The sequence below is a fragment of the Lactiplantibacillus modestisalitolerans genome (assembly GCF_005405425.1).
GTDB lineage: Bacteria > Bacillota > Bacilli > Lactobacillales > Lactobacillaceae > Lactiplantibacillus > Lactiplantibacillus modestisalitolerans.
Window position 1 is genome coordinate 1 of sequence record NZ_BJEA01000014.1, and the last position, 57,671, is coordinate 57,671.

At 49.8% G+C, this 57,671-nt stretch carries 42 protein-coding genes and 1 pseudogene; 33 read left to right on the forward strand and 10 right to left on the reverse strand.

The genetic code is table 11. The features are described from left to right. Positions 1 to 152: 152 nt before the first annotated feature. Positions 153 to 1,148, forward strand: a complete 996-nt coding sequence (locus FFM79_RS08965) for a tRNA dihydrouridine synthase (RefSeq protein ID WP_137643141.1) — start codon at positions 153 to 155, stop codon at positions 1,146 to 1,148. A gap of 158 nt (positions 1,149 to 1,306) precedes the next feature. Beyond that, complete coding sequence (locus FFM79_RS08970) at positions 1,307 to 4,252, forward strand: MucBP domain-containing protein (RefSeq protein WP_170177432.1); 2,946 nt, start codon at positions 1,307 to 1,309, stop codon at positions 4,250 to 4,252. A 242-nt stretch (positions 4,253 to 4,494) separates the two neighbouring features. Here the strand turns inward: FFM79_RS08970 and FFM79_RS08975 are convergent, their stop codons facing one another. Beyond that, positions 4,495 to 5,505, reverse strand: a complete 1,011-nt coding sequence (locus FFM79_RS08975; RefSeq protein ID WP_137643143.1) for an FAD:protein FMN transferase — start codon at positions 5,503 to 5,505, stop codon at positions 4,495 to 4,497. A gap of 21 nt (positions 5,506 to 5,526) precedes the next feature. Further along, positions 5,527 to 5,937, reverse strand: coding sequence for a peptide deformylase (locus FFM79_RS08980; protein WP_137643144.1), 411 nt, complete (start codon positions 5,935 to 5,937; stop codon positions 5,527 to 5,529). Between the two features lie 191 nt (positions 5,938 to 6,128). Here FFM79_RS08980 and FFM79_RS08985 point away from each other — a divergent pair, with 191 nt between their 5' ends. After that, entirely contained in the window at positions 6,129 to 8,048 is a 1,920-nt protein-coding gene (locus FFM79_RS08985; protein WP_137643145.1) for a PTS sugar transporter subunit IIABC, read from the forward strand. Positions 8,049 to 8,218: 170 nt separating this feature from the next. On the opposite strand, the gene FFM79_RS08990 is transcribed toward FFM79_RS08985, so the two are convergent. Beyond that, complete coding sequence (locus tag FFM79_RS08990; protein ID WP_137643146.1) at positions 8,219 to 8,683, reverse strand: hypothetical protein; 465 nt, start codon at positions 8,681 to 8,683, stop codon at positions 8,219 to 8,221. A gap of 456 nt (positions 8,684 to 9,139) precedes the next feature. Between FFM79_RS08990 and nrdD the strand changes: the two genes are divergently transcribed. The 4 genes from nrdD (at position 9,140) to FFM79_RS09010 (ending at position 13,980) form a co-directional block, all read left to right on the forward strand. Next, a complete protein-coding gene (nrdD, locus tag FFM79_RS08995; RefSeq protein ID WP_137643147.1) occupies positions 9,140 to 11,353 on the forward strand; it encodes an anaerobic ribonucleoside-triphosphate reductase in 2,214 nt (737 codons plus the stop codon). Beyond that, entirely contained in the window at positions 11,295 to 11,876 is a 582-nt protein-coding gene (gene nrdG, locus FFM79_RS09000; protein WP_137643148.1) for an anaerobic ribonucleoside-triphosphate reductase activating protein, read from the forward strand. Before nrdD ends, nrdG begins: the two co-directional genes overlap by 59 nt. Positions 11,877 to 12,153: 277 nt before the next feature. Continuing rightward, positions 12,154 to 12,834 (forward strand): EAL domain-containing protein, encoded by a 681-nt coding sequence (locus tag FFM79_RS09005; protein ID WP_137643149.1) that lies wholly within the window; start codon positions 12,154 to 12,156, stop codon positions 12,832 to 12,834. A gap of 15 nt (positions 12,835 to 12,849) precedes the next feature. Continuing rightward, positions 12,850 to 13,980, forward strand: a complete 1,131-nt coding sequence (locus FFM79_RS09010; protein WP_137643150.1) for a GGDEF domain-containing protein — start codon at positions 12,850 to 12,852, stop codon at positions 13,978 to 13,980. 455 nt (positions 13,981 to 14,435) lie between these two features. Here FFM79_RS09010 and FFM79_RS09020 read toward each other — a convergent pair whose 3' ends face one another. Beyond that, positions 14,436 to 16,013 (reverse strand): Nramp family divalent metal transporter, encoded by a 1,578-nt coding sequence (locus FFM79_RS09020; protein WP_137643151.1) that lies wholly within the window; start codon positions 16,011 to 16,013, stop codon positions 14,436 to 14,438. 387 nt (positions 16,014 to 16,400) lie between these two features. On the opposite strand from FFM79_RS09020, the gene FFM79_RS09025 reads away from it, so the two are divergent. The 4 genes from FFM79_RS09025 (at position 16,401) to FFM79_RS09040 (ending at position 21,317) form a co-directional block, all read left to right on the forward strand. Continuing rightward, entirely contained in the window at positions 16,401 to 16,709 is a 309-nt protein-coding gene (locus tag FFM79_RS09025) for a hypothetical protein (protein ID WP_137643152.1), read from the forward strand. A gap of 277 nt (positions 16,710 to 16,986) precedes the next feature. Beyond that, complete coding sequence (locus tag FFM79_RS09030; RefSeq protein ID WP_137643153.1) at positions 16,987 to 17,229, forward strand: cytochrome b5 domain-containing protein; 243 nt, start codon at positions 16,987 to 16,989, stop codon at positions 17,227 to 17,229. A 457-nt stretch (positions 17,230 to 17,686) separates the two neighbouring features. Then, entirely contained in the window at positions 17,687 to 18,199 is a 513-nt protein-coding gene (locus FFM79_RS09035) for a DUF2798 domain-containing protein (RefSeq protein WP_137643154.1), read from the forward strand. Positions 18,200 to 18,455: 256 nt separating this feature from the next. After that, the gene (locus FFM79_RS09040) at positions 18,456 to 21,317 is read left to right on the forward strand and encodes a collagen-binding domain-containing protein (RefSeq protein ID WP_225424418.1); all 2,862 of its coding nucleotides are present in this window, start codon (positions 18,456 to 18,458) and stop codon (positions 21,315 to 21,317) included. A 690-nt stretch (positions 21,318 to 22,007) separates the two neighbouring features. On the opposite strand, the gene FFM79_RS09045 is transcribed toward FFM79_RS09040, so the two are convergent. Further along, complete coding sequence (locus FFM79_RS09045) at positions 22,008 to 22,730, reverse strand: UTRA domain-containing protein (RefSeq protein WP_137643155.1); 723 nt, start codon at positions 22,728 to 22,730, stop codon at positions 22,008 to 22,010. Positions 22,731 to 22,998: 268 nt separating this feature from the next. On the opposite strand from FFM79_RS09045, the gene FFM79_RS09050 reads away from it, so the two are divergent. Further along, on the forward strand, positions 22,999 to 23,826 hold the full coding sequence (locus FFM79_RS09050) for an alpha/beta hydrolase (RefSeq protein WP_137643156.1): 828 nt from the start codon (positions 22,999 to 23,001) through the stop codon (positions 23,824 to 23,826). Between the two features lie 400 nt (positions 23,827 to 24,226). Here the strand turns inward: FFM79_RS09050 and FFM79_RS09055 are convergent, their stop codons facing one another. Both FFM79_RS09055 and FFM79_RS09060 read right to left on the reverse strand, forming a co-directional pair. Continuing rightward, entirely contained in the window at positions 24,227 to 24,535 is a 309-nt protein-coding gene (locus tag FFM79_RS09055; protein WP_137643157.1) for a type II toxin-antitoxin system mRNA interferase toxin, RelE/StbE family, read from the reverse strand. Next, positions 24,535 to 24,825: a type II toxin-antitoxin system RelB/DinJ family antitoxin gene (locus FFM79_RS09060; RefSeq protein ID WP_137643158.1), complete on the reverse strand. Its 291-nt coding sequence runs from the start codon at positions 24,823 to 24,825 to the stop codon at positions 24,535 to 24,537. The genes FFM79_RS09055 and FFM79_RS09060 overlap by 1 nt, the downstream gene beginning before the upstream one ends. Before the next feature lie 216 nt (positions 24,826 to 25,041). Between FFM79_RS09060 and FFM79_RS09065 the strand changes: the two genes are divergently transcribed. Beyond that, the gene (locus FFM79_RS09065) at positions 25,042 to 26,337 is read left to right on the forward strand and encodes an alkaline phosphatase family protein (RefSeq protein ID WP_137643159.1); all 1,296 of its coding nucleotides are present in this window, start codon (positions 25,042 to 25,044) and stop codon (positions 26,335 to 26,337) included. Between the two features lie 6 nt (positions 26,338 to 26,343). Beyond that, a complete protein-coding gene (locus FFM79_RS09070) occupies positions 26,344 to 27,594 on the forward strand; it encodes an MFS transporter (protein ID WP_137643160.1) in 1,251 nt (416 codons plus the stop codon). A gap of 291 nt (positions 27,595 to 27,885) precedes the next feature. Here FFM79_RS09070 and FFM79_RS09075 read toward each other — a convergent pair whose 3' ends face one another. After that, positions 27,886 to 29,253: an APC family permease gene (locus tag FFM79_RS09075; RefSeq protein WP_137643161.1), complete on the reverse strand. Its 1,368-nt coding sequence runs from the start codon at positions 29,251 to 29,253 to the stop codon at positions 27,886 to 27,888. Between the two features lie 6 nt (positions 29,254 to 29,259). Next, entirely contained in the window at positions 29,260 to 30,183 is a 924-nt protein-coding gene (locus FFM79_RS09080; RefSeq protein WP_137643162.1) for a proline iminopeptidase-family hydrolase, read from the reverse strand. Between the two features lie 262 nt (positions 30,184 to 30,445). On the opposite strand from FFM79_RS09080, the gene FFM79_RS09085 reads away from it, so the two are divergent. The 16 genes and pseudogenes from FFM79_RS09085 to FFM79_RS09160 all read left to right on the forward strand — a co-directional run bounded on the left by FFM79_RS09085 (position 30,446) and on the right by FFM79_RS09160 (position 54,162). Beyond that, positions 30,446 to 32,284: a DUF2207 domain-containing protein gene (locus FFM79_RS09085; RefSeq protein ID WP_137643163.1), complete on the forward strand. Its 1,839-nt coding sequence runs from the start codon at positions 30,446 to 30,448 to the stop codon at positions 32,282 to 32,284. Positions 32,285 to 32,436: 152 nt separating this feature from the next. After that, entirely contained in the window at positions 32,437 to 33,261 is an 825-nt protein-coding gene (locus tag FFM79_RS09090; protein WP_225424419.1) for a Cof-type HAD-IIB family hydrolase, read from the forward strand. Positions 33,262 to 33,426: 165 nt separating this feature from the next. Then, positions 33,427 to 35,049: an ABC-F family ATP-binding cassette domain-containing protein gene (locus tag FFM79_RS09095; RefSeq protein ID WP_137643165.1), complete on the forward strand. Its 1,623-nt coding sequence runs from the start codon at positions 33,427 to 33,429 to the stop codon at positions 35,047 to 35,049. Between the two features lie 491 nt (positions 35,050 to 35,540). Next, on the forward strand, positions 35,541 to 36,740 hold the full coding sequence (locus tag FFM79_RS09100; RefSeq protein ID WP_137643166.1) for a CPBP family intramembrane glutamic endopeptidase: 1,200 nt from the start codon (positions 35,541 to 35,543) through the stop codon (positions 36,738 to 36,740). A 1,044-nt stretch (positions 36,741 to 37,784) separates the two neighbouring features. After that, on the forward strand, positions 37,785 to 38,321 hold the full coding sequence (locus FFM79_RS09105) for a GNAT family N-acetyltransferase (protein ID WP_137643167.1): 537 nt from the start codon (positions 37,785 to 37,787) through the stop codon (positions 38,319 to 38,321). 193 nt (positions 38,322 to 38,514) lie between these two features. Further along, entirely contained in the window at positions 38,515 to 40,020 is a 1,506-nt protein-coding gene (locus FFM79_RS09110; protein ID WP_137643168.1) for an MFS transporter, read from the forward strand. A gap of 81 nt (positions 40,021 to 40,101) precedes the next feature. Further along, positions 40,102 to 41,070: a DNA/RNA non-specific endonuclease gene (locus FFM79_RS09115; RefSeq protein ID WP_137643169.1), complete on the forward strand. Its 969-nt coding sequence runs from the start codon at positions 40,102 to 40,104 to the stop codon at positions 41,068 to 41,070. Between the two features lie 599 nt (positions 41,071 to 41,669). Next, on the forward strand, positions 41,670 to 41,999 hold the full coding sequence (locus FFM79_RS09120) for an ArsR/SmtB family transcription factor (RefSeq protein ID WP_137643170.1): 330 nt from the start codon (positions 41,670 to 41,672) through the stop codon (positions 41,997 to 41,999). Between the two features lie 99 nt (positions 42,000 to 42,098). Continuing rightward, a complete protein-coding gene (locus tag FFM79_RS09125; protein WP_225424420.1) occupies positions 42,099 to 42,650 on the forward strand; it encodes a TetR/AcrR family transcriptional regulator in 552 nt (183 codons plus the stop codon). 33 nt (positions 42,651 to 42,683) lie between these two features. After that, positions 42,684 to 46,658: pseudogene (locus FFM79_RS09130) on the forward strand (YhgE/Pip family protein). A 194-nt stretch (positions 46,659 to 46,852) separates the two neighbouring features. Continuing rightward, a complete protein-coding gene (locus FFM79_RS09135) occupies positions 46,853 to 48,604 on the forward strand; it encodes an ABC transporter ATP-binding protein (protein ID WP_137643171.1) in 1,752 nt (583 codons plus the stop codon). Continuing rightward, positions 48,604 to 50,391 (forward strand): ABC transporter ATP-binding protein, encoded by a 1,788-nt coding sequence (locus FFM79_RS09140; RefSeq protein ID WP_137643172.1) that lies wholly within the window; start codon positions 48,604 to 48,606, stop codon positions 50,389 to 50,391. The genes FFM79_RS09135 and FFM79_RS09140 overlap by 1 nt, the downstream gene beginning before the upstream one ends. Positions 50,392 to 51,056: 665 nt before the next feature. Further along, complete coding sequence (locus FFM79_RS09145) at positions 51,057 to 51,923, forward strand: DUF3737 family protein (protein ID WP_137643173.1); 867 nt, start codon at positions 51,057 to 51,059, stop codon at positions 51,921 to 51,923. Continuing rightward, positions 51,913 to 53,094 (forward strand): MalY/PatB family protein, encoded by a 1,182-nt coding sequence (locus tag FFM79_RS09150; RefSeq protein WP_137643221.1) that lies wholly within the window; start codon positions 51,913 to 51,915, stop codon positions 53,092 to 53,094. The genes FFM79_RS09145 and FFM79_RS09150 overlap by 11 nt, the downstream gene beginning before the upstream one ends. A gap of 85 nt (positions 53,095 to 53,179) precedes the next feature. Continuing rightward, the gene (locus tag FFM79_RS09155; protein ID WP_225424423.1) at positions 53,180 to 53,503 is read left to right on the forward strand and encodes a type II toxin-antitoxin system RelB/DinJ family antitoxin; all 324 of its coding nucleotides are present in this window, start codon (positions 53,180 to 53,182) and stop codon (positions 53,501 to 53,503) included. 65 nt (positions 53,504 to 53,568) lie between these two features. Continuing rightward, entirely contained in the window at positions 53,569 to 54,162 is a 594-nt protein-coding gene (locus tag FFM79_RS09160) for an NADPH-dependent F420 reductase (RefSeq protein WP_137643174.1), read from the forward strand. An 884-nt stretch (positions 54,163 to 55,046) separates the two neighbouring features. On the opposite strand, the gene FFM79_RS09165 is transcribed toward FFM79_RS09160, so the two are convergent. Further along, positions 55,047 to 55,745: a YjjG family noncanonical pyrimidine nucleotidase gene (locus FFM79_RS09165; RefSeq protein WP_137643175.1), complete on the reverse strand. Its 699-nt coding sequence runs from the start codon at positions 55,743 to 55,745 to the stop codon at positions 55,047 to 55,049. A gap of 93 nt (positions 55,746 to 55,838) precedes the next feature. Here FFM79_RS09165 and FFM79_RS09170 point away from each other — a divergent pair, with 93 nt between their 5' ends. From FFM79_RS09170 to FFM79_RS09180, 3 genes are all read left to right on the forward strand, one after another. After that, positions 55,839 to 56,408 (forward strand): sugar O-acetyltransferase, encoded by a 570-nt coding sequence (locus tag FFM79_RS09170; protein WP_137643176.1) that lies wholly within the window; start codon positions 55,839 to 55,841, stop codon positions 56,406 to 56,408. Positions 56,409 to 56,484: 76 nt separating this feature from the next. After that, positions 56,485 to 56,928, forward strand: a complete 444-nt coding sequence (locus FFM79_RS09175) for a universal stress protein (RefSeq protein ID WP_137643177.1) — start codon at positions 56,485 to 56,487, stop codon at positions 56,926 to 56,928. Between the two features lie 86 nt (positions 56,929 to 57,014). Next, positions 57,015 to 57,659 (forward strand): histidine phosphatase family protein, encoded by a 645-nt coding sequence (locus FFM79_RS09180; protein WP_137643178.1) that lies wholly within the window; start codon positions 57,015 to 57,017, stop codon positions 57,657 to 57,659. The last annotated feature ends 12 nt before the right edge of the window (positions 57,660 to 57,671 follow it).

A 57,671-nucleotide genomic window follows, 5' to 3' on the forward strand; every position in this document is an offset into this window, starting at 1 on the left:
CGAAGCTGTATCTATGCAAATTGTAGCTACTAGGTCGAAGGTCTGATCTAGCACTTACAAGCCACGGACTTTAGTCCGTGGTAGTTGACACTGGGCTACCGCTAAGATAGATTATTGTCTTATTTATGATTTGAGAGGAAAGAAGGAGCACTGTGACCCAATCAACGTATTGGCAACGGGTTGCCGCGCACGCGCAGCAGCAACACCGGCCATTTTTTAGTTTGGCACCGATGGAGGCCGTAACCGGCTCCGTTTTTCGGCGGGTCGTCATGAAGGCCGCCGCGCCGGACTTGTTTTATACCGAATTTACGAATGCCCTAAGTATTACGCACCCGAAGGCGAAGGTCACGACCCGCGGCCGACTTTACGTCGATCCAAGTGAACAACCGCGTCCAATCGTCCAGTTATGGGGAAATTCGGGAACCGATTTTGCTAAGGCAGCTCAGGAGGTCCAACGTCAGGGCTACGAAGCCATTGATATTAATATGGGTTGTCCCGACATCGCCGTGATTAAAAATAGTAGTGGGAGCGACCTGATTCGTCATTTCGACCGGGCAAAAGAAGTCATTGAAGGTGCCCGGCAGGCAGATTTACCGGTCAGCGTGAAAACCCGTTTGGGCTTTGATGAACTTGATGAATACCAAACTTGGATTCCATTTTTATTGAAACAGCAGGTGCCCGTTTTAACGGTTCACTTGCGGACCAAGCAGGAGATGAGCAAGGTGCCGGCGCACTATGAGCTGATTGACAGCTTAGTGCAGATGCGTGATGCTTATGCGCCGGAAACGTTGTTGCAAATCAACGGTGATATTTTGGATTACCAAGCCGGGATGAAACTCGCACAGGCGCACCCGGGCGTGGACGGCGTGATGATTGGTCGCGGAATTTTCCAAAACCCGTTTGCTTTTGAAAGTAAACCGCAACCGCACGCAACCCGCGAATTACTTGAGTTATTACGTTATCAACTGGACCTGTATGACCAATTTATCGATTTAGGCATGCCAGGCCACTTCGCGCCATTACAGCGTTTCTTTAAAATTTACGTCCGGGGGATGCACCACGCCGCCGAAATACGTAATGAATTAATGCAGACTAAGACGACCGATGATGTCCGTGACATTATAAACCGGTTAGAACGCGCTTTGTAAGCTCTTAAGAATAAAAAGTACCGCACTCAATGACCCGGGTAAAATGGGGGTGAGTGCGGTTTTTTTATAATTTAATCCTTTACGAGTTGATTAGATTACCGTATACTCCGAGAAGTCAAATGACAAGTAGCCAGATGTTTGAGAGGAGTTTAATTGACATGCAGGATGCAAAAGTCCGTTTTAAGATGTATAAGCACGGTAAGCTATGGGTCGTTATGGGCCTCAGTATTACGATGTTTAACTTTTATGATCAGTTAGGTGCCCGGGCCGACCAAACGACCACCCCGGTGGCGACGTTGGTAACACCAATGAGTCCGGATACTGAACAAACGAGCCCCGTCCAAGCACCGACTGCCACGAGTGAAGCGAACACACAGCACGCTTCGAACGTAGCGGAAGCTTCGACGGCACCATCGTTAGCCGCTTCGGCTGATCACGCCACGCAACCGGAACTCACCACTTCGGAAGCCCCTGCCACGAGTTCGGCCGCACTAGCGCCGGAATCAGCTTTAGAAAATGCGCACCCCGTCTCCGGGAGTAGCACGAGTGGGGCCGCAACTACTGAAACCAGTACGGCCAGTACTAGTGAGGCGCCGGTTAGTGACGGTGCGCAAGTAAGTGAACAAGGTCCAACGAGTTCGGCTGCGGCTGGTTCGGCGGATGCGACGACCGCGCAATCCGCGCCCGTTAGTGATGCTGAGCCCGGGAGTAGTACGCCGGCGCTAGTGGCTAGTGCGGATTCGACCGCGAGCGTGGCCGCAACTTCAAGCGCTGATGTGGCCAACGAGTCGCAAGCGTCGGAAGCAGCGTTAACCGAATTACCGTCGTCAGCGGTTGAAACCGAACCGACGAGTGAAGCGCCGGCCATGAAGCCGTCCCTTAATTTCACCGAAACTGCGTCTATCAGTTTACCTGAACAACCCGTTAACCCGGTCGTTCAGGAACGGGCCCGCGAAATAAATGCGGCAGCCGAAGATATTAACGTTTGGATGCCGGATAAAAATTTACAAATGTTAGTACTACATGAATTAAAAGATGAAGGCTTTCAAATCACCGACGTGAGCGAAATCACTAAGGAAATGATGGCCAAACTGGAAATGTTTTTCGTCGATGGTCAGGAGCAGGTTCGCAATAAAGCGTACCTTGACGCAACCTTGAACGTTGAATCGCTAGAGGGCTTACAGTACGCCCAGAATATTACCCGGTTTAACTTCACGATTTCTTTAGACGCTCACTTAGACTGGGGCTACCCAATGTCCGCGTACCGCAGTAAATTGTGGGACGTCAGTGCCCTGGAACAAATGAACCTCCCGTTACTGACGGAATTTATCATGCAATTTACGTCGGTTAAGGACTTAAGTGTCGTTAAGGGCATGACGAACGTTTCACAACTCAGTATTGCGGGGAACATGTTGACGGATGTGAGCATGATTCCGCAAGAGTTCCGCGATAAAAACGATACCGCACCAATGGGGGACCAAATCGTGTACATGCCCGGTGTTTACTTGCACATTGACCCCGTGACGGGAAAGTACCAGACGCCGGCCTACGTCATTGGCTTGAACGGTGAACGGGTTCCGGTCAAGGCCGGAGCAAAGTCGACCGCTAAGGGAACTAACATTGACGAAAATACGATTGAGTGGACCAACGTCGGTGACCGGGGCATGTTTGTTTTAGAATGGGACGTTCCAGGTCTAGTGAATAGTACTGGTTTTCCGTTTGATGGCAAGATCGTGATTCCCTACATTGTCGATCAGAGTTATGGCAACGCCCAAGTCCAATTCGTGGATGAGACGGGGCAGTTGTTAACGCAGCCCCTAAACTTACATCAACAGTTAACGGAAAGCCAAGACTTATCGCAGCACGCGCAAGTCCAGGCGGCGTTAGCCGCGTTGAAGGCTAAGGGGTTGAGCGTAAAAGAAGTCAAGGGGGACTTAAATTGGACGGCCAGTCCGGAATTGCACCAGGTGACCTTCGTGATGGAAAAAACGAAGCAGCAAGTGTTGATCACGGCCCAAGATGAAACCGGCCAGCCGGTTGCGGCCTTCCCAGATGTTAACCAGAAGGGGCCGGCCGGTCAAGCCTGGCAAGTGACGGTCCCAACCGTGCCCGGTTATGAATTTGTTTCGGCAACTCAGGACGGGCAGCCGGTAACGGTGACGGATGGGCAGCTAAGCGGCCAGTTCGGTCAACAAGATACGGGTATCCAACTGAACTACCGGCGTAAGACCGGGAAGGTGACGGTTCAATACCTGGATGAAAATAACCAACCGCTAGCCCCTAGTGAGCACTTAGAAGGTAAATTCGGAACCGACTATCAGACGGCCAAGAAGGATATTCCAAATTACCAATACGTGGGTGCAACGACGAATACAAGCGGTCAATTTGGTGAGGGAGAGATCGTTGTCGTCTACCATTACCAACAAGTTGAGGCCGGACCACAGGAGCCGGAACAACCGCAAGAGCCACAGGAACCGGAACAGCCGGAGCCGGGTAACCCAGAAGAGCCGCAACAACCCGAACAGCCGGGAACGGGTAACCCAGAAGAGCCGCAACAACCGGAGCAGCCGGGAACGGGTAACTCAGAAGGACCACAACAACCGGGACAACCGAATCCGGAACGGCCCGAGGAACCCGAAGGGCCACAAGCACCGCAGGGACCCGAACAGCCGAATAATAATGAAGATGCTGATCAACAACCGGATCAATCCGGACCGGGCGGGGACACCACCAATGATTCGTCAAGCACGGACGGGTCACCAGTGGATCATTTCAACCAGGTACCGCAAAATGATCCAGCGGACGTCACCGGCCCTAGCCAACCAGCGACGTCTGGTGAAGTTCCTAGCAATGAACCAACAGCGGTTCCTGCACGACCGCTGACCGTTGCACCAACGACCCCAACGCAATCTGCAACGGCTCCTGAAGCGGGCGCGACCGCTTCAGCTTCACTGGCACCACTCGCTGCAACAACGCAGGCGGACCAACCGAAGCATGCCAGTTTACCAGCCACTGGCGAACACACTAATAGTTGGCTTCAGCGACTTGGTCTCATTTTAATGGGGGCCGGCGCGGGCTTGCTGTGGTGGCGCCGTAAGCATTAAGCACGTTTAAATAGTGGCACATTGAATTAGGATTTGTGTCCAATCACAACCAGAAAAGAATCACCAGAAAAGAACATTGTCACATCAAATAAACTAAACTAACTAACTAAAACCGGATTTGAGCCCTGCACAGCTCAGATCCGGTTTTTTAGATTCTATGCTAGATGGTGCTGATCTACTAAGCGGGCCGCTACTGGCGGCAGTCTTGATACTAACTAGTACAGAGTCGTTTTTGAGGGTGGTTATGGCCGGAACGTTAAGTGAAACTGTTCATCTAATAGGGTGACTTGTTCAGGTTGAAAACCAACGACTTGGATTTCACGTTCCTTCGTTACAAAAATGGCACCGTAGAGGTCTGGCCGGTTAGCTTGCCAGTCGGGGAGCGGGTGACCGGCAAAAAAGAGCCGGGTCGTTTCAATTTCACCATCGATTGATTCCTTAGAGAAAATCGTGACACTTTCAAGATCGTTTTCCCGGGGGTACCCCGTTTGATCATCCAGAATATGGTGGTACGAATGGCCGTTAAACTCTAAATGGCGTTCGTAAATCCCGCTGGTGACGGCGGAACAGGGCCCGGTCGTCACGCTGGCAATGGCGTTTCCCCGTGGGGTGAGTGGGTTTTGAATACCAACGCGCCAGCGGTGATCGGCGTGGAGTGGCGATTCGCCGACCATTAATAGGTTACCGCCGAGGTTGATCATTCCGGCACGTTGTCCAAAGGCTTCCCAGTAGTTCTGGATGCGGTCGGCAATGTAGCCCTTCGCGATGCCGCCAAGGTCGAGTGCCATGCCGGGAACGGTTAAATAAACGCTGAAGGCCTGGTCGTTTAACACAACGTTGGCCGGGTCGACTAAGTTTAAGTGGTCCTGAATCGCTGCCGGGGTTGGAACGTGGGCGTTGTCAAAGCCGATGCGCCAGAGGTTGACGAGCGGTCCAATCAGGGCGTTGAAGCCGAAATGTTCCCGGCTGAGTTCGACGGCCCGTTTTACTAAGCTATAAGTAGCGGCGCTCACTTGGACCGGGTGCTGGCCGGCGGCTTCGTTAATCGCCATCACTTCTGACGGGGTGCGGTTAACGGTCAGTCGATTTTCATAATCGTCAATTAAGTGGGTCGCGTTGACTAGGTAATCGTCGCGGTCGGTGCCAAACAAAGTTAGGTCAATGTCAGTGCCGAGGGCGTGGTGACCAAGGTGCCGGCGTTCCTGCGCAAAATTTAACCGGGCGGGTTGGCCGTGGTAATCGATAGTTGTCATACGAGTGCTTCCTCTCAAGTTCTAAATTAAAATGCCGTTGCAGTGGTCGAGCTCGTGTTGCACGATTTGGGCACTAAAACCCGAAAAGGCCTGTTGTTGGGGGTGAAAATGTTGGTCGAGAAACCGCACCCGGATATCGCGGTAGCGGGTGGCCGAACGTTCGCCGGTTAGTGAAAGACAGCCTTCTTGTGCTTGGTAGGGACCGGATTGATGCGTGATTTCTGGGTTGACCAGTGGAATGGCCAGCGGGCCCACCTGAATAATAATGATCCGCTTGTTAACGCCAATCATGTTGGCAGCCATGCCGACGCACGCGGCTTGGTGGGCGGCCAGGGTGTCCCGTAAGTCGGTAATGACTTGGGCGTCGGCCCGGGTAGCTGGCGCGGCAACCGTTGTGAGGGCAGCGGGATCGTGAACGACGGGTTTGATCATGTAAATAACCTTCTTTATTGATAGTAATAACTGAGTTTATTATAGGGGGGAGGATGAGGTCAGTGCAAGCAACGGTTTGTTCGGTGAGTGACGAATCAAGCGGAAACGTTGTTCAAACGCAATTTCGTTCGTTAAAATATGGGTGATGACTGACGGGCTTTTGGGGCCCAGTGTAAAGAGGAAGTGGCGTCATGAATACGCAATTTGTTAACTTAACAATTAGTGCACCGGTCAGTGGGCAGCGCCAGGCACTGGCCACCATTGACGACCCGGTTTTTGCGGGTGGGATGATGGGAGCCGGCTTTGCGATTACGCCGGTTAGTGGTCAGGTGTACGCGCCGGTGACCGGCAAAGTGACCATGGTTGCCGGTACGCGGCACGCGGTGGGCATCCAGACGCCGGATGGCTTTGAAATTCTGGTGCACCTGGGAATTGATACGGTTGAGTTACAAGGGCAGCCGTTTCAAGTGCAGGTGGCGACTGGCGATCAGGTCCAGGCTGGTCAACCACTCGCGACGATGGATTTGAAAGCGATTACGGCGGCGAAAAAGGCGGCAACCGTCATTACGGTCATTACGAATAGTGTAGCCCGTCACGCCCAGCTCTTTTTGACGGAGAAAAGGACGCTTGAAGCGCAAGCCCCGGTAGCGGTGTGTTGCGGGCGATTAAACACCGCGCCGCCAGCCGCTGATCACGCCCCCGCGGATTTGGCCGCCCCAATTATTGCGGCGATTGGGGGTGCGGCTAACGTACGCGGGGTCATTCACTGCATGACACGTTTGCGATTTTACTTAAAGGACGCTCAGCAGGCGCAAACGGCAACTATCCAGGCTCTGCCAGGCGTGATTAACGTTGTTCAAGCGGGTGGTCAGTACCAAGTGGTCGTTGGGCAAATTGTTGACAGCGTGTATGATGCCGTAATTGACCAGCTTGGTAGCCAGTACGCGCGGGCCCCCCAGGCAGTGCGAGCGCAGACGTGGTGGGCGCGGCTCCGTAACGCGGCTAGTGCGATGATTGCGGTGATGACCGCCGCGATGATGCCGGTCATTGGAATTTTGGCTGGCTCTGGGATCTTAAAGGGAATTCTGGCAGCGCTGACCGGCTTTGACGTGTTGAGCGTGCACAGCGGGACTTACCTCCTATTGAACGCCATTGCGGACGCGACCTTCTACTTCTTGCCGGTGATTTTGGGCGTTACCGCCGCTAAAAAGTTGGGCTCCAACCCAATCGTACTAGCGATTGTTGGGGCCATCCTGATTTATCCCCAGCTCGTTAGCGCGGCGGGGCGTTCTGCCACGGCTTACGTAACCTTTTTGGGGATTCCGACCCATTTGGTTAGCTACACATCGTCGGTTTTCCCGATTATTGTGGCGGCGTGGTTGGGCGTTTACGTGGAACGGGCGCTGAAACGGGTTATTCCGTTGTACTTACGAAGCGTGTTCGTCCCAATCTGTGAAGCCCTAATTCTGAGTTTAATTATTATTGTGGGTCTTGGTCCGTTGATCACAATGCTGAGTCAGGCTCTTGCTAGCTGGATTTTGGCCGTGTACAACTTTAGTCCGGCCTTATCGGGCTTCTTGATTGGGGGCTTCTACCAAGTCATGGTCATTTTTGGCCTTCACTGGGGGTTAATTCCAATTGTGATTAACGATTTAGCAACCAACGGGCATAGTTACATTAACGCCATCCTATCAATTACGATGGTCGCCCAAGGTGGTGCGGTGCTTGCGGTGGCGTTAAAGACGCGTCATCAGCGGCTTCGCGAACTGTCATGGGCGGCGGCGCTTTCCGCCTTTTGTGGCATTACCGAGCCCGCGCTTTACGGGGTGAATTTAAAATATAAACGGGTGTTTGTGGTGGCTAGCATCGCGAGCGCCCTCGGTGGGTTATTGACCGGAGTTCTGCGAGTCGACAACTACGCGATGTCTGGAGCGTTGATTGGCTTTCCAGCCTTCATCACGCCGGGAGTCGGTTTGGGGCCGAACTTTATCGGTTACTTAATTTCGCATTACGGGACCTTGCTACTGGCGACCGGGTTCGTCTACTGGTTTGGCTTTTCCGACCGGTTAGTTGATGAACCGGTGCCGAACCGCCAACCGCTGAAAGCCTGAACTAGCGAGCGTGGACCCAAAGCCTGTTGACCTTTAATGTTCAGTTTGGTTATTTTGATTTGAAAACAAAAAATAAGAGACCGTGGCGCAAGTCACAGTCTCTTATTTATTTTTGAACGAAAACCCAAACGTGGCTCGCGTTAGATTCTTGCGTGCCGTGATAATGACCACTATTGGTCGCGCTGAATGGTTTCTGAGAGCGCATTTAGCGCGCTGGTCGCACTAGTTGGAATTGAACTAGTTGCTGGTTGCCAGGTTGGGTCCTTAGTAAGCTGCGTTTGGTTAACACTGAGTTGGTTAGCATCGGCCAGCGTTAACTGGACTGCCGGTTGGTTTGCGATTTTTAGGGTTGCGCGTTGGCCGGCGAGATGTAACGTAAAGCGTCCCCGTAAAGTTGGCCGGTCCCGCTGAAATAACACTAGTTGGTGGTTGCGTCCTAAGTATAAGCTGGTTGTCGGATGCACCCCAATCCAATGACCCAGGTAATCACTTGTCCGAACTGAGCGGACGCTTGCGGTTTGAGCGGCGTTTTCAACCGGTCGAACGGTGGACGTGGACCGCACGGGCGGTAACTGACAGCCAATGAGAAAGGTGGCCACGGCCGCCGTGATGCCTAATCCCCAAGTTTTGAACATTTCGATCTCCTCCAGTAACTTAATTCCCGAAATTAAGCCATTACATAACATTATAGCGAATCACTTCGGAAAGGGGAACCGTTAAGGGACGAACTTATTTTGAAATTAATTGAGCACTGCCAATTGGGACCCAATTAGCTCTGAAAATAGTCAATTGCACCCGAAATGGCCGCTGAAAAAGGGTGAAAACTTGTGGGCGCGCGGTTACCAATAATAGTTAATTTAGTTGACTAAAAATTCTAAGATTATAATGAATTATTGATATTTTATGAATTTAAAATATTCTTATCCCAGGCAAAGCTTGATTGGCCGCGCCGAAACGGACGTTCGCTTGTGGTAGCGACTAAAAAGCAATCGATATTTAAGTCAAAATGAGCTACTATATATAGTATTAAATCAAACGGTTGCCACCAGAAGTTGTAGCTGGTGGCACAAGCCTGAAAAGTGGGGATACGTATGTTAACAACGCCGACAAGTGAACTATTAGAACCATTACGCGCCTTACCGGTGATCAAGCGGGGGGGAACTCAAACCAAGTTTCACCCGTATAAAATTGATTTTGTGTTGCATCAGTTGCTGAGTGATCCGGCCGATCGACGGGCGGTGAAGGAAGCGCTCGTGGCCCACTATCAAGACGCGCAGACGATTGAGACCCGGGAATTACGACCGACCATGATCACAATTTTTACCGAGTTGGGTCTCGGGGACGCCGCCAAGCGCTACCAAGATTATTTTATTGCGGAGCAACAACGGTTTGCGGAAGCGATGAACGTCCGGGGGCGGATTGAAAAGCTCTTTAAACGCGATGCGAACGTTGTCCATGAAAATGCTAATAAGGATAGTACCGTCTTTAATACCCAACGGGACCTGGAGGCGGGCGCCGCTAGTCGGGCGTTGGGGTTACAAATGCTCCCAGATTTGGTTGCTAAAGCGCACCTGCGCGGCGATATTCATTGGCACGACTTGGATTATTCGCCGGTAACACCGGAAACGAACTGTTGCCTGATTGACTTTGACGGCATGTTTAAAAACGGTTACAAAATTGGTAACGCCGAGGTCGCTTCACCGCGCTCGATTCAAACGGCCACGGCGCAAATGGCGCAAATTATTGCGAACGTTGCGTCACTCCAATACGGTGGCTGTTCGGCCAACCGGGTTGACCAGTTGCTGGCACCGTACGCCGAAATTAACTACCAAAAGCACATGCGGGATGCGGAGCAGTGGGTAGCCGCAGATCAACGCGCGGCGTACGCTAAAACGAAGACCAAAAAGGATATTTACGACGCGATGCAGGCGTTGGAATATGAAATCAACACCCTCTATTCGTCACAGGGCCAAACGCCGTTTACGACGGTCAACTTTGGTTTAGGAACTAGCTGGATTGAACGTGAAATTCAACGGGCCATTTTAAAGATTCGGATTAAGGGACTCGGTAAGGAAGAGCGGACGGCCATTTTCCCGAAGCTAATTTTTACCATGAAACGGGGATTGAATTTAAACCCCGATGATCCGAACTACGATATTAAGCAGTTGGCGTTGGAATGTGCGACGAAGCGGATGTACCCTGATTTATTAATGTACGACCGGATTACCGAATTAACGGGGAGTTTCAAGACACCGATGGGGTGTCGCTCCTTCTTGCAAGGTTGGAAGGATGAGAACGGTCAGGAGGTTAATTCTGGCCGGATGAATCTGGGCGTGGTGACAGTCAACTTGCCGCGAATCGCCCTGGCAGCCCATGGCAACCAACAGTTATTTTGGGAAATCTTCGATGAACGGATGGCAACCTGTCACCAAGCACTCGCTTACCGGGTAGAACGTACTAAGGAAGCTAAGCCGGAAAACGCACCCCTACTCTACATGTACGGGGCGTTTGGCAAGCGGCTTCCCGCCGGTGGTAACGTGGACGAGTTGTTTAAGAATCAACGGGCGACGGTGTCGTTGGGCTACATTGGGATTTATGAAGTATGTACGACCTTCTTTGGTCCGAACTGGGAGCATGACGAACATGCGCTTCAGTTTGCTGAGGACGTGGTGAAGGCTTTACGCGACAAGTGTGCTCAGTGGGCTCAGGAAAGCGGCTATCATTATAGTTTGTATTCGACGCCCGCAGAATCGTTAACCGATACGTTCTGCCGCGACGATATTCAAAAGTATGGTCGGATCGCGGACATTACCGATAAGGAATACTACACCAATAGTTTCCACTACGACGTCCGTAAACATCCGAGTCCCTTTGAAAAGTTGACGATGGAGGAACGCTTTCCACAGTACGCTTCGGGGGGCTTTATCCACTATTGCGAATATCCAAACTTAACCCAAAATCCCAAGGCACTGGAAGCTGTTTGGGACTGGGCTTACGACCACGTTGGTTACTTAGGAACCAACACCGCCATTGACCAGTGCTTTAAGTGTGGTTTTAAGGGTGAATTTAAAGCCACGGCCCGCGGGTTTGTTTGCCCCGACTGTGGTAACCACGATCCGAAGTACTGTGACGTGGTTAAGCGGACCTGTGGCTACCTTGGTAACCCACAACAACGGCCGATGGTCCACGGTCGGCACGTGGAAATTGCGTCCCGTGCTAAAAATATGTCTCCGGAGATGATTAAACATGCCGCGCGCTATGAACGAACCAAACAATCCGATGCCCAAAGAGTGGCTCGCCGCTGATTTAAGTCAGCAGTACGTCGCGGATTATAAGCCGTTTAACTTTGTGGACGGTGAGGGCGTCCGGTGCAGCCTGTACCTGAGCGGTTGTCCGTTCCACTGCCCGGGGTGCTACAACGTGGCCGCGCAGAATTTTCATTATGGGCAGCCGTACACCCAGGAATTGGAAGACCAAATTATTGAAGATTTAAGTCAGGACTACGTTCAAGGGTTAACCCTCCTTGGTGGGGAACCGTTTCTAAATACTCAGGTCGGAATCCGGATTTGTGAACGCGTTCGCGCGACCTTTGGCCATCAAAAAGACATTTGGTCGTGGTCCGGCTATACCTGGGATGAGTTGCAAAAGGATTCGGCTGATAAGCTCAAAATGTTGTCGCTCATCGATATTCTCGTCGACGGCCGGTTCCTGCTGGCCAAGAAGGATTTAAAGCTCCAGTTTCGGGGCAGTTCCAATCAACGTATTATTGACGTTCCTAAGTCATTGGCTACGGGGCAAGTGGTTATTTGGGATAAATTAGTTCGATAAATCAGTTATCAGGAATGAAGGTCGCATGACCGCAAGTTCCTGATTTTTTGGTTGGTAAAAGGATTGCGAGCGTCAATTTAAGTTGGCGAGGGAATTGAAGGTGAAATGTAAACCGGGCGTCAATGGTTAAACGGTGACAAGATTTAAACAATTTAAGTAAAAATTAGTAAACTTAGGGCCGCAGTCTCGAATTTTTTGGCAAATAAAGCTATACTTAAGTAATGTTCAGGTTCACATTATTAAACATAAAATTTACTAGAAATGAGGCCTAATTCAAATGTATCGTTTTTTTGTTCAACCCCAAGTTGACCAGAAGCAACAATCGGTCTTCGGTTACGAAGTCCTACTACGCAAAGAAACGGATGGTCATTGGTCGGTACCTAAGAACTTCACCGAGTTATCATTAGCCAAACAAGCCCAGCTACTTGAAAAATTGGCCGGTCAATTGAAAACTAAGTTAACAAACCAGGTTTTAGCATTAAATCTCAACCGCGAACAAGCGGAAGATGACTTAATGCTGGGAACGATCATCTATTTAAAGAAGCGGCTTAATCCAGCTTCATTGACAATTGAACTCACGGAAAACCCAACGATTGCGGAAGTTCAAAAGTATAGCTTGTTTTTTCACCAACATGGGATTAAGTTAAGTATTGATGACGTTGGCACCGGCTCAAACACGTTTGATCGGATTCAGCACGTGTTGCCGTTTGTTGACCAAATCAAATTTGCGATGCAAAACTACCGGATGGCGGGTAAAGCGGATCAAATTCCAGGCGCACTGGAATTTTGGAAGCGGGTTGCGCACGAATATCGGCTAGAGTTTATTTTAGAGGGCGTGGAGGATCATCATGACCAAAAAATGGCCGAAGCTGAAGGTATCGTCTGGCATCAAGGCTACCTTTACGGGAAGCCCCACTTAGTTGACGATGAGGCCCAACCTCAGTCCGGTTGCATCTAAAGAAAGGATCACGCAATGACATGGTCATACTGGCGGATTTCGCCCTTTGTGACGAGTATCTTCTTCATTTTGGGTGTTTTGACGCTTTATTGGGTGCTATATAATTGGTTAACGCGCTGGTTCCATAAGCGCCATATTAACGTTGACGATAATACGATTAACGCGTGGCACGGGACGATTTACATGCTCGTCTTCGTGTTTGTCATGCAGGCGTCGGTCGTTGGCAAAGCGGATAGCTGGCAGTTTATGAATTTCCAATTGATTGGAATCATTTTCTGCGGCTTTTTCCTACATATTCGAATCCCGTACTACTTTCTGTTTCCCGTGGTTTTAATTTATATGCTCTTCAACCATTCAATTTATTATTGGGAATCGTGGGTTTACGCGGCGTTCATGATTTTACTTTTTTGGAATCTTAACGCTTTACGAACGTGGCTTCAGAAGCGCAAGTTCCGCTGGGTGTATTATTTAGGTACGGTGATGTCCTACGGTGCATTGCTATGGTGGTTCGTTAAGTTAAAGTTCAATCTGGACTGGTCGACTTACGTGCAGGAATACGTTTACCTCTTGATTTTTGCATTACTACTGTACGCTTACGTCTCAATGTTGACGCAGGACAGTGAAATTAAGTTGCGGCTAGCCCAGTTTGCAAGTCATGACGCGTTAACAAAGACGGCTAACTTTGCGGCGTATTCAACGCGGATTGATTATTTGTTTCAGGATAGTCTCGATAACAATTTAAATTTATCAATGATGATGTTTGATATTGACCACTTTAAAAAGATCAACGATACTTACGGCCACTTGGCGGGCGACCGGGTCTTGCAGACGGTTGCCCAAACTGTTCAAACCGTGATTGATGAAAACGACTCGCACGTTCAGCTCTACCGCACCGGGGGCGAAGAGTTTAATATTTTGTTTGCCGGTTACGATTTGGAGAGTACGGCAACAATCGTTCAGCAAATTTTTGCGGCGATTAACCACCAGGCCGTGCACTATAACGATAAGATAATTCGGGTCACGATTTCGGCCGGCGTCTCGCAACTCGTTGCGGCGGATCATACGCCGGACGACTTCTATGAACGGGTCGATCAGAACCTGTATCAATCGAAGCGCAACGGTCGGATGCAAATTACGAGTGCTTAATACGTCAAAAACGACTTTTCATAACGAAAAGTCGTTTTTTAGTGTTGTACCAATTGGTGTTGCTATGCCGCCAGCAGCGGGTGTCACCGGTTGGCTGGAACACTGCGGGCATCGATTTGAGCTCACGGGGAAACCCCACCCCGCAATCTCAAATTCGAGCCTTATTCTAAGCCGGAAGAACGACACTTCCGACTTAGAATAATTTCGCAGTTGAGCCATGGTGACACCCGCTACTGGCTAGATTTGCCTTAGTATTGAGTTCATGGGTTAATTCAATAAGTCTTAGTTAATGAAGCTAATTTCTCAGAACGATTACTTAAATAAGTTCAATGTAATCTTATTTACTGATTTCGGTAGTCATAGCGAACGGAGTGAAAATTCAATTAGCCGCTTTCTTAGCGGATTAACATCAGCTATCACAGAACCTTTTTCATAGTGGCGTGCGCCGAGCCTAATTAGTCTTGTTGTTTGGTTGCTTGGTGCTTAGCAAAACGCCGGTTCCCCCGGTACAGTTCGACAATTGTCCAGGTCAACAGTGCGAGGATGGCGATGATTAGAATGACCGCTAAGACGTTAGCAAAGGTTAGTTGACCCGCCGTTGGGTGGTCACCAAAGAAGCCAGCGATTTGTGGCGCTAGTCCGTACAGGTTTAAACCGGTGAGGGCAATGACCGAGAACCAACCGAGAATTTTAAGCCACCAACTATTTTTAAAGCGGGCGCCCATTTCGGCCTTGCTGTCAGTCATCATTAGCAGCGGTAGCATCGAAAACGGTAGCGCGAAAGCGAGAAAGACCTGCGAATTATTCATGAGACTGTTAAGGGCCTCGTGCTCGGCGACGGCGCTCTTACCGCTCGTTAGCATGACGCAAATGAGCACGGGAATCACGGAAATTAGCCGGGTGACGAGCCGCCGGAGCCAAAGCGGCATCCGCATATGGACGAAGCCTTCCATAATGACTTGACCGGTTAACGTCCCGGTAATGGTTGAATTTTGCCCAGACGCAAGCAGTGCAATCGCAAAGAGGGCCGAGAGCGCGCCGGAACGGGCAACGTCGATCAACAACCCGTTACTGAGCGTCGACGTATTCGACAACGCTTCGTAGAGACCGAAGAATGACGGATCCTTAACGGTTCCGGTTTTGAATACCGCAACCCCCATAATGAGGAGCAACGCGTTTACAAAGAAGGCGGCGGTTAACTGAATGTTGGAATCCATACTTGCGAATTTAACGGTCCGAGCCACGTCTTCGGGATCATTGTGGTCGATTTTACGCGTTTGAGAAATTGCTGAATGTAAGTATAAATTATGGGGCATGACGGTTGCACCAATAATTCCAAGCGAACCACTAAGTGGCGTCATTCCGCCGACCGTTTTGGTATTGGAAAAGGTTGCGGTTGTTGGCACTAATCCCGCGACAACTTGTCCCCAATCGGGGTTTGATAAAGCGACTTGATAGGCAAAGACGAATAAAATCACGAGGATTAAGCAAACCACAATGGCTTCGATTTTTCGAAAACCAATCTTGGTCAGTAACAATAGTAGTAATACGTCAAACACGGTGATAAACACGGCGATGACGAGCGGAATGTCGAACAGCAAATACAGGGCAATTGCGGCCCCGATGACCTCGGCGATGTCGGTTGCCATGATGGCTAGCTCGGTTAAGATCCACAACACGATACCCAGCGAGCGGCTGGTTCGAGCGCGAATCGCTTGCGCTAAGTCCATCTGGGTCACGATTCCTAGTTTAGCCGCCATGTATTGAAGCAACATGGCGATCAAACTAGAAATCAAGATGATTGACATCAATAAGTACTGGAAGTTTTGACCACCGGTAATCGAAGTTGACCAGTTACCGGGGTCCATATAGCCGACTGCGACGAGTGCGCCGGGGCCGGAGTAGGCAAAGAGCGTTTTCCAAAAGCCGAGGTTCTTGGGGACGCTAATTTTACCGTTAATTTCTTCTAAGGAGGGCCCGTTCGCATATTCAATGAGTTTATGCGGTCGCGCCTTCAGGTCAGGTTTTGACATGGGTGGTACCACCTTTCTTGGACTCAAACTAGGTGCCATTGTAGCCTGTCCGGAATATTAATAAAATCAAAGTCAACTATAATTAAAGTGATTGTGGCATAATTTACATTCGGCGGGTTTAATGGCTTAACTTACGAAGCGGTTAAATAAGACCATCCCGGCTAACCGTGGGCTTAAACTTTAGTTGCATTGTTCATTAATTGTTTTTACGAACGGTAATAAACAAGTGTAAACGTTAGTTAAATCGACAAAAAAATCCGCGCTTACATGGTGAATGTGGTAGGATTAATGAGTAAAATAAGTAGTCAAAGGCTTAAACTAATCATTAATTAGAAAGTTGCGAATACAATTAATAATTGTTTCACAATCTAGAATGGAAGTGAGCGCATGGAAACAAGTCATGGTAATCAACGGCCAGCAGCGTTACCAAATTTCTTTAACCAGTGGGTCAACCATATTCAGGTTCAGCGGTTATTGCGACCAATTAATTGCGGGCTCGTGCGGGTGAACACGGACTTGTTACGCCATGCGCAAGTTAGCGACTACTGGTCGGGTGGTTGGACCGGCCAGCAACTGTTAAATGGTGGTGCGTTAGCTGGTTATCATTGGTTGGTCGGAAAAGCCCAAGTCCGAACGTTGGGACCGCCAGTCAATGCGAGCGCTGGTTGGCTTAAACCAGAAAAGTGTAGTGGCTGAGGTGGACGTTTGAATGGCGTCTTGGGGGGCATTTGTTGAAACGGATTGCGGCTAGTCGTGTTATGACTGGGGTCGAAGACAGTTGGCAGCGTTTCAATTGATGTCGTAATACCGATTGTCAGTCCGGCATATTGGGTCAAAAGTTAGGGCGAGCAAAGGCCACTCGTTTGGGGACGGTGGCGCTTTGGGGACGAGGTAAAAAGAACTTTGAAAGCGGATTACTTGCTTTTACTTGGCAGTCCAGTTTAAGCTTAATTAAACTGTGAAGGAGTGATCTGTGATGAGTACAACTTTTAATCAAACGGAGTTAGCAAAGTACGATGGTCAAAACGGGCAACCCGCTTACGTGGCCGTGGATGGCGTTGTATATGACGTAACCGGGGTTGCCGCCTGGGCAGGTGGCAAGCACCACGGAAACTTGGCTGGTCATGAACTGACCGCGGTCATTGATCAACGGTCACCCCACGGGCGGCGCGTTTTAGATAAGTTAACGGTGGTCGGTAAATACGTTGCCGACTAACGGTGACTTCGTTCGTTTGTTAACGAAATTAAGTCGGGCCGAACGTGAGTCCTGGTATGAAACTGAATTGATGATCATTGAGGCGGTGACGTTGGTCACGGCCTCATTTTTTGGCTCTGTATCAATTGGCTAGACTGGTTTTTCATGGTCCTGCAGTTAGCTACGCCACCGGCACCATGCACAGTTCGCATACTACCGGTGGCTAGGCTAATCCTCAGACCAACCCGCTAGCCCTCACACTCTATTGAAACGTGCTCAGCCAGACTGGTATCTGCGCTTGCTACGCTAAGTCGCCATCGCCAAACCCAGGCGATAACGCCTTAACTAGGCAATGCTCAATACCAACCCGTCTGTCCTCACACTCTTTCTTAATACAATTATAATCAAATTATTACTTACGCGCGTTGACAGGTTAGTGCTATAGTGAACACTCGAAACTAAATTAGGAGCGTGCACCATGCCACGGAATTTTAAAGAAGAAGTTGTTTTTACTGCCATTATGGCCGGATTAATGGTATTTGTTATGACGGCGTACAACGTTACAATGGCTCAGGGGTTTAGCAATGGCTTAGTGCTTGCAATCCTAAGTGGGTACCCATTAGGGTTACTCGTCGCGATTATTTTGGATCTCGTTGTTGTCGGTCCAATTGCGAAGGGCCTCGCTTTTAAGTACATTATTAATGAATATATGCGTAAGAAAACGGTTTTGATTGGGATTACAATTTCGGTTTTAATGGTTCTCGGAATGGTGACTTGCATGTCACTATTCGGGATTGCCGTTGAAGGCCAGTTGGCAGGTCCCCACGTGTTAGCCACTTACGGCCACACTTGGATCTTTAACTTAATTGTTGCGTTACCATTACAATTGTTAATCGTTGGGCCAATTGCCCGGGCAGTTTTAGGGAAAATGCAAGCTGCGAGTGCTAAGGCAAATCAGCCGAGCCAAACGACCATTGAAGATGAAGACTAATTAAGTCGGATTGCGTTTCAGAGTAATTTTTATTCTGAAACGTTTTTTTGTGCTTTCATCGTTTATTTAGCCTGCGGTATGAAAAACGCTGAAACGCAACCCTAGTTAATAGTGTTAATCGTTGAAATGACGCGGCTAGTTGAAGCTGTTAAATATAAATTTATTTATTAGCGTGGTTGAATAATATTGTAAATAGCGTGAAAATGGAAGTGTTTAAAAGGAATCTCAATTAATTTAATTTTAGGTGGGATAGTCAATGGAACGTAAGCGAACACATTTTAAAATGTATAAGATTGGTCGCCGGTGGGCCTTCGCCTGTGCGGTGATCTTAACCCTTGGGGGAACAGCGTTAAGCGTTCATGCTGATGCTGACGATGCAAGTTCATCGACGGCGACGAGCGGTTCACAAGTCGATGCGTCGGGGACGAGCGCGACTCAAACCAACCGTTATCAATTACGAACATCATCATCAGTTCAGTCTAATGATGACGTGAATACGACTGACACTCAGGCCGGGGCAACGAAGTCTGAAACTCAAACCACGGGTGCAACGGAATCAACGACTGATAATGATAGCGATACCAAGCAATCAACTACGACCGAGACGCCGACTACTGCAACGAATGCTACTAATCAGAATGCGTCGAATGCGCAAAAGCAGGGGGACGCTGATAATACGGCGGATGCCGAAGTTGAGTCGACTGACACTGAAGGGGCCAAGACGCCAACAACAACGACTACTAGTGGTAACGATACTGACCAGACAGCTGATGACGTCAATCAGAACGGCCAGAAGCAATCAGATTCGACGACCGGTAAAACAACGACCGTTGATTCGGACGAAACGTCAGCGGCAACAACCACGTCAACTAAAGCGGCGCCGATGACTGATAGTCAGTCGTCGAGCCACCAAGTTACCGACGTAGCGGCCGCTGAACAACCTGAAACGACGACCCTTAATTTAACCACCGATCAGCAAGGCGAATCGGCACAATTAGCCCAACTATTTAGCGCCCAGCTATTACGGAGTACGCGTGCGGCCAACCCGGACGTGGAAGACGGCGGTAACGTTGAGGATGATTTTCCTGATTTACATAACCTACTAGGGGTTTCGTCACAATTCCATATTTTTGCGCGGGATGCCGAATTAAACACCCACGTTAATGGTAACGTTGCGGTTGGTCACCTTGATGGTAAGGTTAATTTCGGAACGAACATCACTGAAGAATTGCTTGATAAGGATATTTCCTATATTCAGAGTTTTTCTAACTTAGCGAACAGCTCCTTCGTCTCGGCCGGGAACAGTCGGACGAATAAAGTTATCTTCGGGGAAGGCGTTTCAATCGATGTTTCTAACCCAAACCGGCCTAAAATTGATGGTATTGATATTGACCATTTGAAATCTTCAGAAGTTTTTCAGGACAAGAACGGTAACGTCTACATCGACTTTGATAAAGAATTTGCAATGCTTGAAAAGTTAAGTGGTCGTTTAAGTAACCAACAACCGCACGTCTACTATACGAGCGCCCATTTTCCGGATATGAATCAACGGGTGATTGACGTTAGTGACCTTGAACCAGACGAAGACGGTCACATCATTGTTAACTTAGCAGCCGACGTTTTGAATACCAGTACACCCCTAACGATTCAAGGGTTATCCGCTGACAAGGACGGGCACACGGTCATCATCAACGTTGATACGGAAGGCAATCAAGATTACCAAGTTAATTCCCAAATTAAAATTCAATACGACGACGGTCATAGTCGTGACCCACACGAAACTGAAGATTTTGGGGATAACCACTTGCTCTGGAACTTTTACGATTCAACTGCGACGGATAAGGTCGCAACTGGGACCGTTAACTTTAACCAAACGTTCCAAGGAAGCGTCCTAGCACCGAAGACCGAAGTGATTGCTAACCATAATTTGGACGGTAACATCATTGCTGATAGGGTCGTTGTGAAGGGTGAAACTCACCGCTGGGATTTACAAGATAATGTTGATAATAAGAAGGATCCGGAGCCTGAACCTGAACCTGAACCTGAGCCAGAACCAGAGCCAGAGCCAGAACCTGAACCAGAACCAGAACCGGAGCCGGAGCCTGAACCGGAGCCAGAACCAGAACCGGAACCGGAGCCAGAACCAGAACCAGAACCAGAACCAGAACCAGAACCTGAGCCTGAGCCTGAGCCTGAACCAGATCCTGACCCAGACCCGGAACCAGAGCCAGAGCCGGAACCGGAACCGGAACCTAATCCTGACCCAGAACCTGAACCAACGCCCGAACCTGAAGAACCAGAACCAGAACCAGAACCAGAACCAGAACCAGAACCAGAACCAACTCCAGAACCAACGCCCGAACCCGAGGAGCCGGAACCGGAAGAATTTGAAAAGCCAGTTCATCCCATCGGTGAATTACCAGAATTACCATCCGTTCCTGGCGAAGGCGGCGAAGAAGAGGAAGAATTCGATAAGCCAGTAACACCAATCGGTGAGTTACCAGAACTACCATCCGTTCCAGATGGAGGCGGCGAGGAAGAAGAATTTGAAAAGCCGGTTCATCCAATTGCCGTCTTACCAGAAATACCGTCACTTCCGAATGAGGGTGGCGAAGAGACTGATGGCACCGATGAGGAAGAAGAACTCGAAGAAACTGAAGAAGAGGTCGATGAATCCGAAGAGGAGCTGGAAGAAGAAGTTAAGGAAGAAATTGACGAAGGTAAGACGCCTGAAGAAGTCGTTGATGAATTAGAAGACGACGTCCAAGAAGACCTTGACAATGGACACGTCGACGAAGATACGGTGGCGGATCTTGAGGTGGCTTTTGAAGAGAGCCAGTCTGAATCGGCCCGTGATCAAATAAAAGAAGACGAAACGTTGCTAACTTTGATTGATCAAGCTATCAAGCAAGCTCAAAAGCAAGGTGACAGTGCGTTAGTTACGATTTTAACGCAGCTTCGGACCGACGTTGCGGCGGACTTAGCCTTAGCACAAGGAAAAGGGTTACCCCAGACTGATGAAACGACCAATCAAGCTGCGCAAGCAACCGGATTAGCATTGATGGGAGCCTTGACCCTTGGGGCTTACGCTGCTCGACGGAAACGACGTCAACAGTGACCATTCAAGTAGGCTATTTAAAGGCGGTTTTAGCGCTTTGCAGATAGTTTTATCGAAAAATAAGAAAAGAAGTTGAGCAGTTGCTCAGCTTCTTTTTGTTTTATGTTAAAAGTTATGACATCATTTTTGTCTTCGAAGGAAGGAAGCCCGAAACATTCTCCAGATTAACTGACGTCTGCGCCTGCTACGATAACAATCCGCGTCATGCCTTTGTCTAGGCAGTACTCGGTTGCTGCAATCTAGCCGAAACGTGTTCGGGCCAGCCTGGTCCTGTGGTTAGCTACGCCATTGATACCGTGCATAGCCCGCACAGCACCAATGGCTAGGCTAATCCTCAGACCAACCCGCTGGCCCTCACACTCTATTTTTTTAACAAAAAAGTCACTAGCCTGACCAATGGTCTAGTGACGACGAATGTAGTTATACTCCTTGACCATACCTAATCCTTTGACCCGTATCGGCCACCTGATAATCAAGTGGTATAAAAGCTAACCCCCATTAGCATTTACAACCTTTATTATAATTGATTGGACTAATTAGTCAATTTATATTCGAATATATTTTTATTAGTTGTTTGAAAATATTTATAGGTACCTATTTTGGTTAATTTAAAAGGACGTAAACGGGCGGTCTGACGCCAAAAAGCTCCCAACCACGATTGGGTGGCTGGGAGCTAGATGTTTGTAAAGACTAATTACGAATTAACTGGGTGAAGTTAAATTCGTTTGGAATAAAGTGGGATTCGGTGTATTCAAATTGGCGACCCTCATCGTTAAAAGCGATGCTGATGAGGTTACCGACACAGTTATTTTTACCTAGTGCTAACTGGGTCGTATCGGTTTCGTCAGCGGAATCAACGCGGAGCATCCGCTTAGCCACCGCAATTTTAATTTTTAGCGTCCCCTGTAAGTAGCTATAAATCGACTGGCCGGCGATTTTTGCGGTGATTCCGGGTGTCAGTTGGGCGTTAAAGTAGTTAATATCTAGCACTGCGCGGACGCCATTGATGACCCGTACCCGCTGAATGGCATAGACTGGGATTCCGACTTCGAAGGCGGTTTTGCGACTAAGTGGCGCGTCAACAATGACTTGTTTAAAGCTGACGACGTCGGTTTGGTAGTCTAAATGGAGGTCAGCGTTTTGCGTTTTTAAGCCGTTCATGGTCCCCATGTTTAAGCTAAATTGTTGCATTTGCGGCGCGTGTTCTAGCAAGACCACGCCACGGCCCTTGACGCTGTAAACTAATCCTTCCTCGGCGAGGGCCTTAATCGCTTTGCGGACGGCGTAGCGGCTGCTATCGAATTCTTGAATGAGGTCGTCTTCAATTGGTAGGCGCATTTTAATGCTATAAGTGCCGTCCATAATGCGTTTCCTTAAGGTTTGATAAATGGTTGTTACGGTGTTTTTAGTCATACGATCACCCTTACTACAATTAAATTAGTTATTGGAAAATAAATAGTAAACGCACCCTGAAAATAATCGGTCAGAATGAAGACCGCTGCTTGGTAGCGCTAACTCACCCCTAATTATAGCAAATTTTGGGTTAATTTAAACATATGAACGAATAAATTTCATTATTTATTCGAATAAAATTGACAAAGTTAAGCCGCTAATTCATAATGTAAGCGAACACAACGTGTGGGGCGCTTGCGGGCGCCACAAATAGGGGGGACTGACAACTATGCAAATTGAACAACAAACGTTAACCGCCGCGGGGCACCCATTTCAGGTGACGGCGTATTGGTTAGATCAAATTTCAGATTTTGAAACACCGGTGGATTATCCAGTGATGATTATTTGTCCGGGGGGCGGTTTTACGTACCATTCTGGCCGCGAAGAGGCCCCGATTGCGACGCGGTTTGCCGCTGAAGGGATGCACACGGTCGTCTTGAACTATCAGTTGATGGATACGCACACGGCAGTCTACCCGTGGGCCTTACAGCAGGTCGCCCAAACGGTAGCGTGGGTCAGTTCCCAGACGGGGCGACACGTCGATGCCCAGCGAATCTTATTGGCAGGATTTTCGGCGGGCGGACACGTGGCTGCGACGTTCAACGGGGTCGCCCATGATCCGGTCTTAAAACAACGCTACCGGCTTGACCAGTATGCTGGCGAAATCGCAGCGGTCCTATTAGGGTACCCGCTGATTGATTTGACGGCCGGCTTTCCCACGGACGCGCATACCCGCGAACGAATGACGACGGATTCACGATTGTGGGCCGCACAAAAACTGGTAACGGCGCAAAGCAAGCCGGCCTTTATTTGGCAAACGATTACCGATGAATTAGTGCCGGCCCAAAATTCGCTCAGTTACGTGCAGGCACTGCTTGCGCACGGCGTGGCAGCGGAATACCACCTATTTGGTAGTGGAATTCATGGTTTAGCGTTGGCGAACCACGTGACGGAAAAGCCCGGAAAGACGAAGTACCTCAACCAGCCGGTGAGCCAGTGGATTGGCTTGGCCACGCGCTGGCTTCAGACGCAGGATTTATTAGCAGGAACATTTTGAACAGGACGGATAAACGCAACGGCCGAAGAAAAGTGTAATTCTAAAATGAAAGTATGACGAAAGTTAGCTGACTTTTGGCGCACGTTTCGGCTATTAACATGAGGCAACACACAAGCGGCTGTGACTAATGTCACAGCCGCTTGCTTACGATTAGTCAAGCTCGGATAGTGGAAACTTTAGCTAAAAAACATCCTTTCGATATAATGTTTATCGGCAATCAACCAAATTAAACAGGGCGAAAGGATGTTTGATATGTCTGAACAAAGTAAAGTGATAGTAGCTTAGTACATACCTATGAAATTGTAAGGATCACTTAATAAATGAAATCAAGAGATGAAAATAGCGTAAGCAATCTTTGTGGGAGACATTGTGAGTAGCATCTCTTTTATTGATTGAATAATTATCTTAGCGTGCTATGAAATAAGTCATGATGGCTACCAACTCTAATTAAGCGGATTGATGGATTAGTTTTGTGGGGCATATAAATTACTAACACATCAACTTTACCATCAGATAGATGGTATTCATAACTACCATTGTAGTTACCACCGCGATTATCCAAGACGTGCGGTTGATATTCAGCACTAACAATGCCGTTAAGGTGCAATTGATTTAAGGTATTTAAGAGATTGGCTATTAATTCAGGGTGATGTTGCTTCAATTGCTGATAGTCTTTCTTAAATTGGGGTTCAACTTTCAATTGATACATCAGTCTTTATCCAGATAGCTTTTTAATTCGTTGACATTATTGAAGCTAAGGGCATCGTCGGGGATGATGCCAAGCTCCTTCGCTTGAGCGGCTACCAGAGCTTTTTTAGTAGTTTCTGTTGGCTCATCTGATTCAGCTAGCACTTCAAATGGCACTTTCTTCTGAATAACCAACTGACGAGCAGCTAAGTTGAAATATCCGTTAATGCTTAGCCCCATGGATTTTAGTTCCTTGTTTAATTCTTTCTTGAGATCATCATCAAGGCGAATAGTAGTTGGTGTTGTTTTCATAGATACCACCTCCATTTATATATCATTCTACCATACAATTGACATACATAAAGCCCTAAACCACCGTAGTATCATCATGGTAAGCACCAGTCTTTTGCACGTCTTTAGTTACCGTTTAAACCGCGAACTGAACAAATTGCGCCCTGACATTCTGCGGAATGGTGCGGTATAATTTGAGTTACTAATAGCTTAAAAAAGTTTAAAGGGGCGATCGAAATGGCGACTAATCAACACATGGTAATCATTTCACTGGACGCCCTGGGTTACCGGGATCTTCGGGAACATCAGGACGAACTACCAGTTTTAAAGCAACTGATTACCGGTGGGACCTGGGTCAAGTCGGTGACGGGAATTTATCCGACACTGACGTATCCGTCCCACACCACGATTATCACGGGCCAGTACCCGCGGGTTCACGGAATTGTGAACAACACGAAGATTCAGCCGGAGCGGCGCTCCCCGGACTGGTATTGGTATCAAAAAGACGTTAAAGTGCCGACGCTGTACGACTTAGCGCGCAAGCGAAAATTAACGACCGCCGCGTTTTTGTGGCCGGTCACGGCGGGGAGCAAAATTACATATAACCTCGCAGAAATTTTCCCGAACCGCATCTGGACCAACCAGGTGTTGGTTTCACTGAAGGCCAGTTCGCCATTGTTTTTATTAGCCATGAATCATAAGTATGGCCACTTGCGCAACGGCATTAAACAACCGCAACTTGATGAATTTATTACCGCCTGTGCGGTTGATACCTTAGTTAATAAGCAGCCCAATTTAACAATGATCCACTTGGTCGATATGGATAGTATGCGTCACCGCTATGGTGTCCGTTCGAAGGAAGCAATGGCGGGGTTGCACCGATTGGACAAGCACGTTGGTCAGTTAATTGAAGCAACTAAGCAGGCCGGAACCTTTGCCGACACTAACTTCGTTATTTTAGGCGACCACTACCAAATCAACGTTGATCATATGATTCACTTAAACACGCTCTTTGCCAAGCAAGGCTGGTTACATGCCCGTGCGGATCAGACGTTTGATGATGACTGGTCGGTGATGGCGAAGTCGGCGGACGGGGCCACCTACGTTTATACTCGCCACTTTGATGATTGGGCGCGGTTAAAGGCCCTGATTAATGAAGTGGAAGGGGTTGAAACCGTGATTGATGGTCAGGCGGCAGCTAAACGCGGAGCCGATCCCGATTGCGCACTGATGGTTGAAGCTAAGGCCGGCTATTACTTTACCGACGAAAGCCGACGACCGCTCGTGGTTGAACCAGTCCATCCTGATACGCTGGGAACGCCCGACCGCTACCACGGCGTGCACGGCTATGATCCGGATAAGCCGGATTATCAGACGACCCTCGTCTTTAATGGGCCGGCGGTCAAGGCAGGTGCGACGGTTGACCATGCTAATTTGGTCGATGAAGCGCCAACCTTTGCCCGCCTACTGGGCCTCCAGTTTCCAGAACCTTTAGCGGGCCAGTGCCTGACTGATATTTTTAAGGAGTCTTAATTCAAAATGAAATTAAACAAGCAGCAGTGGAGCTGGGTCTTTTACGATTGGGCCAACTCCAGCTACGGCATTATTGTGACTACGGCGGTTTTACCCGTTTACTTCAAAGCGGTGGCCCAAGCTAACGGGGTCAGCGCCGCGAACGCCACCGCCTATTGGGGGTACGCCAATAGTATCGGTACGTTACTCGTTTCAATCCTCGCACCGGTTCTGGGCGCACTTGCGGATTACCCGCGCGCTAAGAAACGGATGTTAAATACGTTCGCACTCGTCGGGATGGTGATGACCTTGGCTTTGAGCGTGGTTCCGACCAGTGCCTGGAAATGGTTGATGGTCGTGTACATCTTATCGATTATCGGTTATTCCGGTGGGAACTTGTTTTATGACAGTTTTTTGACCGACGTTGCGCCGAATGAACAAATGGACCGGGTTTCAACGTACGGCTACGGCTTTGGCTACCTGGGGGGCGTCTTAGCGTTTATTTTATTCTTAGTCCTGCAGTTGACTAACGGCTTTGGTCAGTTGTCGAGTTACGGTGTGGCTCGCTGGAGCTTTGTTTTGGCCGCGGTTTGGTGGATTATTTTCTACGTGCCGTTGGTTAAAAATGTGCACCAGAAGTACGCCCTCAAACCTAGTGGTCAACCGGTCCGCTCCAGCTTTAAGCGCGTCTGGTCGACTTTGAAGCACATCCGCAACTACCGCGCCGCTGCTTGGTTCCTCGTCGCCTACTTCTTTTACATTGACGGCGTTGATACGATTTTTACGATGGCAACGTCCATTGGGATGGACATGGGAATTTCCACCACCACGCTTATGCTTGTCTTGTTGGTGGTGCAACTCGTCGCCTTTCCGTTTTCTTTATTATACGGCTGGTTGGCGAACAAGACCTCCACGCGGACGGGAATTTTGCTTGGCATTGTGATCTACCTGGGTATTTGCTTGTACGCGTTGCGCTTATCCAGCGCGGTCGACTTCTGGGTGCTTGCCGTCCTGGTCGGGACGAGCCAGGGTGGGATTCAAGCGCTGAGCCGTTCGTACTTTGGACGCTTGATTCCTAAGGAAAGTGGGAGTGAATTCTTCGGCTTTTATAACATTTTAGGTAAATTTTCGGCCGTAATGGGCCCGGTATTGGTGGGGATTGTGACCCAGTTGACCGGCCAATCCACGATTGGGGCCGCCTCACTCAGCATCCTCTTCGTTATCGGCCTGATAATTTTCTTGGCCTTACCGAAGCTTGATCAAACGAAATCAGTTTAAACCGAAAAAATTGGTTTTATGGGATATGATGTTGAGCTGTTAAGAGAACAGTCAATTTGAGTTTCAATCAGTTCGCTGTAACCAACGAATAAGCGTGATTACGCGAAATTTAGTAATCCTCTGCGAAAGCATCTTCATTATTTAAGGCTTACTAGAATAATCCGTAGAACGCAATGTAAAAACCAGTCCAGCCAACCGGTTACACCCGCTGCTGGCGGCAATATTCACACCAAATATCATAGACCCGAAAAAAACCGGCGTTGCCTTGAGCAGCGCCGGTTTTATAATGCGTTACAAGTTCATCTCCGTTTTGCGTTGGGTTAACCGTAATACTCCGTAGTAGGCTAAGCCAAGCACTAACCAAGCGCCCCCGATTAGTTTAGCTAAGCTACTCAGGTTGATCATCACGAAGAGAATGATTGCAAAGCCGATTATCGGTACGAGCAAGTGGTGCCAATAATCACGGGAATGCTGGCGGATGAAGAAGTGGTTGACCACCGCCACGTGAATGACTAGAAACGCAGTCAACGCACCGCAGTTAACGATTTGTGAAAGCGTACCACTATCATTCATGAAGGCGAGGCCGACGACCAACGAAATGCCGGCGACGAGCAATGTGCTGACGTAGGGCGTCTTGAACTTAGGATGTACTTTAGCGAGTGCTCCCGGTAAGTTCCGGTCGCGCGCCATCCCGAACAAAATCCGCGAGATGGCCGCTTGCGCTGCGAGGGCGTTGGCGAAGCCCCAGGAAAGAATTGTGGCGATGGTCGTTAAGTTTGCCAAGAACGGCCCACCGACCCGGCCGGCGACGACGTAAAACGCGGTATTGAGGTCGGTAAAGGAGCGCCAGTTGGGAACGATTAAGGCGGCCAAGTAGGTTTGTACGATGAATAGGACGCCGACGAGCATTAGCGCCCACATGATGCCCTTACCAACGGCGCGGTTCCCACCGGTGGTTTCTTCGGCGAGGGTGCTGATTCCGTCAAAGCCGAGAAAGCTGAGGACGGCAACCGAAGTGGCGGTCATGACGAAGTTTAAATTGAAGTAGCGGGGATCGTAAAAGGGCCGGAAAGTGAAGCCGTCACCAACCCCATGGGCTAAACCATACACGCCGAGGACGATGAAAAAGGCTAACACGATCAGTTCTCCCGCCAGAAAAATGCGGTTGGCGATGGCCGTAAATTCAATGCCGCGAATATTAATGATGGTATTAATCGCAATAAACGCAAGCAACCAAATCCAAGTTGGTACGGCTGGAATGAGGGCTCGTAACGAATTGGCGGCAATGATGTAAAGTAACGCTGGCACGAAAATGTAGTCCAAAATGATCATCCAACCGGATAAGAAACCAATTGTTTTATTGATACCCAATTTAGCGTAGGTGTAGACCGAACCGGCAATGGGAAACGCCTGCGATAATTGCCCGTAACTAAGGGCGGTAAAGAACATGGCGACCATCCCGATGGCGTAGGTCAGTGCGACCATGCCTTGTGATACTGATACGACCGAGCCGTAGATGCCCATTGGTGCGATGGGCACCATGAAAATTAGCCCGTAAACGACTAGGTCCTTGACGGAGAGGGTCCGTTCGAGTTCCTGATGATAGCCAAAATCTTGAAGTGAGGCCCCCGTTTGCTGGGCCGGATGCTTAATTTCCATAAACCATTACCCCTTTTGTGGGTCCGGGGTGAAGCGCCCGGACCGCAAATCTGTGAAATAGTGTCGTAAATAAGTAAAGAAGACCGCTGGATTATCGACCATGTGATTATGACCACTATCGGGCGTTACTACTAAGCGGGCGTTCGGCATTGCCTTGACCATTTTCTTGGCGGTAGTCAGTGGCATCGTTTCGTGGTCGGCAAACATTAAAAGTGTCGGTAGCTGGATGGTTGCCAGCCGTTTGGAGAAGTCCCAGTCGCCCAGGTCACCCTCAACGACGAATTCATTATCACCTTGAAAGTAGTTGTAAACCGGCTTTGCCTGAATATCGACTTGGTGGGCGAGGGCTGCCGGTTGCCGGCGATTAACGTATTCGTGGTACAGGTGAGTAATCAATTGGCGGTAGTGCGGGTCGGTCCACTGGCCGCGGCGTTCAATGGCTAACATGTAGGCGTTCTCCGCGGGGCTGAATTCGTGTTCACGAATTTTGCGCATCCGTTTTAAATAGTCGGCAATGTTGTCGACCATGCTAATGATGATGAGTCCCGCGAGCGCCTGTGGATGGTCGGCCGCGTAGGTCATGGCGAGCATGCCGCCCCAGGAATGACCAGCCAAGTAAAAGTGGTCGTAGCCGAGTTGCTGGCGGACTTCTTCAACTTCACTGAGGTAGTAGTCCTCGTTTAAAAACCGCTGACGGATAGCGGGGTCGTCCCAATCGGGGGTGTCGGAGTACCATGAACCGAGTTGGTCGTACATCGTGACTTCGATGTCGAGGTCGGCCAGCTCGGGACCGAACCGCTCAAACACTTCGTGGGTGTCACCGGGTCCGCCGTGCAGACAGAGTAGTTTGGTATGGCCGCCGAGGTTGCAAGTGTGCGACCACAGGTGGTAGCCGTTGCTCAATGTTAAAATCCGGGTTACGTTACGCATGTGATAAAACCTCCCATATGAATTACCCCTAACGATAAGGCGGGGATTGATTGGGTGCAATCGGGATGGTCACAATCGATTAGTTAAAAGCGTTTCCAATTTAAAGTGTGGGTTAATTAGGCTTCAAAACCAAAGCCAGGTTTAAAAAGCCCGTTAACCGCAAGCAGCTGATGGGGTTAATGGGAGCGGTTGGTACCAGCTAGTTTGGGGGTCACGGGTATGGTAAACTGAAAGTACCAAAACGCGGAACGGAGGGGTTCGGATGCGACAACGAAGAATGCGCTGGTGGGTCGTTTTACTCACGACCATGCTGGGAGTCGTGGCCTTCATTTATGGGCTACAACGACCACTGACGGCGCGCGCCGACTATGAGGTGACGAAGTACCGGGTTAACGTGGCCGTACGAACGGATGGGAGTGCGGACGTCCGTCAAGCGGTGACGTATGATTTTGATGACAGTTATCACGGCGTCTTTAACGTGCAGGACCTGCGGGGGATTAACGGGGCCCAGCTACAGGGCGTTACGACCCGGTTGAACAAGCAGGCGGCCGTGGCTGCGACCGCGCAAACGAATGAACGGGATCAGACTTACCAGGTCACTCAAAATAAGGAGCGGATGCGGGTGAAGGTTTACCGGAGCGTCCAAAGTGGTGATCAACTCACCGTGACTTACCGCTACCGGTTACTCGGCGTGGTGACGAATTACGCAGATACCGCGGAGTTGAATTGGAAAATCATCGGTACTGGCTGGGACGTCGACTTGCAAAACGTCCGGCTTCAAATTCAGTTGCCGGCGCGCTCAATCAAGCAGTTACAGGCGTGGACGCACGGTCCGTTAAGCGGACACACGCAGGTTGACCGTAAGCGGGGACGGGTGACGATGACGCTGGCTGAAAATCCAGAAAACGAGTTTGTTGAGAGCCACCTCCTGTTTCCAACGAGTGTGACGGCCGCTAACCAGAAAACCAGCACTAAGCAACGTAAGGCCGCCGCACAAAAGCAGGAGGCGGCCCTGGTTGCTAAAGCCAACCAAAAACGCAAGCAGCAGCGTGCGGTGAAGCACGGCGTGGTTCTGTTAGCCGTGGCGGTGTGGTTGATACTGGCTGGTTACTACTTGTACAGTATTAAGCGCCGGCCCGTCACCGAATACCAGGCGCCGATTCCGCTAAACCATTCCTTTGACGTGCCACCGGTTAGTCCGGCGGTCGCCGAAGCGCTCTGGTCGGGGAGCGATCCGAACGCCAACGCATTGACCGGCGAATTGCTGGTGGATGCGGCTCAACGCACCGTGGACATTACCGTTGGCCCTGAAAAACGCCGGCCCAACGTTACCTTAACGCGTAATGGTACGTTGACGAATGCGTTTTGGAACCAGTGTTTTGACCAGGTCGGGCGTGACGGGCAGTTTACGCTTAAGCAGTTAAAAACGTTTAGCCTAAAGGATAAAAAGGGGCGGTTACAAAAGGGTTATCACCGCTGGCAAAAAGACGTGATCGCACAAACGACCGGCTACAAGGACGCGGGCAATCAAGCGTTACTGAACCAACTGAAAGTCGCGCCAATTGTGATGTTCTTTACGGGCATCGTGATGGCTGGCCTGGGCTTTTTATGGTCACCGCAAGTGGCCTTGGGGTTAGCAGTGCTCGCGACCAGCGGCTTTTTAGGCTTTGTCGGTTACTACGTTCATCAGCGCAAACGGGTGCACGCGTTGAACGACCGGGGCTTGGCGTTAGTCAATCAAATTAACGGTTTGCAACGAATGCTCAAAGATATTGGCCACTTTAATACGGCCCAAGTGGGCGACTTAGTTTTATGGGAACAGCTCTTGCCTTACGCGGCGGCTTTTGGACTGGCTAAGCAGGTGACCAAGCAGCTAGCCGTGGACTTTGGCGAAGCGGCCCTAGAAACGAACTTCATCGTTTACTACCCGCTCTTTTATGCGAATGCGGTGAACTTCGACCTATCTTCAACGATTAACCACAGTGTGAATAATGCGGTCAGCTCTTCGGGTGCGATGAGTAACACGGCGGGCGGTTCCGGCGGTTTTTCTGGTGGTAGTTCCGGGGGCTTTGGTGGTGGTTCCGGTGGCGGCGCTTTTTAGTCACAGCCGCTTGCTTATTGCCTCATAATTAATAGCCGAAACGTACACCAGCTAACCGACTTTTGGTACCCGTTTGTTTTTCAAACCGCCGAACCTGTCATGACGGAATTGGGGCTTGTACTTCGGCGGACGAACCGGTAACCTTAGGGGGGATGTTTTATACAGAAATGGGTGATCAATCAATGACAATCAAACTAATTGCGACCGACTTGGACGGCACCTTGTTAGATGATCATGGTGATTACGACCGGTCACGGTTTGCGCGCGTGTACGCGGCGTTACGCCAGCAAGGCATTACGTTCGCGGTGGCGAGCGGCCACTTTGCGCGTGAAATTGCGCCACTTTTTGAACAGTATCCGGATATTTGGCTGATTGGGAGCAACGGCGCGGAGCTGGCGAAGGCGACGGGAGAGGTCGCTTTAAAGACCTTTTCAACCCAGACGCTGACGCAAATTCGCCAAGCGCTAGCGGCTTACGACGAGTTGCAAGTTGTTTTATGTAGTGACCAGGCGGTGTATACCACGGAAAATCATAGTCCGCGGATTGCGGCGCGGTTGCGGGAAAGTTACCCGCAACTTAATATGGTGGCGCAGTTGGCGGACGTGACGGCACCAATCATTCGCGTTGACTTACACTGCACACCGGGCCAAACGGCGCAGTGTGCCTACGAATTGAAGCCAAAACTGGCGGGAATTGCAACACCGGTAGCGATGGCGTCCGACATGTTAAGTTTAGTTCAGCCGGGAGTGCACAAGGGGACCGCGTTACGCGCCCTGGGGCACCGGTTAAACGTTAGCCCGGCGGAAATGTTGGCATTTGGGGACGGAACCAACGACCTCGAAATGTTGCACGCGGTTAAGAACGCGGTTGCCGTTCATAATGCGCCGAAAAACGTTCAAGCCAACGCCGCGACCGTCACCGGTACCAACAATGACGGGGGCGTTTTGCGCTATTTGGAACAACATTTTCTAGCTTAGAATTGGCCGATTTTCTGAAAGGGCCGTGGTTTTGATTGCAATTCACCGACGCCGCATGCTAGAATTCAGATATATGAGAAACGACACAGGAGGCTGGGAGCGTGACTCCCGACCTCTTTTATTATCCGCGGAACAGCCGCTGGTCTGAAAAAGAGAGGTATATGAATGCTCACCGTAAATAATGTTAGTATGCAGTTCTCAACTCGCAAACTTTATGAAGATGTTAACCTAAAATTTACGCCGGGAAACTGCTACGGCGTTATTGGCGCGAACGGCGCCGGTAAATCAACGTTCTTGAAAATTTTGGAAGGTCGGCTCCAGCCGACGACCGGGACAATTTCAATGGGCCCGAACGAACGGATGTCCAGTTTAAACCAAAACCACTTTGCCTTTGAAGACGAAGTCGTTTTACAAACGGTTATTCGGGGCCACCAGAAACTTTACGATATTATGGTGGAAAAAGACGCCCTATACGCAAAACCCGATTTTAGCGACGAAGATGGCATTCGCGCTGCGGAACTCGAAGGGGAGTTCGCGGAAATGGACGGCTGGAACGCTGAAGCGGAAGCTGACCAGTTACTACAAAACCTGGGAATCGGCGAAGAGTTGCAACAACTCAAAATGAGTGAACTGACCGAACCGCAAAAGGTGAAGGTGTTACTAGGGCAAGCCCTGTTTGGGAACCCCGACGTCCTATTGTTAGACGAACCGACCAACGGGTTGGATGTTCAGTCCATCAGTTGGTTGGAAGATTTCTTAGCGGACTACGATAACACCGTCATCGTGGTGTCCCATGACCGGCATTTCTTGAACCAGGTCTGCACGCACATGTGTGACGTGGACTTTGGTAAGATCACGCTGTTCGTTGGGAACTACGATTTCTGGATGGAATCGAGTGCCTTAGCAGCTAAGTTACAAGCTAACGCTAACGCGAAAAAGGCCGACCAAATCAAAGAGTTGCAAGAATTCGTGGCTCGTTTTAGTGCCAACGCTTCAAAATCGAAGCAGGCAACTTCACGGAAGAAGCAATTAGAAAAGATTACGCTGGACGATATCAAACCGTCTTCGCGGAAGTATCCGTTTATTAAGTTTACGCCGGAACGGGAAATTGGGAACGATTTGATCCGGGTTGAAAACGTCTCGAAAACCATCGAAGGCGTTAAGATTTTGGATAATATCAGTTTTACGTTGCGACCAAAGGAAAAGACGGCGCTAATTAGCCGCAACGACCTAGCAACGACGACGCTGATGCAAATTATCGCTGGAACCCTGGAACCGGACACTGGTAGTGTGACTTGGGGCCAAACGACGTCGCGGACGTACCTGCCAAAGGATATTAATGAAGCCTACGTAGGTAGTGAATTACCAATCATTGATTGGTTACGTCAGTTTGCGTCGAAGGAGGAAAGTGACAACACCTTCCTCCGCGGTTTCCTCGGAAAAATGTTATTCTCTGGGACCGACGTTGAACGTCCGGTTAACGTGCTTTCCGGGGGCGAAAAGGTTCGCGGGATGCTGTCCAAAATGATGCTTAGTCGGGCGAACGTGCTACTACTAGATGACCCGACGAACCATTTAGATTTGGAATCCATTACGGCGTTGAACGATAGCTTAATTGATTTTCCAAGTGCGATCATTTTCACGTCCCATGACCATGAATTTATCCAAACGATTGCCAACCACATCGTGGAAGTTAGTTCGAAGGGTGTGGTTGACCGGGCGGATACGACGTACGATGAATATTTAGCGCATGAGACGACTCAGCAACGGGTGACGACGCTGTATTAATGTACTAGGATTACTGATAAAAAAGCCTAACACGGGCTACACTCGCTTGATATAAGCGGGTCTATGATATTTGGTGTTGATGGATAAAAGCCATTAACACCAAATTTTTTGTTGCTAAAATAAGTAAGATTACGCTAAATTTAGTAGCAGTTCTGCGGAACCATCTTCATTATTTGAAACTTACTATAATAATCCGTGGAACTCAGTATAAAAACTAGTTTAGCCAGTAGCGGGTGTAACCATGGCTCAACTGCGAAATTATTCTTGGTCGGAAGTGGGGTGCTTCCGACTTAGAATAAGGCTCGAATTTGAGATTGCGGGGTGGGCTTCCCCGTGAGCTCAAATCGATGCCCGCAGTGTTCCAGCCCACCGGTTACACCCGCTGCTGGCGACAATGTCGGTGCCAATTAATACGGAGCCAAACCTATTCATCCCAATCAATCCCCCAAGTCTGGTATGATAAAAGCAGACTAGATTGGGGGATTTTTTGAATGGCGCCAGAAATTGATCGACTTTTTCGAAGATGGTACCTCGGACAACTGCTGGTTTTATGGGGCTTTGCGGCACTCCAGCTTTTTACCGTTGAAAACGGGTTATACTTTCCGGCGGGCGGGATGGTGCTGCTAGTAACCGGCTTATTTGCATGGTGGCCCGCAGTGCAGGAACCGCAAGTGCGTTGGCGGCGGTTACGGCGTTTCAATGATTATTGGCAAACGATTTGGCAAATGATGCTGTTACCGCTATTACTGGCGAACATGGTAATGTGGGTGAGTCAGCACACGCAGCTGGATCAGCAGGGCCTGATTGCGATGGCCTTAGCTTACATGATCATCATGTTTGTGCCGGTCGCCTACGTGGTGCTGCGCAACGTTCAGTCCGTCGTGGGGCGAATTGCGCTCCTGATTTCGGCCGTTTTTAGTGGGGTGGTCGGGGCCCATAGCACCTTTTTAATCGTCCCGCTCCCCGTTCCGGCCGTTTTCTCGATGGTCAGTGATGCCGGCATTTTGGGGGCGGTTGGCTTCGTGGTGACCGTTGGTATCCTGATGCAGGCCTGGAACTTTCGCTGGCCGTCATGGCGACTCAACCGGGCGGCAACGCCCGGACTGCTTAGCTTGATGGTTGCGGTTGGGGTCCTTTTTAGCCTCTGGAATGCTTTTAGTAACGGGGCCTCGTGGGCGACGACTTTCACCCAGTGGCACTTTCACTTGCGGGCGGCGACCTGGAAGATGATGCTCAGTGGCTTAGAACCAGGCATTGCCGAGGAATGGCTTTACCGCTTCGCGGTGTTAAGTTTGCTTCTAACCGCGTTCAAGCAATCCCGTTGGCGCATCGACCTCGCCGTTTGGATCAGTGGGAGCCTGTTTGGTTTGTGGCACGTGACCAACGTGCTAGCGGGGCAGGCCTGGTCCGCGACCGCTGAACAAATGCTGTTTGCCGCGGCGCTCGGTTGGTTTTTAGCCGTCGCTTACCTATATAGCGGCAGTTTGTTATTGCCAATTAGTATTCACGCGGTTTTAGATATTTTAAGTATGATGGCGTCGGGAACGCAGACGATGACGGCCCCCAACGCCTTTGAATGGCAAACGGTCCTGGTCACGGCGCTTTTATTTGGCGGGCTAACGCTCTTCTTCTTAACGGGTCAGCGCCGGCAAGCAATTCAAGCACGTTTACGTCAGCGGGAACCTCAGTAGCTTTTAGAAAACAGACAAGCAACGGCTTTTTGACGATTTTGTTCGGATAAGTAGGCGGTGTTCGAATCATCAACGTCACTAACTAACGGTTTGGGTGATTTATTAAACGCTGAAACTATCCAAAAAAGGGCTTAAAAGCCAGATTGTAACAGGTTTGTAATCTTCGTGTTATCTGCTTGCAACGCCAGCTCGTTATACTAATCGCAGATACGTTAAAATACGTTGTTTTACATAAGCTTTACTAAATGGTTCATAGTTGGGAGCAAGATCGGTCGACTTTTTCAGGACATTTATCGTGGCTAGCGGTAAATGAAAAGTTGCTCAGTTGGGTGGACATTCATTTAGTAGGCACTGCAAACCTCTCGGGATGGGCTGGGTCCATGACGAGGCGCATATTCGCAAGTTGAACTTGCAGACCGATCATGACTAGTGTTGCGGCACTGGTCTTTTTGTTTGCAATCAAATTGTTTTGGGGTACATTGATAGGCGTTGTCTCAATTGGTGTTGAGATTGCCGCCAGCAGCGGGTGTCACCGGGTGGCGAAAACACTGCGGGCATCGATTTGAGCTGACTCAGAAAAACCACTGAGCAATCTCAAATTCGAGCCTTATTCTAAGCTGGAAGAAATCCACTTCCGGCCAAGAATAATTTCGCAGTTGAGCCATGGTTACCCCCGCTACTGGCTAGACTGGTTTTTAGATTGAGTCTCACGGGTCACGCTAGTAAGTCTTAATTAATGAAACTGATTCCGTAGAACGGGTACTAAATTTAACGTAATCTTGCTTGCTATTTCGCTAATCACAACGAACTGATTGAAAATTCAATTGGCAACCTTCTTAGCAGATCAACACCAAATATCATAGACCCCTTTTTTTTATTATTTGGTGCTAACTAATCAGTCTTGGAGTTGTTCAGCTCAGGCTTTAGTGACGCACATCCAGGCGCAACGACCAGCAGCCATCCGCCGTCCCCGGGACAAATCGTTATCGCTCGTTAATAAATTCAGTTATAATCGTTAAGTTAACTAGCAAAGGGGATGAGAATTTGGCAAAATTTGAAACGGAACGCTTGGTATTGCGGCCCGTCAGTCCGGCCGACCACGACGCGTTACGCACGTTGGTCTTTGATCCACAGGTTGTGGCTTACTTACGTTACCGGTTATTAAAGACGGAGGCCGATTTTGAGCAGGCGTTTACCGACCATTTTTTGGCGGATGCCACGACGGTCTTTGCGCTTGAAACGAAGGCTGACCACCAATTCGTTGGCTTTTACGAATTCCACGTTACGGAGACGACCGGCATTTTAACTTACGCACTGTTGCAGTCCGCGTGGGGGCACGGCTACGTTGCCGAGGCTGGTCGCGCCTTGATGGGGTACGCCTTCAATACGTTAGGCTTAACGCACTTGGAAGCCCACTACGCCCACTTGAACCCGAACTCGGGTCGGGTGATGGCTAAAATGGGAATGCGCGAAGCTGGCGAGTTGCACACCAAAACGTTGGACAACGGCCAGGTCGTACACGTCATGAAGTACGTTTTGGATAAAGGGGACTGGAACCGCGCCCAGTCGCAATCCGCTTAGCCCGCGTTTGAAAACCAGTTTAAAATTTACAATTTGCTTAAACGGCAGTTTAACGCCGGTGACGGTCACTTACAGGGTGATTCGTCGCCGGCGTTTTTGGGCTCTTTTTCAGAAAAAACCTTGGCAGATCCCCGTGCTTTAGTGTACCGTAAGTAATGGACGAATTATCTTAGAATAAGCTGGGGGAATGATTGTGTCGAAGAAAGTCATCCTAATCGTGACGATTGCCTTACTATTATCAAACGCCATGAACGGATTAGATAGTACGATTATTAGCACCGCCTTACCGGCCATTATCAGTGACTTGCACGGCTTACAACTGATGGGCTGGATCGTGGCCGTCTTCTTACTTGGGGGCGCGGTGACCACCCCGCTATGGAGTAAACTTGGCGAGCGGATTGGTAATAAGCGGGCTTACCAAATTTCAACCTTCATTTTTGTGATTGGGGCGCTCCTTGAAGGGTTAGCGCCCAGCATGGTCTTCCTAATTGCCGCGCGAACGGTGATGGGAATTGGGAGTGGTGGCATGACCGCCATTCCGTACATTATTTACGCCGAGATTTATCAGGACCCGGTCAAACGGGGCAAGGTTTTCGGCTACGTGACGGCTAGTTTTAGTACTGCCGCCATTATCGGCCCGCTCGTCGGTGGTTTCATCGTCGATCACTTCGGTTGGCACTGGGTGTTTTACATCAACGTCCCCATCGGATTAGCGTCGATCATTGTAATTCAGTGGCTCTACCGGGCGCCGAAAGTTAAGCCGACCGCTAGTCGCGTTGACTATCTCGGCGCCATCTTGTTGAGTAGCGGCTTAGTCAGCTTGCTGGTCGGCATTGAAATGATTGGTCAACTTTCCGGGCTTGCGGTTGGCGCGATCTTTTTACTAGCCGTTGGGTTGTTAGCTGGTTTGGGGCTAGTCGAACGGCGCGCCGCCGACCCAATTATTCCGTTACGACTATTTAAAAACCGCTACCTACTGGCGGCCTTTGGCATGTTCTTTCTCATTTACGGCTTCTTTGTCGGTTTCAACGTCTACGTGCCAATGTGGGCGCAGGGCTTACTGGGCACGACCGCGGTCATTGGGGGCGTCACCCAGATTCCCGGTTCGGTGACCAACTTTTTGGGCGCCCAGTGGAGCGGTAATTTAGAACGGCGCTGGTCCACGCGGGCGGTCGTGATGATCGGCTTTGTTGGCATGCTGATTGCTGCGGGGCTACTCGTCGTTGCCGGTCCGCACACCAGCTACGGTGTCTTGCTGATTGCGAGTGCCTTTCAGGGGTGCGGAATCGGAATTTGCTTCACGGTCTTGCAAGTGAGTGTGCAGCAACAAGCCGACCGCCGCGACGTCCCAATCGCGACCTCGTTTAGCCTGTTGGTGCGGATGCTCGGGCAAACTTTCCTAGCTTCGGTTTACAGTATCGTCTTGAACCACGCGTTACTCACGGGGGTCCGGCACTCTGGGGGCCAAATCACCATGAATATGCTGAACGAACTCAGTGACGCAACCAGTGCCAAACAGTTGCCAATCAAGTTGTTGCCGGCGATGCGAACGATTCTCCATGGTGGCTTGCACCAGATTGTGGCAGTGGCGTTCTTGCTATTATTGCTTGGCCTGGCAATTAACGTCTGGGGCTTCCGTGCGCCCCGGAAACGCACGCACCGAATACAGCGAGCCGGTTTGAAGCACGCCCATAATTAAAGTAGCTTGAAAACATTTGTTCCCCTCTCGGAAATACGGTATGATAGGTAGGTAAGCTAAAGAGATGGGGAGAAATTGAAAATGATGAAATGGATTCGACGCGTCGGGTTAACGTTGGGGATTACGGTGGGACTCGTGCTTGGCGGTTGCCAGGCAAGTGCCCCGAGTCGCGCAACGAGCAGTTCGCAGGCGACGAGCAGTCAAATGACCGACAGTCAAACGACGAGCAGTCAGGTAGCGACGGCCAGCGGGACGACTTTAACCGGCAACCACCAGCAAACCTATCAGCAACTGGCCCAGCTGACTTACCAGTCGGGGCAACCGGCGGCCATTAAAGTGAATAGTGGTAAGAGTACCCTGGCAGCGAGTCAGTGGAAAAATTCGAAAATTGATTACGGCCAGTTGGACCGTTTAAACCGAACGACGACTGATACGGCCTACCTAAGTCGGGCCAACCTTGGCAAGTCGGCGGGGCGTACGGCCCAGAACTGGCAACCGACCGGCTGGCACAACCAGCCCATTAAGGTTAACGGTAAGCGGGTCTACCCGCAAAATCGGGGTCACCTGATTGCCTATACAATTTCATTCAACTTAACGAGTAGTGGTCAGTACCGGTCCGGGGAGGCTGGTAGCCTGGATAACCCGAAAAACTTGGCGACCCAGACGGCGTACTCCAACCAACAGACGATGCAAATTTACGAAGAACAAGTTCGCAACGCCCTAGCCCAGGGGAAAAAGGTGATCTACCAAGTCACGACCGTCTTTCGTGGTAACGAATTGATGCCCCGTGGTTACTGGTCACAAGCCGTTTCAACGGATGGGACCGTCAACTTTAACGTCTACATTTGGAACGTTGAACCGGGCGTGCAGTTTGATTACGCGACTGGCCGGGGACACGCTGACGCGCAGCTCCAAGTCGCCGGTGCCGACCGGGTGACGAGTAGTGCTAATACCAGTTCGAACCGGAATCAGCAGAACTCAACGACTAAGCAAGTTGAACGCGAACTTTATAAGTACGGGACTAAGTTGCTGAAAAAAGCGTTCGATTAAGGCGCTTTCAGGACAGATGCTGAAAAATGTCGGATTCCGCGACAATGTTTAAAAAGCATCGCTCGCAAGGATTCAATTGGGGGTATACTAAGGCCATGAGCGTTACTTAACCGCTGTCGAAGAGGTTTCTCTCATGCAAATCGACAAGTAGCGTTTGCAATCGTGAATCATTGGGTTCCTTCCCAAGTGCCTGTGATTTTCCATATCACCAGACGGCTCCCATCCGTTTGGGTCGATCAATCGTTTGATTGCTGTTTAATTACCCTAAAGGAGGCTGTGGCATAAGTCACAGCCTTTTTGGTGTCTCCTCATATTAATAGCTGAAACGTGCGCCAAAAGTCAGCTGGCTTCGCTTAACCCCGTAAGTCAAACAATCCAAGCCCAGAATTATTCGCCTTACGCCGTTAATGCTCACCAGCTAACCGACTTTTGGCACACTCTTTTTTTGACACCGCAAAAAAATTAAAATTTTGACGCGCCTTGGGGGGCCTGCGGTTACGAACCAACTTTTTCCCAAGGTGGCTTGTAAACGATTTAAAAATGTTTTATGATAGATTCATTCAAATATTAGAATGAAAGAATATAGGGAGGCCGTTAACATGGTTAGTAGTGAAGAAGCGCTTCAAGAATTCCGCGAAACGATTCCGATTTTTGAAGTCTTAGCGGACGAGCGCCGGCAACAGATCATGATTGAGTTGACTAAGCATGCGCACGGTTTGACCGTCGGCGAGTTAACGAAATTAATGCGCATCTCGCAGCCAGCCGTATCCCACCAACTGAAAACGTTAAAGGATCACCACTTTGTTGCGGTTGATCGCCAAGGTACACGTAATTTTTACCACGTGACTTTCGACGAACCCCTGACTAAAGTTGAACATTTAATCCACACGTTGAAGGCGGACTTAGAACTAAAACCGTACTTACACTGAGCACAATGCGCCACCAAAGACGCTGTCCGGGGAGGCAGCGCTTTTTACGGGCGCTATATTCTTCCATTCGAATATAAGAATTAAAGTAAAGGGGTGATTATGATTTCAATTCGTACGGCGTTAGATTTACAGCGGGCGATGTACCAGTTATTGGGACAACGGTCAATTTCTCAAATTACCGTTGAACAGATTTGTACCCGCGCGTTTATCCATCGCAGTAGCTTTTATCGCTACTACACTGACAAGTTTGATTTGTTAGGGCAAATGGTTATGCATGCGCTTGAAGAGTTATTGGCAGCGGAACGTACGGATGCGACCGGATCAGCAATTATCGCTCAGTTCATTGGGGCGCATACCCAGATTTTACGGCACCTGCTCGTGACGAATGCGGAGGGTGACAATATTCGTTGCCAACAAGTCATCAACGATTGTTTTGTGACGTTGGCCCAAACGGAGTCAAGTGACCACGTTTTCGTGACGATTCGAGAGTCGCAACATCCAGATTTAACCGCCTACTTAGTCAGTGGTGCGGTGATGAGCATTGTCCAATGGCTGAACAATAGCGGTCGCGACGGTCAGTCTGCAAGTACCCAGGCGACCATTCAAGCGACGCTAGCGACGATTTTCTCGCTAGAGCAGCATACGGTTTAATTTTTGGTGAAGGAAGGTTTCAGGGCAGTGAAAATGATACGCGACGAATGGAAATCCATTCGTCATAGTAAAATTCTATGGATTTCAGTAGCTGTAATGGTACTGATCCCATTCTTATACAGCGTCTTCTTCTTGACGTCTGTTTGGGACCCGTACGGGGATACGAAGAATTTGCCCGTCGCGGTAGTTAACAATGATAAGCCAGTTAACTATCAAGGCAAGCGGTTTGCCGTGGGCGAGTAGATGGTTACGAACATTAAGAAAAATAAGCAGTTAGATTGGAACATTGTGTCTGAAAAGCAGGCCAAGCATGGCATGGATAATCGGAAATATTACATGGTCGTAACGATTCCAAGTAATTTCTCCAAGCACGCCACGACGGTCACAAGTAAACATCCGCAAAAGATGAAATTACACTATTCGACCAATGCTTCCCTTAACTATATTGGTAAAGTAATTAGTGATACCGGTGCGACTGAATTGAACTCGCAGGTGCGTTCGCAGGTTACTAAGGCGTACGCGTTGGCGATGTTTAAGCAAGTTAAAACGGCGGGAGAAGGGTTCCAAAAAGCCGCGGATGGCGCAACCCAGTTGAAAAACGGGAGCGTGACGTTACAGAGCGGCTTAAAGACCTATACTACCGGCGTGCACACTTTGAATAACGGGGTCATCGAGCTCAATACGAGTGTCGGCCCGTTAGCTTCAGGAGTCGCCCAATTAACTGACGGTTCCGGGCAAGTGACGGCCGGGTTAGGCCAATTAAATGGTAAAACTGGACAACTTGCTAGCGGTGTGAGTCAGTTACAAAATGGTTCCGGTCAGGTTACCACTGGCTTGAACACGTTGAACGGCCAAGTTCCGGTTTTAGCGAGTGCGGTTCAACAACTTTTTAACGGTTCTGGTCAAGTCACAAACGGATTAGTGACGTTGGACGGGCAGGTCCCAGTTTTGGTCAGCGCCGTTCAACAACTGTTCGGTGGATCGCAGCAAGTCACGGCCGGCTTACAAACGGTTCAACAACAAACGCCTACATTAGCAAGTGGCGTTAACAAGCTCGCTAATGGGTCTAGTCAAGTAACGGCTGGGTTAGGCCAATTAAATGACCAAGTGCCAACGCTAACCAGCGCGGCTGGTAAATTGTTTGCTGGCTCAACCCAGTTAGTTGGTGGCATCGATACCTTAAATACTAAGGTGCAACCAATGATCACGAACATGCCGAGGTTGGCGAGTGGCGCAAAGCAGGTTTCCGACGGCTTAGCTAGTTTTAAGCAGCAAACGGCAGCCTTGCCAACGCAGGCCGATCAGTTAGCAACTGGTTCTCAACAATTATCAACCGGGTTAGTGAAATACACTGGCGGCGTTTATCAGGTGGCTGATGGAATTAATCAGCTGAATGCGCGTACTCCGGCATTGACTGATGGTGTTAATAAATTATCAGAAGGTACGACGCAATTGAAAAAAGGCGTTAACGACTACACGGGCGGTGTTCAGCAAGTTAGTGAGCATACGAACGAGCTAAGCCAAGGCGCTAGTGCTTTGCAAAGTAAGACCCAGTCGTTGCCAGCAAGCACTGAAAAGCTTGCACAGGGCTCAGCGGGGATTAACACGTCCGTTGGTCAATTGGCGGATGGTAGTCAGGAATTAACCGACCAATTAGAAAAAATCTACCAAGCAAGTTCCAGCAACGAAACGAAGCAACAAGTTAAAGCCATTGAGACGAGCTTAACGACGTTGGCAACCGACATGGCGACGATGGAGAAGCAGTTAAGTGCGAGTGCCCAGACTAGTGATAACGCGGATCAAATTAACGCGTTAGTTACGGACATTCAGAAGAATGCGGCCACTTTGAGTAGTAGTCAGGCTCAACCGGACGAAACGGCTTTACATCAACAAATTAATGCCAAAATCGATGGCTTAAAGACGTCACAAAACTTAACGGATGATCAAGTTAAGGCGCTTAAAGCAAGTTTAGATAGCGTTCAGGTGACGACAACGGCCGACGATAGTCGAACGCAGGCCACTGCGGCGTTAAAGGCCAACCTGTCGAAACTTCAAACGCTTGCTAAAACGAATGCAAGTACTTCTAATGATATGACGACAACCTTGGCAAAAGATATTACCCAGTTAAAGACCACCACGAGCACCGTGTTACAACAAGTTAACACGATGACGGCTGGCTTGAAGGATTTGGCGGCTGGTTCGCAGGAGCTAACCGACAACTTAACTGAATTGCAGGATGCGACGACTAATTTGTCGGCTGGCTTAACCGGCTTGAATAAGCAGGTGCCAACGCTGGTTTCAGCCATTGATGGTTTATCGAGCGGCTCGACAGCGCTTAATACTGGCGTTCAAGACCTCAACGGGCGGTCAACGCAGCTTACTGCTGGTGTGGCTAGCTTAGATCAAGGCGTCAACGGAACTGAAGACGGCTTAAAAGCCAAAGTACCAGTACTGACGGGGGTTATTAGCCAGTTAGCCGATGGAACGCAATCATTAGTTGGTCAGAACGCTGACAAGCTAACGAGTGGCGCGGATCAGTTACAAGCTGGTACGGCAACCTTTAAGGGTAGCGTTCCGCAGCTGATTTCTGCGGTCGACCTCTTAGCGGCTGGTTCCCAACAAGTAACTAGCGGTGTGACCCAAGTAAACGCTGGCATGCCAGACTTACAACAAGGGATTACCGACTTGCATTCAGGCGCAGTTCAATTAAATGGTGGCTTGAAACAGGTTAATGATGGTGCCGGGAGCTTAGCAAGCGGTGTTAGTCAGTTACAAGCTGGTTCAACCCAAGTGACGGACGGTTTAACTACCTTGAACGTTAAGACTAAGCAACTTATTAGTGGGGTTGACCAATTAGCCGACGGTTCAGGAAAAGTGACGAACGGTTTAGCGACCTTGAATGGTAAGACGGGTCAGCTTGCGACTGGCGTGACCCAATTACGAAATGGTTCTGGTCAAGTCACGAACGGGTTAGGCCAATTAAACGGTAAGACGGGCCAACTAGCTAGTGGCGTTTCCAGACTAGCCGATGGTTCCGGTCAAGTGACGGACGGGTTAACGACCTTAAACGGCCAAGTTCCCGTATTAGTCAGTGGCGTGCAACAACTCTTTAGTGGTTCTAGTCAAGTCACGGATGGTTTGAACACCTTGAACGGCAAAGTGCCAACCTTAGTTTCTGGTGTCCAACAACTCGCCGAAGGGGCCGATCAACTCGACAACAACTCCGGCAAACTCTTAGACGGGACGAAGAAGATCAAGAACGGGAACAAGACCCTTTCGAAATCCCTTCAAAGTGGGGCGGATACCATTAAGGCCACACCACTCAAGTCGTCCAACGCCAAGATGTTTGCGACACCGTCTAAGTTGACGCACTCGAATTACAGTTACGTGCCAAATTACGGGCACGCGTTAGCACCGTACGTCCTTTCATTAGCGCTCTACGTTGGGGCGGTCGTCTTTAACTTCGCCTACCCAATTCGGCGGATTGCGGACGACGACGGGACTGCGACCCAGTGGTTCTGGAGTAAGGTTGCGGTTGGGGCGCCGGTCGCAATCGGGATGGCGATTATTGAATGTATCGCCTTACTGATTGTCGGCCTCGAACCAATCAACATGGCCGGTTACTTCTTGACCGCGATTATGATTGCGTTGGCCTCGATGTTCATCGTCATGTTCTTGTCGATGCTGATGGATAATCCGGGCCGGTTCCTCGCGATGGTGCTGTTGATGCTCCAACTTGGTGGTTCTGGTGGGACCTTCCCAATGGAAATTACCAACCACTTCTTCAACGTTATTCACCCGTACCTCCCATTGACTTACTCGATTCAAGCGTTCCGGCAATCCTTAACTGGTGGCTGGGGCGACGGAATCTTCTGGTCATCGATCGGAGTCTTAGGGCTCTTCATGATTCTTGGTCTCGGATTACTCTGGGGTTCCATGGTCTTCTTGAAGAAGAAAAATCTGCAACAACCTTCGGATGCTGAAATTCAAATGAAGGCAGGAAAATAAGCGTTAACCGCAACCTTTAATTAGGGCGGTTGACGGCGGCGGTTCCGGCGGTCACTTAGGTGGCTGACGGGGCCGCTTTTTGGTTGCGTTCAACCGCGAACAAAATTCACGAGTCGGTGCGAGGGTTGTGGTATGATATGATGTTGTTTCAATTATAATTTAATTAATATTTAATAATTAAAGGGGGTTGCGTCTTGGGCATTTTTTTAAAACTCGGTTGGTACTTTCGCCGGGAATGGAAGCTTTACCTTGCGGGGGTTCTCGGGCTGGTCTTTACCGCCATTATTGGAATCATTCCGCCGCGCGTCATCGGGAACGTCGTTGATGGGATTAATCAACACCGGCTAACGGCGCGCTCACTGGCAATTTACCTTGGTATTTTAGTGGCCGCCGCCGTTGGTCAGTACCTGTCGCGGTACCTGTGGCGCAACGCCATTTGGGGCGGCGCGGCCGGCCTTGAACGGACGCTCCGTGAGCGGCTGTTTTGGCACTTCATGAAAATGGACGCCACCTTTTATCAGAAGTACCGGACCGGTGATTTGATGGCGCACGCCACCAACGACTTAACCGCGATCGAACGGGTCGCCGGTGGTGGGATTTTACAGTTCGCCGATTCAATTATCACCGGGGGAACGACGTTAATTGCGATGATGGCGCTGATTGATTGGCGCTTGACCCTGATTGCGGTCGTACCGTTTCCGCTCCTTGCGGTTGCGTCACGTTACCTCGGCAAAAAGATTCACGTTGCCTTTCGGGCCTCCCAAGCCGCCTTTTCCCGGCTGAATAACAAGGCACAGGAAAGCATTAGCGGAATCAAAGTAATCAAAGCTCTCGGGCAGGAAAAGGCCGACGTTGCGGATTTTAACGATCAAATTGACGAAACCATCAAAATCAACCGGCGGGTCAACTTCTTGGACTCGCTGTTTGATCCGGCGATTACGCTGATCATTGCCGTTTCGTACGCCGCCACGATCATCCTAGGCGGCCTGTACGTCACCCACGGCATTATCACGATTGGGAACCTCGTCTCGTTCGTGACCTACTTGGGCATGATGGTCTGGCCGATGTTTGCGGTTGGGATGCTTTTTAACACGATGGAACGCGGGAACGCTTCCTACGACCGGGTCATGGAACTGCTTAACCAAACGAGCGCCATCGTTGACGCTAAAAAGGGGCTTACAACGCGCCCCCACGGTGATATTGACTATCAAATTAAGCAATTTAATTATCCGAACGACGCCGGCACGAGTCTGGTCGACGTCCACTTTCAGTTGCATGCCGGTCAAACGCTCGGCATCGTTGGCCGGGTCGGTTCCGGTAAATCGACGATTATGCGGTTATTACTCCGCGAATTTGACCAGTACCAGGGGCAAATTCGGTACGGTGGTCACGACATCAAGCAGTATGCGCTTGACCAGTATTTGCCGGCCATCGGCTACGTGCCCCAGGATAGCTTTTTATTTTCAAATACGATTCGCGAAAATATTCGCTTTGCCGACCCGCACGTCAGTCAGGCAACGGTTGAAGCCGTGGCCGCTAAAAGCGACTTGGCCGGGCAAATCGCAAGCATGACGGATGGTTATGATACCCAAGTAGGTGAGCAGGGGATTTCCCTTTCCGGTGGTCAACGGCAACGCTTGGCAATTGCCCGGGCGCTCCTGATCGATCCGGAACTGCTGATCCTAGACGATGCGTTGTCGGCGGTCGATGCCGAAACTGAGGCTGAAATCCTGGCGAACGTAAAGGCTGAGCGGGCCGATAAGACGACGATTATCGCCGCGCACCGGTTAAGTTCGGTCATGAACGCCGACGAAATTATCGTCTTAGACGCCGGCCGGGTGGTTGAGCGTGGGACCCACGCGGACCTAATGGCTCAGCACGGCTGGTACCAGGCGATGTTTGAACGGCAACAACTCGAAACTAAAGTGAAGGGGGCGGTGCACTAATGGCAGCTCGTCAATCCGTATGGGCCCGCAGCATGCCGGTCAAGGAACAATTGAATGTGATCCGGCGGCTCCTGCCGTACGCCAAACCATTTAAGTGGTACTTTTTTGGTGCCATCCTGTTTTCAGGACTCGTGAGCGTCGTCAATATTTACCTTCCCCGGGTGTTACAAACGTACTTAGACCGCTACCTTCGAACTGGCAATGCGACCACGGTAATTATGTGGTACTTTGCCGCCCTTTACTTCTTCGGCATGGTCGTACGGGCGTTATTCCAGTTTAGTCAGAACTACGCCAGCACGATGGGGGCCGAATACATGCTAGAAAACGTTCGCCGTCAGTTATTTGCAAAGCTACACCGGATGGGGATGCGCTACTTCGACCAAGTGCCTGGCGGTTCGATTCTGTCCCGGCTGACGAACGATACCATGTCGTTTTCCAACTTCTGGGCCCTATTTAACACACTATTTACGGCGTTCTTTGCGGTTATAACTTCTTTTATCGCGATGTTGTTAACGGATCAGACTATTTCGCTCTGGCTCCTAATTTTCATGCCGTTTCTAGCAGTGACCATCTGGTATTACCAACGTTATAGCTCGAAGGTGTACCGGCGAATGCGTGAGCGCCTCAGTGAACTGAACACCAAACTGAGTGAAGCAATTACCGGAATCAGCGTCATTCAACAATTCCGGCAGGAGCGGCGGATCAACGGTGAATTTGACCACACCAACGACGCCTACTTCCGCACCCGGCAAGCGATGATTCGGACGAATTCGTTATTACTCAGTCCACTGATCAACCTGTTTTACGCGCTGGGAACCGTTGTTGTCCTGGGCTTCTTTGGAATTCGGGGCTTAGACGGTTACGTTGCGGCCGGGGAAGTGTACGCGTTCATTACGTACTTAAATAACTTTTATAACCCAATGACATCAATGATGGATAATTTATCTGATTTTCAAGACGGGGTGGTGGCCGGTTCGCGGGTGCTGCGGATTATGGATGACCCGACGATTGCGCCGGCCCAACACGCCGACCCAACGGCTAAAATTACCCGCGGGAAGATTGAATTTCGGCACGTGACCTTTGCTTACGATGGCACTCACCCAGTGCTAAACGACGTGTCGTTTGTGGCCGAGCCCGGTCAAACGGTGGCACTAGTTGGTCAAACTGGGAGCGGGAAGACCTCGACGATCAATGTTTTAATGCGCTTCTACGAATTTCAAGCCGGTGAAGTCCTAATTGACGATCGCGATATTCGCGAGTATCCGGCGGCCGAATTACGGCAAAAACTAGGCCTCGTTTTACAGGAGCCGTTTATGTTTTACGGGGACATTAACTCGAACATTCGAATGTTTAACGACCAGATTACGGATGAGCAGGTTCGTGACGCCGCCCGGTTCGTGAAGGCGGACGATTTCATCAACGACCTACCCGAAAATTATCGCTCGCGGGTGATTGAACGCGGGGCTAGTTATTCGTCGGGGCAGCGCCAGTTGATTTCGTTTGCCCGTACGATCGTGACTGACCCCAAGATTTTAATTTTGGATGAAGCCACGGCGAACGTCGATACCGAAACCGAGGAAATGATTCAAACGGGGTTGAACCGCATTCAGCAGAACCGAACCACGATTGCGATTGCGCACCGCCTCTCGACGATTCAAAATGCGGACCTGATCTTAGTGTTACACCAAGGTAAGATCGTGGAGCGCGGGACCAATGCAGAGCTAATGCAGCAGCGGGGTTACTATTACGACATGATTCAGCTTCAAAATTCGGCACACGCCGAGTAGTGTGGTAAGCTAGCCCTAAAGATAGAACGGGGTGAAGCGCATGGGTCGACGGAGGTCGCGGTTCGTAACGGTCGTATTATTAGTTTGGGATTTAATTCGGTGGTGGCGGATGCGCCGCCGCTGTTGCGGTCAGTTGCCAACCAAGATAAAGGTTAAGGTTAAAATTAAATAAGTTGATAGCCGGTCTCATTAGTGTTGGATAACTAGTGGGACCGGCTTTTTGGGCGCGATACCAATTGGTGTTGAGATTTCCGCCAATAGTGGTTGTAACCAGTTGGCTGAAACACTGCGGGCATCGATTGGCTAATTACTTATATTAACTTAAGGGACTTGGAAGCTTGGTTAATTGTTGGGTACCACGATTATAGCCTTTAAGCTAGTCTAGCCCTTCAGGCGCCCCGAAAATGCTCAGTGGTGTCGTTACACTTAGTAAGCGTTGTTGGCTTACTTAGTGTAAGACCGGTGTTTGAGACGTGGGGTGTCGGCTCAAATCCGTGTCCACCACGTTCCAGCATTTGACAAGGGGCGCTTGAAGGGCGGTTTAGGAAGCACAATACTGCCATCGTTAAGGAATAGCTGGTGAAAAAATTCATGGAAGGGCTTGCCTTCGTGTTACTCGAAGCGACTAAAATAAGATTATTGAGTTAAAAGAAGGAAGTTATCAAATGAAAACCATTAACCAACAATTTTTAACGGGGGAGCGGGCCCTTTTTAAAGCCCACGACCTCCAAATTAATAATACGACCTTTGCAGATGGTGAATCGCCGCTCAAAGAAAGTCGCAATGTTAACTTAAAGCAACCGATTTTTAAGTGGAAGTACCCGTTATGGTACAGCAAGCACGTGACCGTTGATCACGGCTTGTTTGAAGAAATGTCGCGGTCGGGGATTTGGTATACCGATGACATTACGATTACGAATAGTACTTTGCAGGCGCCGAAGTTATTCCGGCGGGCCCGGCAAATAAAACTGGATCACGTCCACTTTTCACACGCTGAGGAAACGTTGTGGAACTGCCAGGATATCGAATTAAACGACGTTCAGGCTAACGGCGACTACTTTGGAATGAATAGTCAAAATATTTCAATTAATCACTTTAACTTGGTTGGCAACTACGCGTTTGACGGCGCTAAAAATGTTGAAATTCATAACGCCACGCTGATGACGAAGGACGCCCTGTGGAATTGTGAAAACGTGACGGTTTATGATTCGCAGATTATTGGCGAATACTTGGGCTGGAACTCGAAACACATTCGCTTCGTTAACTGTACGATTGAAAGCGACCAGGGTCTGTGTTACATGGACGACGTGACGCTCGAAAACTGCACGTTGCTCAACACCGACCTCTCCTTTGAATACTGCAGTAACATTGATGCGGACGTTGTTTCAACGATTGATAGTGTTAAGAACCCCATTAGTGGTAAAATTCACGCAACCGCAATCGGTAAGATTATCATGGATGATTCTGAAATTGACGCTACGCAGACGACCATTAGTGTTGACCAAGAAAGCCGTGCCCCGCATGCCGTATGATTTTGAAACCGTCTTAAACCGCCGGCACACGAACTCCGTTAAGTGGGATGTCGGTGCCGATGAACTGCCCATGTGGGTGGCTGACATGGACTTTCAGACCGCCCCAGCCATCACCAACGCGTTAGCCAAGCGCGCCCAGTTTGGCGTTTTCGGTTACGAAGAAGTACCAACGGCTTACTACCAGGCGGTTGCGGATTGGTGGGCCAGCGAACACCACTTCCGGCCGCAACTAGACTGGTTAATGTTTTGTACTGGCGTGGTTCCGGCAATTAGTTCAATTGTGCGTAAAATGTCAGCGCCTGGAGATAACGTGCTCGTTCAGGCCCCTGTGTATAACATCTTTTACCACTCGATTGAAAATAACGGTCGCCACACGCTTGCCAGCAACTTGGTTGATAATGGTGACCAGTACGCGATTGATTGGGACGACCTTGAACGGAAACTAGCCGATCCGCTCACGACCATGATGATTTTGTGCAACCCGCAGAATCCAATTGGCATCGTGTGGTCCCGGGAAACGCTTCAGCGCATTGGGGACTTGTGCCTGCGTCACCACGTTTTTGTCGTCGCCGATGAAATCCACTGCGACCTAACGTTAAACGGGCAGGAATACGTCCCGTTTGCGTCCTTGACGCCCGCGGTTGCGGCGAACAGCGTCAGCTGTGTTTCTCCCAGCAAGACCTTCAACGTGGCGGCCCTGCACGCGGCAACCTTGATCATGCCGGACGCCCACGTACGCGCGCTAATCAGCCGCGCCATCAACAATGACGAGCTAGCCGAACCCAATTCGTTCGCCATTCCTGGCAGCATTGCCGCCTACACGGACGGCCACGAGTGGCTCCACGCGCTCCGCGCCAAAATTACGGCTAATCAGCGCCAGGTGCAAGCCTTTGTGACTGAGCAGCTACCGCTGGTAAAAGTGGTTGAGGCGCAAGCCACCTACTTATTGTGGCTCGATACGCGGCGGGTCGCTACTGACAGCGCGGCACTTGCCACTGATATTCGCAAACGCACCGGCCTCTTCCTGTCGGCCGGGGACGTGTATCGCGGTGACGGCGCCCACTTCTTACGGATGAACGTGGCCTGTCCAACGAGCCAACTAACGGACGGCCTCAACCGCTTGAAGGTGGGCATTGACGCGTACGTGGCCGAGCACCCGGTTAAGGATTAAGTTAATGAACGGTTCCCTTGATGGGGAGCCGTTTTTTTGCTGTAAAGCCGGTGTAACCATATCGATCATTTTGTAAGACCATCGAGTGTTGATTACGTGCAGTTCGTGGTACCTTATTTTTGAGATGATTGCGATGAATAGTGCTAAGCAACAATGTTCATCGATTGTGGTAGAAATTGAGCGGACGGATCAAATTAAAGCAACGACAATTTTTAAATCATTAGGCTTAGATCTCCCAGCGGCCATTAATCTCTTTATCCGACAAAGTATTATTGAAGGCGGGTTACCATTTGAAATTAAGGATGATTTTGAAAGTGTCGCGAATCAGGCGGAATTGCAGCGGCGCTTTGAAAAGGCTGCCAACCATCAAGGGGTGCGTTCCCACCAACTTTTAGATGATAAGGACTAAGAATAAGCTTATTAAGTGCAGTCCGGCCATTAGTTCGTTATCCTTTAGTTAGGATGGTGATAGAGATGGAAATTGGAATTGTAGGCGCAGGCACGGTTGGAACCGTTTTGGCGCAAACGTTTGCGCGTGGTGATAATCAGGTTTATCTGAGTCGTCGTCACGGTGCGGAAAGTCTAGCTGCGCGGCGGGATGAGTTTCCCGCGAACGTTGAATTTGTTGAAGTCATTACGGCGTTGCAGCAACCGCTAGTCATTATGGCGGTACCGTTTGAGCAGGCGCCGGCGGTCTTAGAGCTGATTAAGGATTACGAGCAGCGAATCGTGGTGGACGTGACGAACCAGTTTACGGCGGACTTTAAGAAGATTGTAACGAAGCCGTTGACGGGGAGTGAGGTTTTGGCGAAGTCGGCGAATAATGCGCGGATGTTAAAGGCGTTTAATACGTTGCCGCCGAAGTATATGGATGGACACGTGGCGGGGCCTGGTAAGCGGGTCTTGTTCTATGCGGGAGATGACCGGGCGGCGAAGAAGGAGTTCGCGGCGTTGGTGAAGCCGTTGAATTTCCACCCGGTAAACTTAGGTCGGTTGCGGCATGGTGGTAGTGTGATGCAAGTAGGTGGTGGTTTGGGGAATACGCATTTTGTAGAGTGTGAGGAGTGACGGGTTGATGCTGAGCACTGCCTAGACAGTGGCATGACGCGGTTTTGGCGTTGGGCCGCTGTCGTAGCAGGCGCAGGCGTCAGTCACTCCGAACACGTTTCGGCAATGTTGCAGGACAGTGGCTAGCGTAGCTAACCGCAGGACCAAGTCAGCCCGAACACGTTTCGGCTATAAGGCAGGAGAGCACTATTGCGGTTTTGGCGTTGGGCTACTGTCGTAGCTAACCGGAGCTCCCAGCTTGATTGAGCACATTTCAGCGAGTTTCGAGTACGGCCCCAATTTACCAAAACAATACCAGACTTTTGCTGAAAATTGATGATAGGTAGTGTTCCGGTCTGCTAAGCTTAATTCAAGTTTCATTAGTTAACGCCGAAGAAAAATATCTGAATCAACAAAGCGACCGTGACATCAGTCACAGCCGCTTGTATGTTCCTAAATATTAAGGTTCTATTGATATATGGTGCTGATTTGCTAAGAAGGATGCCAATTGAATTTATAATTAGTTCGCTATGACTACTGGAATAAGTAAGCAATTATATTTAATTTAATTCAGTAACCGTTCTGCGGAATCAGCTTCATTAATTGGTTCTTAACTAAAGCAAACCGTTAAACTCAGTATAAAAACCAGTCTAGCCAGCAGCGGGTGTAACCATGGCTCAACTGCGAAATTATTCTTAGCTGGAAGTGGGTTGCTTCCGGCTTAGAATAAGGCTCGAATTTGAGATTGCTCAGTGGTTTTCTGAGTGAGCTTAAATCGATGCCCGTAGTGTTCCAGCCACCCGGTTACACCCGCTGCTGGCGGCAATTTCAATCCCAATTGGCTAATAGCCAAAATCATTAATTTTGAAAACAACGTACGAGCTAACCACGGTTCGTGCGTTTCGTTACATAAGTGGGAGCCCTAAAATAAAGGCCTGTATTTGATCAAAGTTGACGGCCGTATAAGTCGGTTCAACAGCGCCAGCTGGGTGCGGTGTCGCGCTCGGATTATACCAAATTGTGGATAAGTGGGCCCGCTGACCGCCGGTGATATCGGAACGCAAACTGTCACCAATCATGACGGTATTGTGCGGCGTCATCTGTGGATAAGCCCGCTCGATGGTTTCAAAAAAGCGGACGTCCGGTTTATCGTGACCAACGGTTTCAGAAATGAAGATGTGCTCGAAGTAGGGCCGTAAGTGTGCGCCAGTGATGCGGCTGAGTTGGGTTTGCCGCACTCCGTTGGTGCCAATGAGGAGCGTCACGCCAGCTTGCTTCAAGTTGGTGAGAAGTTGGCGGACGCCCGGAAACGTCTGGGTGCCCTGACCAAGTAAGGTCATGTAATCCCGTTGGGCTTGAACGCCGTCAACCGCGAGCCCCAGTTCGTGAAACGTGATGGCAAATCGGCGGTTCAAAAGTTGGTCGCGGTTGGCGCCTTGTTCAATTTCCCGCCAGACGCGATCATTATAGTGCCGGTAAACTTGGACGGCATGGTCTAAGTCGGGGACGTGGTAGCGTTTCAAGAGGGTAGTTAAACTCACTTGCTCCGCTTGGTCAAAGTCTAATAAGGTATTGTCGAGGTCAAAAATAGCGAATTGGTACATGTCATCACCGCTTTTCTGAATGATAAGCTCATCATACAGCAATTCGACAGAGTGTGGTATGCTTAAACTACTAATTTACGAAGGAAGTTAATTATGGAAATTGATAATGATTCAGCCTATCAGCAGATGATCAACGGGGAACTGTACTTAGAATCGCCGATTTTACAACGACAACGGCGGACGATTCGCCGGAAGCTAATGCAGTATAATCAGATTGTTGATAACGATGAACGGAATCAGTCAATCAAGGGGCTTTTGCGCTCAGCCGGGGATCGATTCTTTGTCGAACCGACCTTTGAATTTAGTTACGGTGTGAACATTACGATTGGCGACCACTTTTACGCGAACCACGGGGTCACGATTTGTGACGAAGGGTTGGTTAAGATTGGGAACGACGTTAAGTTTGGGCCCAAGGTCGGGCTCTACACGCCGCAACACCCGCTTGATCCGGCGGTTCGGCGAACGGAAGCTGAACGAACGGCGCCAATTACGATTGGTAACGACGTTTGGGTCGGCGGGAGCGCCTGCATCTTGCCCGGCGTTACCCTTGGAAACAACGTCATTGTTGGGGCGGGCGCGGTTGTGACCCATTCATTCCCAGATAACGTGATTATTGTTGGCAACCCGGCTCGAGTTTTGAAAGCCAATCCGCCGAAGGACTAATTGACAATTCGGCCGGAATCGATGAAAATAAAGCTGTAAAAGTTCTAAATTTTTCTATGCGAGGAGCGGTTGTGTCATGGCAACGATGAGTCCTAAAGAATTTAAACATATTTTAGTTGGGGTTGATGATTCGGAAGACGCCCAGTTAGCTTTTCGTTACGCGATTAATCGCGCGAAGGCGGACGGTGCGAAGTTGACGATCGTCTCGATTTTGGAACAAGATAACATGAACGTCTACGAAGCGATGAGCAAGGACTATGTCCATGGAAAGCGCGCGGATCTCGAAGCCCACGTCTTGAAGTATAAGGCGCTTGCAGAACGGTACGGGGTTCAAGACGTGAACGTGGTCGTCGATGAAGGCGATCCTGGTGAAACCATCGTCAAGGACATTATTCCTGCGTTGAAGCCGGACCTGCTCGTAATTGGGTCGGTTTCAAAGCAGGGGGTGCGTAAGTATTTTGGATCGCAGGCGGCCTACATGGCCAAGCACGCGTCCATTTCAGTTTTAGTTATTCGTTAAACAAGTCGTAACAGGGCGGGCAATCCGGCGAGGTTGCCCGTCTTTTCTATAAGGACGTTGTGAACTACATTTGAAAGAGGAACGTTATGAAATCAATTACGCTTTACTTAGTTGTTGCGGGAGCAACGTATTTTAATCAGTTGGACCGCTTTCAGGGGTGGAGTGGCACCCCGTTAACCCCCACGGGAAAAATGGCGGTTGAAACGCAAGCCCAACAGTTACGCCCGGTTCAATTTGCAACGGCGGCGACGGATGATACGAGCCGTGGGCAGCAGACGTTAGACCTACTGTTACGGCATAACGAGTCAGCGGTGATGCCACAAGCGCTGGAAGACTTACGCGGCCCGTTTTACGGCGGCTTTGAAGGCCAAGAACGTGCGGCCGTTTGGTCGGGATTTGCGACTAAGCTTGGCTACGCCAGTGACGCGGCCTTTGCGGCGGACCAAACGCCGAGTGAGTTACAAACGCTATTACATGATCATGATGCGGCCAGGCTAGCCGAAAACGGGGCTGAGTTTTGGCACCGGTACTTACGCGGTTTGACCACGGTCTATACCGAGGTCGCGGCGCAAACGAACGTCCTACTAGTTGTTGACGGAGCGGTGGCCCGCATGATTCGGTACCTCGCGACTAAGCAATTACCCGCGGCCCGGACGATTGCGCCTGCTAGTCTGACCGTTGCGACCTTCGACGGTCAGACGTTTCAACTACTAACTGAGTCGAAAGACTAGTCGGCTTGCAGT

Excerpts from the sequence above, each read along its gene's own strand:
- FFM79_RS09170 (WP_137643176.1), top strand. The coding sequence starts at position 55,839 with ATGGAAATTGATAATGATTCAGCCTATCAGCAGATGATCAACGGGGAA.
- FFM79_RS09045 (WP_137643155.1), bottom strand. The coding sequence starts at position 22,730 with ATGACTAAAAACACCGTAACAACCATTTATCAAACCTTAAGGAAACGC.
- FFM79_RS09050 (WP_137643156.1), top strand. The coding sequence starts at position 22,999 with ATGCAAATTGAACAACAAACGTTAACCGCCGCGGGGCACCCATTTCAG.
- FFM79_RS09140 (WP_137643172.1), top strand. The coding sequence starts at position 48,604 with ATGGCAGCTCGTCAATCCGTATGGGCCCGCAGCATGCCGGTCAAGGAA.
- FFM79_RS09020 (WP_137643151.1), bottom strand. The coding sequence starts at position 16,013 with ATGTCAAAACCTGACCTGAAGGCGCGACCGCATAAACTCATTGAATAT.
- FFM79_RS09070 (WP_137643160.1), top strand. The coding sequence starts at position 26,344 with ATGAAATTAAACAAGCAGCAGTGGAGCTGGGTCTTTTACGATTGGGCC.
- FFM79_RS08970 (WP_170177432.1), top strand. The coding sequence starts at position 1,307 with ATGCAGGATGCAAAAGTCCGTTTTAAGATGTATAAGCACGGTAAGCTA.
- FFM79_RS09100 (WP_137643166.1), top strand. The coding sequence starts at position 35,541 with ATGGCGCCAGAAATTGATCGACTTTTTCGAAGATGGTACCTCGGACAA.
- FFM79_RS09180 (WP_137643178.1), top strand. The coding sequence starts at position 57,015 with ATGAAATCAATTACGCTTTACTTAGTTGTTGCGGGAGCAACGTATTTT.
- FFM79_RS08985 (WP_137643145.1), top strand. The coding sequence starts at position 6,129 with ATGAATACGCAATTTGTTAACTTAACAATTAGTGCACCGGTCAGTGGG.
- FFM79_RS09160 (WP_137643174.1), top strand. The coding sequence starts at position 53,569 with ATGGAAATTGGAATTGTAGGCGCAGGCACGGTTGGAACCGTTTTGGCG.
- FFM79_RS09120 (WP_137643170.1), top strand. The coding sequence starts at position 41,670 with ATGGTTAGTAGTGAAGAAGCGCTTCAAGAATTCCGCGAAACGATTCCG.
- FFM79_RS09010 (WP_137643150.1), top strand. The coding sequence starts at position 12,850 with ATGACATGGTCATACTGGCGGATTTCGCCCTTTGTGACGAGTATCTTC.
- FFM79_RS09085 (WP_137643163.1), top strand. The coding sequence starts at position 30,446 with ATGCGACAACGAAGAATGCGCTGGTGGGTCGTTTTACTCACGACCATG.
- nrdD (WP_137643147.1), top strand. The coding sequence starts at position 9,140 with ATGTTAACAACGCCGACAAGTGAACTATTAGAACCATTACGCGCCTTA.
- FFM79_RS08975 (WP_137643143.1), bottom strand. The coding sequence starts at position 5,505 with ATGACAACTATCGATTACCACGGCCAACCCGCCCGGTTAAATTTTGCG.
- FFM79_RS09060 (WP_137643158.1), bottom strand. The coding sequence starts at position 24,825 with ATGAAAACAACACCAACTACTATTCGCCTTGATGATGATCTCAAGAAA.
- FFM79_RS08990 (WP_137643146.1), bottom strand. The coding sequence starts at position 8,683 with ATGTTCAAAACTTGGGGATTAGGCATCACGGCGGCCGTGGCCACCTTT.
- FFM79_RS09080 (WP_137643162.1), bottom strand. The coding sequence starts at position 30,183 with ATGCGTAACGTAACCCGGATTTTAACATTGAGCAACGGCTACCACCTG.
- FFM79_RS09055 (WP_137643157.1), bottom strand. The coding sequence starts at position 24,535 with ATGTATCAATTGAAAGTTGAACCCCAATTTAAGAAAGACTATCAGCAA.
- FFM79_RS09165 (WP_137643175.1), bottom strand. The coding sequence starts at position 55,745 with ATGTACCAATTCGCTATTTTTGACCTCGACAATACCTTATTAGACTTT.
- FFM79_RS09065 (WP_137643159.1), top strand. The coding sequence starts at position 25,042 with ATGGCGACTAATCAACACATGGTAATCATTTCACTGGACGCCCTGGGT.
- FFM79_RS09115 (WP_137643169.1), top strand. The coding sequence starts at position 40,102 with ATGATGAAATGGATTCGACGCGTCGGGTTAACGTTGGGGATTACGGTG.
- FFM79_RS08980 (WP_137643144.1), bottom strand. The coding sequence starts at position 5,937 with ATGATCAAACCCGTCGTTCACGATCCCGCTGCCCTCACAACGGTTGCC.
- FFM79_RS09090 (WP_225424419.1), top strand. The coding sequence starts at position 32,437 with ATGTTTTATACAGAAATGGGTGATCAATCAATGACAATCAAACTAATT.
- FFM79_RS09125 (WP_225424420.1), top strand. The coding sequence starts at position 42,099 with ATGATTTCAATTCGTACGGCGTTAGATTTACAGCGGGCGATGTACCAG.
- FFM79_RS09095 (WP_137643165.1), top strand. The coding sequence starts at position 33,427 with ATGCTCACCGTAAATAATGTTAGTATGCAGTTCTCAACTCGCAAACTT.
- FFM79_RS09145 (WP_137643173.1), top strand. The coding sequence starts at position 51,057 with ATGAAAACCATTAACCAACAATTTTTAACGGGGGAGCGGGCCCTTTTT.
- FFM79_RS09175 (WP_137643177.1), top strand. The coding sequence starts at position 56,485 with ATGGCAACGATGAGTCCTAAAGAATTTAAACATATTTTAGTTGGGGTT.
- nrdG (WP_137643148.1), top strand. The coding sequence starts at position 11,295 with ATGCCGCGCGCTATGAACGAACCAAACAATCCGATGCCCAAAGAGTGG.
- FFM79_RS09005 (WP_137643149.1), top strand. The coding sequence starts at position 12,154 with ATGTATCGTTTTTTTGTTCAACCCCAAGTTGACCAGAAGCAACAATCG.
- FFM79_RS09025 (WP_137643152.1), top strand. The coding sequence starts at position 16,401 with ATGGAAACAAGTCATGGTAATCAACGGCCAGCAGCGTTACCAAATTTC.
- FFM79_RS09040 (WP_225424418.1), top strand. The coding sequence starts at position 18,456 with ATGGAACGTAAGCGAACACATTTTAAAATGTATAAGATTGGTCGCCGG.
- FFM79_RS09035 (WP_137643154.1), top strand. The coding sequence starts at position 17,687 with ATGCCACGGAATTTTAAAGAAGAAGTTGTTTTTACTGCCATTATGGCC.
- FFM79_RS09075 (WP_137643161.1), bottom strand. The coding sequence starts at position 29,253 with ATGGAAATTAAGCATCCGGCCCAGCAAACGGGGGCCTCACTTCAAGAT.
- FFM79_RS09150 (WP_137643221.1), top strand. The coding sequence starts at position 51,913 with ATGCCGTATGATTTTGAAACCGTCTTAAACCGCCGGCACACGAACTCC.